The 57,671-nt window shown below is 59.9% G+C and carries 54 protein-coding genes (2 of these 54 cut by a window edge); 36 read left to right on the top strand and 18 right to left on the bottom strand.

Annotated elements, in window-relative coordinates:
- The 3 genes from EI969_RS00920 to EI969_RS00910 form a co-directional block, all read left to right on the top strand.
- Positions 1-392 carry the 3' end of a tetratricopeptide repeat protein gene (locus tag EI969_RS00920; RefSeq protein ID WP_160385538.1) on the top strand. Its footprint begins 664 nt before the window's first position, so only the last 392 of its 1,056 coding nucleotides appear in the window; the start codon falls outside the window, past its left edge; the stop codon is at positions 390-392.
- Between the two features lie 117 nt (positions 393-509).
- Complete coding sequence (locus EI969_RS00915) at positions 510-2,012, top strand: ATPase domain-containing protein (protein ID WP_160385537.1); 1,503 nt, start codon at positions 510-512, stop codon at positions 2,010-2,012.
- Complete coding sequence (locus EI969_RS00910; RefSeq protein WP_160385536.1) at positions 2,009-3,679, top strand: ATP-binding protein; 1,671 nt, start codon at positions 2,009-2,011, stop codon at positions 3,677-3,679. Before EI969_RS00915 ends, EI969_RS00910 begins: the two co-directional genes overlap by 4 nt.
- Before the next feature lie 32 nt (positions 3,680-3,711).
- Here EI969_RS00910 and EI969_RS00905 read toward each other — a convergent pair whose 3' ends face one another.
- The 6 genes from EI969_RS00905 to EI969_RS00880 all read right to left on the bottom strand — a co-directional run bounded on the left by EI969_RS00905 (position 3,712) and on the right by EI969_RS00880 (position 13,243).
- A complete protein-coding gene (locus tag EI969_RS00905; protein ID WP_160385535.1) occupies positions 3,712-6,585 on the bottom strand; it encodes an RHS repeat-associated core domain-containing protein in 2,874 nt (957 codons plus the stop codon).
- A gap of 119 nt (positions 6,586-6,704) precedes the next feature.
- A complete protein-coding gene (locus EI969_RS00900) occupies positions 6,705-7,082 on the bottom strand; it encodes a response regulator (protein ID WP_007970583.1) in 378 nt (125 codons plus the stop codon).
- A gap of 77 nt (positions 7,083-7,159) precedes the next feature.
- Positions 7,160-8,341, bottom strand: coding sequence for a hybrid sensor histidine kinase/response regulator (locus EI969_RS00895; protein ID WP_160385534.1), 1,182 nt, complete (start codon positions 8,339-8,341; stop codon positions 7,160-7,162).
- The gene (locus EI969_RS00890) at positions 8,335-8,928 is read right to left on the bottom strand and encodes a chemotaxis protein CheB (RefSeq protein ID WP_160385533.1); all 594 of its coding nucleotides are present in this window, start codon (positions 8,926-8,928) and stop codon (positions 8,335-8,337) included. Before EI969_RS00890 ends, EI969_RS00895 begins: the two co-directional genes overlap by 7 nt.
- Positions 8,925-9,758, bottom strand: a complete 834-nt coding sequence (locus tag EI969_RS00885) for a protein-glutamate O-methyltransferase CheR (protein WP_160385532.1) — start codon at positions 9,756-9,758, stop codon at positions 8,925-8,927. The genes EI969_RS00890 and EI969_RS00885 overlap by 4 nt, the downstream gene beginning before the upstream one ends.
- Complete coding sequence (locus tag EI969_RS00880) at positions 9,758-13,243, bottom strand: response regulator (protein WP_160385531.1); 3,486 nt, start codon at positions 13,241-13,243, stop codon at positions 9,758-9,760. Before EI969_RS00880 ends, EI969_RS00885 begins: the two co-directional genes overlap by 1 nt.
- Positions 13,244-13,499: 256 nt before the next feature.
- Here EI969_RS00880 and EI969_RS00875 point away from each other — a divergent pair, with 256 nt between their 5' ends.
- The 13 genes from EI969_RS00875 to EI969_RS00815 all read left to right on the top strand — a co-directional run bounded on the left by EI969_RS00875 (position 13,500) and on the right by EI969_RS00815 (position 27,111).
- Positions 13,500-13,862 carry a response regulator gene (locus tag EI969_RS00875; RefSeq protein WP_160385530.1) on the top strand — a complete coding sequence of 121 codons (363 nt, stop codon included), beginning with the start codon at positions 13,500-13,502 and terminating at the stop codon, positions 13,860-13,862.
- 74 nt (positions 13,863-13,936) lie between these two features.
- Positions 13,937-15,235 carry a glycosyltransferase gene (locus tag EI969_RS00870; protein ID WP_160385529.1) on the top strand — a complete coding sequence of 433 codons (1,299 nt, stop codon included), beginning with the start codon at positions 13,937-13,939 and terminating at the stop codon, positions 15,233-15,235.
- A 105-nt stretch (positions 15,236-15,340) separates the two neighbouring features.
- Positions 15,341-16,234 (top strand): phospholipase, encoded by an 894-nt coding sequence (locus tag EI969_RS00865; protein ID WP_160385528.1) that lies wholly within the window; start codon positions 15,341-15,343, stop codon positions 16,232-16,234.
- Between the two features lie 61 nt (positions 16,235-16,295).
- Entirely contained in the window at positions 16,296-17,201 is a 906-nt protein-coding gene (locus EI969_RS00860; protein WP_160385527.1) for an AraC family transcriptional regulator, read from the top strand.
- A 347-nt stretch (positions 17,202-17,548) separates the two neighbouring features.
- On the top strand, positions 17,549-18,859 hold the full coding sequence (locus EI969_RS00855) for a sugar ABC transporter substrate-binding protein (RefSeq protein ID WP_160385526.1): 1,311 nt from the start codon (positions 17,549-17,551) through the stop codon (positions 18,857-18,859).
- A 167-nt stretch (positions 18,860-19,026) separates the two neighbouring features.
- On the top strand, positions 19,027-19,953 hold the full coding sequence (locus EI969_RS00850; RefSeq protein ID WP_160385525.1) for a carbohydrate ABC transporter permease: 927 nt from the start codon (positions 19,027-19,029) through the stop codon (positions 19,951-19,953).
- 8 nt (positions 19,954-19,961) lie between these two features.
- Entirely contained in the window at positions 19,962-20,792 is an 831-nt protein-coding gene (locus EI969_RS00845) for a carbohydrate ABC transporter permease (protein WP_160385524.1), read from the top strand.
- 143 nt (positions 20,793-20,935) lie between these two features.
- Positions 20,936-22,039 (top strand): ABC transporter ATP-binding protein, encoded by a 1,104-nt coding sequence (locus EI969_RS00840; protein ID WP_160385523.1) that lies wholly within the window; start codon positions 20,936-20,938, stop codon positions 22,037-22,039.
- 16 nt (positions 22,040-22,055) lie between these two features.
- Positions 22,056-23,528 carry a mannitol dehydrogenase family protein gene (locus tag EI969_RS00835; RefSeq protein ID WP_160385522.1) on the top strand — a complete coding sequence of 491 codons (1,473 nt, stop codon included), beginning with the start codon at positions 22,056-22,058 and terminating at the stop codon, positions 23,526-23,528.
- Between the two features lie 154 nt (positions 23,529-23,682).
- Positions 23,683-25,188, top strand: a complete 1,506-nt coding sequence (gene xylB / locus EI969_RS00830) for a xylulokinase (protein WP_160385521.1) — start codon at positions 23,683-23,685, stop codon at positions 25,186-25,188.
- Between the two features lie 6 nt (positions 25,189-25,194).
- Positions 25,195-26,139, top strand: a complete 945-nt coding sequence (locus tag EI969_RS00825; RefSeq protein WP_160385520.1) for a carbohydrate kinase — start codon at positions 25,195-25,197, stop codon at positions 26,137-26,139.
- A gap of 218 nt (positions 26,140-26,357) precedes the next feature.
- On the top strand, positions 26,358-26,624 hold the full coding sequence (locus EI969_RS00820; protein WP_160385519.1) for a DUF2790 domain-containing protein: 267 nt from the start codon (positions 26,358-26,360) through the stop codon (positions 26,622-26,624).
- Positions 26,625-26,715: 91 nt separating this feature from the next.
- Positions 26,716-27,111, top strand: a complete 396-nt coding sequence (locus EI969_RS00815; protein ID WP_160385518.1) for a hypothetical protein — start codon at positions 26,716-26,718, stop codon at positions 27,109-27,111.
- Here EI969_RS00815 and EI969_RS00810 read toward each other — a convergent pair.
- Positions 27,108-27,374, bottom strand: coding sequence for a DUF1652 domain-containing protein (locus tag EI969_RS00810; RefSeq protein ID WP_160385517.1), 267 nt, complete (start codon positions 27,372-27,374; stop codon positions 27,108-27,110). The two genes, EI969_RS00815 and EI969_RS00810, sit on opposite strands and share 4 nt — an antisense overlap.
- Before the next feature lie 275 nt (positions 27,375-27,649).
- Between EI969_RS00810 and eco the strand changes: the two genes are divergently transcribed.
- The gene (gene eco / locus EI969_RS00805; protein ID WP_160385516.1) at positions 27,650-28,132 is read left to right on the top strand and encodes a serine protease inhibitor ecotin; all 483 of its coding nucleotides are present in this window, start codon (positions 27,650-27,652) and stop codon (positions 28,130-28,132) included.
- A 28-nt stretch (positions 28,133-28,160) separates the two neighbouring features.
- Here eco and ilvA read toward each other — a convergent pair whose 3' ends face one another.
- Positions 28,161-29,174: a threonine ammonia-lyase, biosynthetic gene (ilvA, locus tag EI969_RS00800; protein ID WP_160385515.1), complete on the bottom strand. Its 1,014-nt coding sequence runs from the start codon at positions 29,172-29,174 to the stop codon at positions 28,161-28,163.
- A gap of 247 nt (positions 29,175-29,421) precedes the next feature.
- On the opposite strand from ilvA, the gene EI969_RS00795 reads away from it, so the two are divergent.
- A complete protein-coding gene (locus EI969_RS00795; RefSeq protein WP_160385514.1) occupies positions 29,422-29,757 on the top strand; it encodes a DUF2834 domain-containing protein in 336 nt (111 codons plus the stop codon).
- Positions 29,758-29,764: 7 nt separating this feature from the next.
- Here EI969_RS00795 and EI969_RS00790 read toward each other — a convergent pair whose 3' ends face one another.
- On the bottom strand, positions 29,765-30,916 hold the full coding sequence (locus tag EI969_RS00790) for a PQQ-dependent sugar dehydrogenase (RefSeq protein ID WP_160385513.1): 1,152 nt from the start codon (positions 30,914-30,916) through the stop codon (positions 29,765-29,767).
- A 76-nt stretch (positions 30,917-30,992) separates the two neighbouring features.
- Positions 30,993-31,340: a hypothetical protein gene (locus tag EI969_RS00785; RefSeq protein WP_160385512.1), complete on the bottom strand. Its 348-nt coding sequence runs from the start codon at positions 31,338-31,340 to the stop codon at positions 30,993-30,995.
- A 193-nt stretch (positions 31,341-31,533) separates the two neighbouring features.
- Here EI969_RS00785 and EI969_RS00780 point away from each other — a divergent pair, with 193 nt between their 5' ends.
- Complete coding sequence (locus EI969_RS00780) at positions 31,534-32,394, top strand: Ku protein (RefSeq protein WP_160385511.1); 861 nt, start codon at positions 31,534-31,536, stop codon at positions 32,392-32,394.
- 91 nt (positions 32,395-32,485) lie between these two features.
- Here the strand turns inward: EI969_RS00780 and lpxO are convergent, their stop codons facing one another.
- Positions 32,486-33,385, bottom strand: a complete 900-nt coding sequence (gene lpxO, locus EI969_RS00775; protein WP_160385510.1) for a lipid A hydroxylase LpxO — start codon at positions 33,383-33,385, stop codon at positions 32,486-32,488.
- Positions 33,386-33,873: 488 nt separating this feature from the next.
- On the opposite strand from lpxO, the gene EI969_RS00770 reads away from it, so the two are divergent.
- Both EI969_RS00770 and EI969_RS00765 read left to right on the top strand, forming a co-directional pair.
- Entirely contained in the window at positions 33,874-35,460 is a 1,587-nt protein-coding gene (locus tag EI969_RS00770; RefSeq protein WP_160385509.1) for an ABC-F family ATPase, read from the top strand.
- Positions 35,461-35,772: 312 nt separating this feature from the next.
- Complete coding sequence (locus EI969_RS00765) at positions 35,773-36,960, top strand: MFS transporter (protein ID WP_160385508.1); 1,188 nt, start codon at positions 35,773-35,775, stop codon at positions 36,958-36,960.
- A gap of 149 nt (positions 36,961-37,109) precedes the next feature.
- Here the strand turns inward: EI969_RS00765 and EI969_RS00760 are convergent, their stop codons facing one another.
- Together EI969_RS00760 and EI969_RS00755 are read right to left on the bottom strand one after the other, a co-directional pair.
- Complete coding sequence (locus tag EI969_RS00760) at positions 37,110-38,147, bottom strand: dienelactone hydrolase (RefSeq protein WP_160385507.1); 1,038 nt, start codon at positions 38,145-38,147, stop codon at positions 37,110-37,112.
- A 168-nt stretch (positions 38,148-38,315) separates the two neighbouring features.
- Complete coding sequence (locus tag EI969_RS00755; protein WP_160385506.1) at positions 38,316-38,927, bottom strand: FMN-dependent NADH-azoreductase; 612 nt, start codon at positions 38,925-38,927, stop codon at positions 38,316-38,318.
- A gap of 131 nt (positions 38,928-39,058) precedes the next feature.
- Here EI969_RS00755 and EI969_RS00750 point away from each other — a divergent pair, with 131 nt between their 5' ends.
- Both EI969_RS00750 and EI969_RS00745 read left to right on the top strand, forming a co-directional pair.
- Complete coding sequence (locus EI969_RS00750) at positions 39,059-39,967, top strand: LysR substrate-binding domain-containing protein (protein WP_160385505.1); 909 nt, start codon at positions 39,059-39,061, stop codon at positions 39,965-39,967.
- Positions 39,964-40,323, top strand: a complete 360-nt coding sequence (locus tag EI969_RS00745; RefSeq protein WP_160385504.1) for an MmcQ/YjbR family DNA-binding protein — start codon at positions 39,964-39,966, stop codon at positions 40,321-40,323. The genes EI969_RS00750 and EI969_RS00745 overlap by 4 nt, the downstream gene beginning before the upstream one ends.
- An 11-nt stretch (positions 40,324-40,334) precedes the next feature.
- Here EI969_RS00745 and EI969_RS00740 read toward each other — a convergent pair whose 3' ends face one another.
- Both EI969_RS00740 and EI969_RS00735 read right to left on the bottom strand, forming a co-directional pair.
- Entirely contained in the window at positions 40,335-40,763 is a 429-nt protein-coding gene (locus EI969_RS00740; RefSeq protein ID WP_160385503.1) for a DUF1294 domain-containing protein, read from the bottom strand.
- On the bottom strand, positions 40,760-41,590 hold the full coding sequence (locus tag EI969_RS00735; RefSeq protein ID WP_160385502.1) for an undecaprenyl-diphosphate phosphatase: 831 nt from the start codon (positions 41,588-41,590) through the stop codon (positions 40,760-40,762). Before EI969_RS00735 ends, EI969_RS00740 begins: the two co-directional genes overlap by 4 nt.
- Before the next feature lie 236 nt (positions 41,591-41,826).
- On the opposite strand from EI969_RS00735, the gene pnuC reads away from it, so the two are divergent.
- The 8 genes from pnuC (at position 41,827) to EI969_RS00695 (ending at position 48,089) form a co-directional block, all read left to right on the top strand.
- Positions 41,827-42,390 carry a nicotinamide riboside transporter PnuC gene (gene pnuC / locus EI969_RS00730; protein ID WP_160385501.1) on the top strand — a complete coding sequence of 188 codons (564 nt, stop codon included), beginning with the start codon at positions 41,827-41,829 and terminating at the stop codon, positions 42,388-42,390.
- Positions 42,387-42,911, top strand: coding sequence for an AAA family ATPase (locus EI969_RS00725; protein ID WP_160385500.1), 525 nt, complete (start codon positions 42,387-42,389; stop codon positions 42,909-42,911). Before pnuC ends, EI969_RS00725 begins: the two co-directional genes overlap by 4 nt.
- 355 nt (positions 42,912-43,266) lie before the next feature.
- On the top strand, positions 43,267-43,704 hold the full coding sequence (locus EI969_RS00720) for a hypothetical protein (protein ID WP_160385499.1): 438 nt from the start codon (positions 43,267-43,269) through the stop codon (positions 43,702-43,704).
- A 1-nt stretch (position 43,705) separates the two neighbouring features.
- Positions 43,706-44,296 carry an adhesin gene (locus EI969_RS00715; protein ID WP_160385498.1) on the top strand — a complete coding sequence of 197 codons (591 nt, stop codon included), beginning with the start codon at positions 43,706-43,708 and terminating at the stop codon, positions 44,294-44,296.
- A gap of 64 nt (positions 44,297-44,360) precedes the next feature.
- Positions 44,361-45,194 carry a heme utilization protein gene (locus EI969_RS00710; protein ID WP_160385497.1) on the top strand — a complete coding sequence of 278 codons (834 nt, stop codon included), beginning with the start codon at positions 44,361-44,363 and terminating at the stop codon, positions 45,192-45,194.
- A gap of 61 nt (positions 45,195-45,255) precedes the next feature.
- Positions 45,256-45,936 carry a C39 family peptidase gene (locus EI969_RS00705; protein WP_160385496.1) on the top strand — a complete coding sequence of 227 codons (681 nt, stop codon included), beginning with the start codon at positions 45,256-45,258 and terminating at the stop codon, positions 45,934-45,936.
- 26 nt (positions 45,937-45,962) lie between these two features.
- Positions 45,963-46,736, top strand: a complete 774-nt coding sequence (locus tag EI969_RS00700; protein WP_160385495.1) for a hypothetical protein — start codon at positions 45,963-45,965, stop codon at positions 46,734-46,736.
- Between the two features lie 45 nt (positions 46,737-46,781).
- Positions 46,782-48,089, top strand: coding sequence for a hypothetical protein (locus EI969_RS00695; protein ID WP_160385494.1), 1,308 nt, complete (start codon positions 46,782-46,784; stop codon positions 48,087-48,089).
- A gap of 269 nt (positions 48,090-48,358) precedes the next feature.
- On the opposite strand, the gene EI969_RS00690 is transcribed toward EI969_RS00695, so the two are convergent.
- The gene (locus tag EI969_RS00690) at positions 48,359-49,684 is read right to left on the bottom strand and encodes a sigma-54 dependent transcriptional regulator (RefSeq protein WP_160385493.1); all 1,326 of its coding nucleotides are present in this window, start codon (positions 49,682-49,684) and stop codon (positions 48,359-48,361) included.
- 342 nt (positions 49,685-50,026) lie between these two features.
- Between EI969_RS00690 and EI969_RS00685 the strand changes: the two genes are divergently transcribed.
- The 3 genes from EI969_RS00685 (at position 50,027) to nhaB (ending at position 53,449) form a co-directional block, all read left to right on the top strand.
- Complete coding sequence (locus tag EI969_RS00685; RefSeq protein WP_007970062.1) at positions 50,027-50,293, top strand: hypothetical protein; 267 nt, start codon at positions 50,027-50,029, stop codon at positions 50,291-50,293.
- A gap of 285 nt (positions 50,294-50,578) precedes the next feature.
- Positions 50,579-51,868 (top strand): hypothetical protein, encoded by a 1,290-nt coding sequence (locus EI969_RS00680; protein WP_160385492.1) that lies wholly within the window; start codon positions 50,579-50,581, stop codon positions 51,866-51,868.
- 78 nt (positions 51,869-51,946) lie between these two features.
- Positions 51,947-53,449, top strand: coding sequence for a sodium/proton antiporter NhaB (gene nhaB / locus EI969_RS00675; protein ID WP_160385491.1), 1,503 nt, complete (start codon positions 51,947-51,949; stop codon positions 53,447-53,449).
- Positions 53,450-53,763: 314 nt separating this feature from the next.
- On the opposite strand, the gene zwf is transcribed toward nhaB, so the two are convergent.
- Both zwf and gnd read right to left on the bottom strand, forming a co-directional pair.
- On the bottom strand, positions 53,764-55,278 hold the full coding sequence (gene zwf / locus EI969_RS00670; RefSeq protein ID WP_160385490.1) for a glucose-6-phosphate dehydrogenase: 1,515 nt from the start codon (positions 55,276-55,278) through the stop codon (positions 53,764-53,766).
- Positions 55,275-56,279 carry a phosphogluconate dehydrogenase (NAD(+)-dependent, decarboxylating) gene (gnd, locus tag EI969_RS00665; RefSeq protein WP_371925820.1) on the bottom strand — a complete coding sequence of 335 codons (1,005 nt, stop codon included), beginning with the start codon at positions 56,277-56,279 and terminating at the stop codon, positions 55,275-55,277. The genes zwf and gnd overlap by 4 nt, the downstream gene beginning before the upstream one ends.
- A gap of 249 nt (positions 56,280-56,528) precedes the next feature.
- Here gnd and EI969_RS00660 point away from each other — a divergent pair, with 249 nt between their 5' ends.
- Both EI969_RS00660 and EI969_RS00655 read left to right on the top strand, forming a co-directional pair.
- Positions 56,529-56,711 (top strand): DUF6026 family protein, encoded by a 183-nt coding sequence (locus EI969_RS00660; RefSeq protein WP_160385488.1) that lies wholly within the window; start codon positions 56,529-56,531, stop codon positions 56,709-56,711.
- 199 nt (positions 56,712-56,910) lie between these two features.
- Positions 56,911-57,671, top strand: the 5' end (the start) of a protein-coding gene (locus EI969_RS00655) for a phosphoethanolamine transferase CptA (RefSeq protein WP_160385487.1). The gene runs 976 nt beyond the window's last position; only the first 761 of its 1,737 coding nucleotides appear in the window; its start codon is at positions 56,911-56,913; the stop codon falls past the right edge of the window.

The following is a 57,671-nucleotide window of genomic DNA, read 5'->3' as shown; positions in this document are numbered from 1 at the left end:
AGGGCCAGAACGACGCGGCCCGTCAGCTGTTGGCCAAACAACTCAAGGCGCAACCCGACTCGGCCTACCTGCAGCATGCCCTTGGGCTCTGGCTGCTGCATCACGATCAAAGCGAATTCGCCCTGCTCGGCTTGTCCAGGGCCGTTGAACTCGAACCGGACCATCGCGACTACCGCTACGACCTGGCGACCACATTGCACGCCGAGCACGAGCTGGAAGCGGCGCAGAAACAGCTGCAGGAAATCGTTCAGCGCCATCCCAACGATCGCAAGGCCCGGGTCATGCTGATCAATTACTGGAAGGAAAGCGGGCAGCTGCAAAACGTGCAGATCCTGTTGGCTCAGCTCGAACAGATGAACCCCGATGATCCGGCGTTGCAACAGGGGCTGTAATCGCCACTGAAATTTCGTTGAACCGTCGTCCCGGCCAGGGGTCAAGAGAACAGGCAGCCCGTTGCGCACTTCGCAACGCTAGCCTCATTGCCCCCTTGGTCATGAGAGGACACTTGCTTGTCTCTATCCAACGAATTGAACAGTGACAAGGCCGCCACCGGTATCGAAGGCCTGGACGATATCCTCGACGGCGGCTTGTCCCGCGGTCATGTTTTTCTGCTTGAAGGCGAACCGGGTACCGGCAAGACCACCGTGGCGCTGCACTTCCTGCTGGCTGGCGCGAAAGCCGGCGAACGCTCGTTGTACATCACCCTGTCGGAAACCGAACGCGAGCTGCGCCAGGGCGCCTTGTCCCATGGCTGGGAGATGGACGACAACGTCCACGTATTCGAGTTGACGCCCCCGGAAACCCTGCTCAATGCCGAACAGCAGCAGACGCTGCTTTATTCCTCCGATCTGGAACTGGGCGAAGCCACTCGCCAGATCTTCGAAGTGGTCGAGGAGTTCAAGCCGACCCGTGTCGTTCTGGACAGCCTTTCCGAAATTCGCCTGCTGGCGCAAAGCTCGCTGCGCTATCGGCGGCAGATTCTGGCCATCAAGCACTATTTCGTGCGTTACAACGCCACGGTGTTGCTGCTCGATGACCTGACCACCGAGTCTTTGGACAAAACCGTGCACAGCGTCGCCCACGGCGTGATTCGCCTGGAAGAGTTGACCCCCAACTACGGTGCCGAGCGACGGCGCATCCGCGTGGTCAAATACCGCGGCCAGAAGTACCGGGGCGGTTTTCATGACTTCACCATCATGGGCGACGGCGTCCATGTATTTCCGCGCCTGGTGGCCGCCGAACATCGCGGTCAATACGTGCGTCAGCAATTGACCAGCGGCATCCGGGAAATGGATGCGCTGCTGGGCGGCGGTATCGAGACCGGTTCCAGCACCTTGATTCTCGGCCCGGCCGGGACCGGCAAATCGCTGATCTCCATGGTGTTCGCCGCCGCCGCCGTGGCCCGGGGTGAAAAAGCCGCGCTGTTCATCTTCGACGAAGAGCTGGGGTTGCTGTTCGAGCGCATGAAGAACATCGGCATCGATCTGCAGGCCCTGCAAGACAGCGGCAACCTGCTGATCGAGCAGGTGGACGCGGCCGAGCTGTCTCCCGGCGAGTTTTCCCACCGGGTGCGGCGCTGCGTCGACGAGGGCAATATCAAGACCGTGGTGATCGACAGCATCAACGGCTATCAGGCAGCGATGCCTGAAGAGAACGCGTTGGTGCTGCACATGCACGAGTTGCTGCTGTACCTCAACCGACAAGGCGCCGCGACCTTCATGACCGTTGCCCAGCATGGCCTGGTCGGCGACATGCAGGCGCCGGTCGACATCACCTACCTCGCCGATACGGTCATCCTGCTGCGTTACTTCGAAGCGCTGGGCAAGGTGCGCCGGGCCATTTCGATCATCAAGAAGCGCACCGGCAGCCATGAGTCGACCATCCGTGAATACCGCATCAGCGCCCAGGGCATGACCATCGGTGAACCGCTGGAAGCCTTCCAGGGCGTGTTGCGGGGCGTGCCCAACTATCTGGGAGCCAGCAAACCGTTGCTGGCGGACGATGTCCGGTGACGGCGCTGCAAGCGACAACCGAACGCACGCTCATCCTTGCGCCGCGAGGGCGTGACAGCCAGATTGCCTTGATGATGCTCAACGAAGCCGGGTTTCACGGGGCGATCTGCCGTGACTTGCCCGGACTGTGCGCCGAGGTCGAACGCGGCGCCGGCCTGCTGCTGATCTCCAGCGAAGCGTTGCTGGGCAGTGATCTCGAACCGCTGATCCGGCTGCTCGAACAACAGCCCGCGTGGTCGGACCTGCCGATCGTGCTGTTGACACACCATGGCGGCCCGCAACAGAATCCCGTATCACGCGTCGGCTCGCAATTGGGTAACGTCACCTTCCTTGAACGCCCCTTTCACCCGATCACCTTGATCAGTCTGGTCACCACCGCCCTGCGCGGACGGCGACGACAGTACGAGGCCAGGGATCGGCTGATCGATCTGAGCCAGAGCGAACTGCGCCTGCAGAACACCCTCGAGACCCTTGAACAGCAGGTGGAAGAGCGCACCGCGCAACTGCGCCACAACGAAGAAGCGTTGCGCCAGTCGCAGAAGATGGAAGCGGTCGGCCAACTTACCGGCGGCATCGCGCACGATTTCAACAACATGCTGACCGGCATCATCGGCAGCCTTGAGTTGTTGCGTCGACGCCTGGCCCGAGGGCGTACCGAAGACCTCGACAGCCTGATCGACCTGGGGGTGACTTCGGCCAACCGCGCGGCGAGCCTGACTCATCGCCTGCTGGCGTTTTCCCGCCGCCAGTCGCTGGACTCCAGACCCGTGGAGATGAACAGCCTGGTGGTTTCCATGGGTGAACTGCTGCAACGCAGCATCAACGAAAGCATTCGCCTGGACATGCAACTCGATGATCGGTTGTGGGTGGCTGAAGCCGACCCCAATCAACTGGAAAGCGCCCTGCTCAACCTGGTGATCAATGCCCGGGATGCGATGCCCGATGGCGGTAACCTGGTGGTCATGACCTCCAACCAGCACCTTGACGAGGATTTCGCCCAAGCCCAGAGCAATCTCGATTCGGGTGATTACGTCGTGCTCAGCGTGACCGACACCGGCTGCGGCATGCCGCAAAACATCGTCAACCGCGCCTTCGACCCCTTTTTCACCACCAAGCCCATCGGCCAGGGCACGGGCCTGGGGCTATCGATGATCTACGGGTTCAGCAAACAGTCCGGCGGTCACGTATCCATCCAGAGCGAAGTGGGCAAAGGCACCACAGTCAATGTGTTTCTACCGCGCTTTGGCGGTGACCTGCCACAGCACCCACCCAGAGACGTCGAACATTCACCCATCGCCATTCATGGCGAAACGGTCTTGATCGTCGAGGACGATCCAGCGGTGCGGGTCCTGGTCAGCACAGTGCTGAGCGATCTGGGCTATGCCTTCGTCGAGGCGTGTGATGGTGACAGCGCAGTGCCGATACTCGCTTCGGCCCAGCGCATCGACCTGCTGATCAGCGATGTCGGCCTGCCCGGCATGAATGGCCGGCAACTGGCGGAAATCGGCCGGCAATTGCGGCCTGATCTCCGGGTCTTGTTCATTACCGGCTACGCCGAGCACGCCGCCGTGCGCGGCGGCTTCCTCGATCCGGGCATGCAGATGATCACCAAGCCGTTCACCTTCGATCTGTTGACGGCGAAGGTGCGGGAGATGATCCACACCTGAATGCGAGTGATGGACTCGGCAAGTTCCTGCCGTTATACCTGCATCGTCGTACTGCGTACTTTTTTATGGGGCGTGATCAGCGGTCCGTCACCCTGCTCGTTGTTCAGGTATTTTCCGATCGCTCCGACCTCATTGGCGGGCTTCAACTGTCTGAGCCCGGCCCGCCAAGCCGACTCTGAGGTCTGCGCCCCTAAAACAGCGGTCAGCCCGTTGTCGATTTCGGTATTACCCAGTTTGTAAACCGACTGCACCGCCGTTTCGTGAATCAGCGATGTTCCGGCATCGATCAAATCCCCGCCTGTTGGCAATGTCATCAATTGGTGATGCCTGCTTTCCTTGAATCGAGTGTCCACGCCTCCAACGAAACGAATCGAGTCGCCCACGGCCATTTTCAACACGGCACCGGCGACGGTATTCAGTATTGGATGAACACTCTCGGATGCGCTTGCGGACCACATCCCCTTGGCCATATTGCCGCTCAAATTGGCAATTGTATTAACCGCCAGCGCACCTCGCGTCCTGATATCAGGAACGATGGCAGGCCCCAAACGGGAAACGACTCCGTCAACCGCCTTCGAACCCATTGATTTAACCACGCCTTCAACGATGCCGATTGGGTCGGGCGTTGTTAAAGCAGCGGTGAAACCCACACCAAAGCTGACAATTCCCACACCCGCCACGGTCAGGTTTTTGCGCAAACCGCTGTCACCTTCGCGATCCAGGACATGGGCCATGGCCGAGCCACCGATATACCCCGCCGCCACACCTGACATGATTGCAACGGGATAACGTGCCAATTGCCCCAGCGATCCGCTCAAGGCCTTTTTTACCAGTTGCTTTGCGCCATATCCCGCAGCCGCCTTGACGGTCCCCCGGCCAATTGCAGCGAGGGTCGCCGTAGCGCGCTTTACAGTGCCAATCCGGGTTTTGGCCAATCCGAGCCAGTCGACATGCCCGATCGGATTGCCCCCCACCATCCGATACAGGTTCAACCCATCTATCGCCCCTGCCGGATCGGCGCTCAGCCAACGCTGTCGCCACGGCATGTAATACCGCAAACCGTAGTAATACAGTCCCGTCGCGTCCCGTTCCTGCCCTGAATAACGAATCGTCTTGTAGCTCGCCTCAACCTTGTCCCGACCCGCCCACCAGGCAGTGCCGCCATAGGCGTAGAAGTTTTCCTGGCTGATGATGTTGGCGTGTTCATCCAGTTCCAGCGTGCTGGATCCCAGATGGTCGGCAAGACAGTAACGCAATTGGGTTTTGGCAATTACCTTCGGCTGCCCTGCTTGCCAGTGCAGTACTCGTACGGTGAATCCGCCAATCAGGACATTGATGACATGCAGGATTTCATTCGGCCCCGTGCGAACCTCGACGCCCGGCAAATAGCGGGTTTCATGGGTGCGGCTCAATGTGCCGGTATAAGCCGTACGGATCTTGCGTACGCGTTGATCATCGCCGTCATAAATATAGATCTCCGTGTCGGAGGGTTCGTCCTCGCGCACCACCTGATCGACCCGACGCAGGCGGTTGTGTGTATCCCAGTGCAGTGTCTGTCCCCGTTGCAGCACGTTGAGATTGCCGCATGCATCATAGGCAGCATCAATTTCACTGTCCCCTGGCGACTCAATGCCATCGCCCCAGGGCAGGCTTCGGTTGCTCAAGGTTGCAACGCCTGTTCGCTCGGTTCGACTTGCGCTGTCAGCGTGGTGATGGAGGATCTCCAGGTTGCCGCCGGCGTCGTAGTCGAACGTCTGGATGTAGTTCTCCAGCTGACCGGGGTCCGGTGGCGAAACGAATGCAGGTAAATGGGGGCCGCCCGAGGCGTTGCTGCGTTGTCGACCGCTGGCTTTGACAAGTTGGCCGAGGCTGTCGTACTCCCAGGTGCTGATCGCGGCAACGCTTTGATTGCGCGAGTAGCGGGTCGACTGGGTGGCGTCAGTGATACGAATCGGGTTACCGACCGGATCATAGGCATACGTCAGATGCTGCAACGGCGGCTGGTTGGCCCGTTGCGCTTGCATCGTGATCAGGCGCCCATCCTCGGGATCGAAAACGCTACGAGTGACTACGCCATTGCCGGCTGTTTGCTGCTCTGTTTGCCCAAAGGCGTTGTAGCGAATATCACTTGCAAGGGTGATTTCGTCATGGGCACCGAACAGCCTGATGCGTGTCTCCAACAACTCTCCGGCGAGGCTCTGACGCTGGTTCTGCTCATTGCCCAATGCGTCGACAAGACGTACCGACTCGCCGACACTGTTAAAACCAATTTGTGTGAGTGCCACTTGAGGTTCGAGCAATTTATCGCGCTCGCTCTCGCTCACTGGCCAGTCAGGCAATTGAAGCTGCGCCAGAAAGCGACGAGTCTGCTGCAAACATGCACCGAGCACACTGTATTCGCTGAAGTGTTGAGTACCCGCAGCGTCATCGTGGCGGATCAACTGACCGCAGCGGTTGTGCCTGGCGGACGCTTGCGAATCGTCGCCATAGGCAAAACAAGCCGTGCGCTGCTCTTCACCTGTCGCCGATTCAAAAGCGGCCTCTGGGCGCAATGAGCCATCGTAGGTCATACGCAGGTGATTGAGTTTCTGGTCCCAATCTTCCAGCCTTTGCCGGGCAGTCCCATGAAGACTGACTCGCCATCCGGCGTCCAGATTCACCGAGAGCAAAGGCTGCCCGGTGAGCGTGGTGAGTGTGGCTTGATTGGCGGGAGTGGACTTGTCAGCTTCAAATCGGACAAAAAGCCGCGGATCGCGGCTGTAGCTGACTCGATTTGCAGTGTTGTAGATATGTTGGGTAATGCGCGACTCGGGGGCTTGCTGGGCCGAGCGTCGATGGTAGGCAATGTCGCGTACCACGGCCCCATGCGGGTCTATCACTGAAAGTGTCGGTGTGTGTCTGTGCACGGCCCCGCGCTCCGGATTGACATGCAGGCATCAGCCCCATGACCTCCAAAACGTTTATCTGCCGATCCACCACCACCGTCAACTGTCAGAAATTACAGGTACGTGCGCGACCAACACGCTTACGAAAGCATGTCCTGCATCAGTTCCTGCAACTTGTCCAGATCGAACGGCTTGTCCAGGATCGGCGCCTTGCGCGTGATCGGGCTGTCGGTCTCGCGGATTTCCTGGGCGTAGCCGCTGATGAAAATCACCTTGAGCTCCGGTCGCAGCTTCACGGCGGGTTCGGCGATCTGCACGCCGGAGATTCCGCCGGGCAGGCGGAAGTCGGTGATCATCATGTCCAGGTGCGGTTTGCTGGCCAGGATTTCGAAAGCCTGTTCGCCGTTTTCAGCCTGCAATACGCGGTAACCCTCGCCCGACAGGTAAGCGGACAGCACCATCAGAATCGAGGGATCGTCCTCGACAACGAGTACTACATCTTGTGCATCTTCGCTCATGGGAAGCCTTTGTTCGGTCAATTGCTGCTGATACGACCGTGGGGTCGGTCAGAGGTTGCGTTTATCTGGCTGTTTTCCTACTGCGGCAGACAAACGCGAAACAAGGCGCCTTCGCCAATCCTGCTCTGGACCGTAATAGTACCGCCATGGGCGGCCACAATCTGTTCTGAAATGAACAATCCCAGGCCCAGCCCGGCGACGGCATGCCTGGCCGAGACGCGTTCGAACTGCTGAAATATGCGCTTCTGGTTTTCTTCGCCGATGCCGATCCCCTGGTCCTGTACGTCCACCAGCGCCTGGCCCCCTTCACTGTATACCTTCACCGAGATCGGGCTCTTGGCCCCGTAGCGCAAGGCGTTGGTCAGCAGGTTGGAAATCACCTGTTCAATACGAAATTCATCCCAGTTTCCGATCACCGGCTGCTCGGCATCCAGCGTGACAGAAGTCTCGGCAGCCTCGATCTGCGAGGAAAAGTTGTGCAACAGGTCGCGAACCAGCGTCGAAAGATCAAAACGTGACGGGCGGATCGACAACTTGCCGGTGCGAATGCGCGAAACATCGAGCATGTCTTCGATCAGGCGAATGAGGCTTTTGATCTGCCGTTCGTCACGGTCGACCATGGCGTGCATCTTGTCCAGGGTGAAGGCGGCGGCGTTGTCCCGGGCCAGGTGCATCTTGCGCAGCTGGGTTTCGAGGATCAGGCCGTTGAGCGGCGTGCGCACTTCGTGGGCGACGATGGACATGAAGTCATCGCGCATGCGCACCGCCTGCTCCAGTTCCAGCTGGGTATTCTGCAGTTGCTTGAGCAGGGTCTCCTGTTCGCGGCGACTTTGCTCGAGAGCCACAACCTGCTCCTTCATCGCCTTGCTCTGGCGATACAGGTCGACGAACACATTGACCTTGCTCTTGACCGCGTGCATGTCCAGCGGTTTGTGCAGGAAGTCCACGGCGCCGCTTTCATAGCCCTTGAACGCGTAGTTCATCTCACGCCCGGCGGCGCTGACGAACACGATCGGGATGTTGCGGGTTTTTTCCGTGCCACGCATCAACTCCGCCAGCTCGAAGCCGTTCATGCCGGGCATCTGCACATCGAGGATGGCCATGGCGAACTCGTGTTGCAACAGCAGTGACAGGGCTTCGTCGGCGGACAGAGCCTTGTACACAACCCGGTCTTCACGCTTGATCAGCGCTTCGAGCGCCAGCAGATTCTCCGGCAGATCGTCAACGATCAGCAGTTTGGCCTGGATATTACTTAGCATGCGATTCGTTCCAGCTCGACAAGCAGACGGCCGATGCCGTTTACAGGAAGTATGTGGTCCGGCTGATGCAAATCAAGCGCAGCCTGGGGCATGGTGGCGACCTGAGCCTCTTGCGGGTCCTGCACGATGGTGATGCCGCCGTGTTTTTTGACCTGGGCCAGCCCGCGCGCGCCATCGCGGTTGGCGCCGGTGAGCAATACCGCAGCGAGCCCGGCGCCGTAGACATCGGCGGCGGATTCGAACAGGTAATCGATGGCGGGTCGCGAATGATGCACTCGAGGCTCCAGGCTCAGGGAAAAGCTGCGGTCCTGCTCCACCGACAGGTGATAACCGGGCGCGGCGAAATACAGCGTGCCGGCCTCGACCGGGGTCTTGTCGCACGCCTCGAGCACCGGCAGGGCAACCCGCCGGGAAAATACATCCGCCAGCTGGCTGCGGCGCTCGTCCGGCATGTGCAGCACGACGATGATCGGCAGTGCGAAGCCCTCGCGTAGCGGCCCGAGGAGGTTCAACAGCGCCTCGACGCCACCGGCGGAGGCACCGATCACGATTGCTTCAATAGCTGGCAGCTTCGTTGCACTGTTCATGTTTTTCGATAAATCCGTTCTTGTTTGACCAGCGGCTCGAACTGATCGCCAAAGGCCGAGAAATCCGGGGTTTCCTTGCTGCCCAACACCAGGAAACCGCGATGGCAGAGGGACTCGTGAAACAGTCCGAACGCCCGATCCTGAAGTTTTTTATTGAAGTAAATCAGTACGTTACGACATGAAATTAATTGAGTTTCCGAGAACACACTGTCCGTCGCCAGGCTGTGATCGGCGAAGGTCACGTTCTCGCGCAGTGTCTTGTCGAAAATCGCGAAACCATAGGCTGCCGTATAGTAGTCGGCGAACGAACACTGGCCACCGGCCTGCTGGTAATTAGCAGTGTAGGCGCGGACGTTCTCCATCGAGAAAATCCCTTGCTTGGCTTTTTCCAGGGAGCGCGGATTGATATCGGTGGCATAGATGATCGTGCGGTCGAGCAGGCCCTCTTCACGCAGCAGAATGGCCATCGAATACACCTCTTCACCGGTGCTGCATCCGGCGATCCAGATCTTGATCGAGGGGTAGGTTCGCAGCAGCGGCACCACTTCCTTGCGGATCGCGAGGAAGTGCGAGGGATCGCGAAACATCTCGCTGACCGGAATGGTCAGCAATTGCAGCAATTGCATGAACGCGGCCGGATCGTGCAGGACCTTTTCCTGCAAGGCCGAGATGGTGCTGCACTCGAATTGACTCAACGCATGGTTGACCCGGCGCTTGATCGACGCGCCGGAGTAGTCGCGAAAATCGTAGCTGTATTTGAGGTAGATCGCCTCGATCAACAACCGCAGTTCGATTTCGCTGTTTCGCTCCACTGAAAAATTGCGCTCCACTAGATTCGTTCCATCTTCGGCAGCCACACGCGAATCAGCGAAAACAGGCGATCGAGGTCGATGGGCTTGGCCAGGTAATCGTTGGCGCCGGCTTGCAGGCAGCGCTCCTGATCATCCTTCATGGCCTTGGCGGTCACCGCGATGATCGGCAATTTGCGCCAGCGCGGGTCCTTGCGGATTTCCACGGTGGCTTCAAAGCCGTCCATCTCCGGCATCATCACGTCCATCAACACCAGATCGATGTCCTCCACTTCATTCAATCGTTCAATCGCTTCTCGGCCATTGCGACCAATGACCACGACTGCGCCCTTTTGCTCCAGCGCGCTGGTGAGGGCGAAGATGTTGCGCACATCGTCGTCCACCAGCAGCACCTTGCGGCCTTCGAAGACTCGGTCGCGGCTGCGGGCAACCTTGAGCATCCTCTGCCGGTCATGGGACAACCGTGATTCGACTTTGTGCAGAAAAAGTGTCACCTCGTCCAGCAAGCGCTCCGGCGAGCGTGCGCCCTTGATGATGATCGAGCGCGAGTACTTGCGCAGTTCGGCCTCTTCATCCCGGGTCAGGTTGCGGCCGGTATAGACGATGACGGGCGGGAAGGAGCAGATGTCTTCGGTGGACATGCGCTTGAGCAAGTCGTTGCCGAGCATGTCGGGCAGCTTGAGGTCGATGATCATGCAATCGAAGACGGACGTGCGCAGCAGGTCCAGTGCTTCCTGGGCCAGGCCAACGGCAGTGATCTCTATGTCATCGTCGCCGATCAGGCGGGCAATGCTGTCGCGCTGCAAATCGTCGTCCTCGACCAGCAGCACGCGCTTGACCTTCTGGGTCAACTTGGCCTCGAGGCGTGCGAACACGTCCTTGAGCTCTTCGCGGGTGGTGGGTTTGACCGCATAGCCAATGGCGCCCATGTGCATCGCCGCTTCGACCCGGTCTTCGACCGAAATCACATGCACCGGGATGTGCCGGGTTTCGGCGTGTTCCTTCAAGCGTTGCAGCACGGTCAGGCCGGAATGATCCGGCAGGCGCATGTCCAGCAGGATCGCATCGGGGATGAACGCCTTGGCCAGGTCGTAGCCTTCGTCGGCGCCATGGGCCACCAGGCACTGATAACCCAGTTCATGCGCAAGATCGTAGAGGATGTGCGCAAAGTTCGCCTCATCCTCCACCACCAGAATGCAGCGGCCGGTGAACGGCCCCTTGTTTCGATCATCGGCGAAACGCGCAATCTCGACTGCCGCCAACAGCGGCGACAATGTGCTCGGCGATTCGCTTGGCGCCACCGGATCGATGCGCATCGGTTCGACAGGCTCTTCGCCAGGTTCCACATAGTGCTGTGGCAAGACCAGGGTAAACACGCTGCCCTGCCCCGGTTTGCTGGTCACATTGATGGAGCCGCCGAGCAAGGCTGCCAGATCACGGGAGATCGACAAGCCCAGCCCCGTGCCGCCATAACGGCGGTTGGTGGTGCCATCGGCCTGACGGAACGCTTCAAAAATGCTTTCGTGCTGATCCACGGCAATGCCGATCCCGGAATCACCGACGCTGAACGCGATGCCGTTGTTCGGCGCCTTGGCGACAGACAGGCTGACACTGCCGCTTTCAGTGAATTTGACGGCGTTGGACAACAGGTTCTTGAGCACCTGCTCCAGGCGCTGGCGGTCGGTGAACAGCATCTGCGGCGCGCCGTCCTGCACCTCGAACCGGAAATCCAGTTGCTTGTCCGTGGCCAGGGGCTGGAACATCCCGCGCAGCGCCTCCACCAGACGCGTCACGCTGGTGTTCTCCGGGCGGATCTCCAGCTTGCCGGCCTCGACCTTGGAAATGTCCAGAATGTCATTGATCAGGTTGAGCAAGTCATTGCCGGCGCTATAGATCGATTCGGCGAACTTGACCTGCTCGGCACTGAGGTTTTCCTCCGGGTTTTCCGCCAGCAGCTTGGCCAGGATCAACGAGCTGTTGAGCGGCGTACGCAGTTCGTGGGACATGTTGGCAAGGAACTCGGACTTGTACTTGCTCGAGCGCTGCAATTCTTCCGCGCGTTCTTCGAGCTGGACCTGCGCCTGGTTGAGTTCGGTATTCTTCAGGTCCATGGCGTCGCGTTGCTCGGCCAGGGCTTCGGCCTGCTCGGCGAGTTGTTCGTTGGTCTGTTCCAGTTCCACCTGCTGGGTTTCCAGGTGCGCCTGGGACTCCTTGAGCACCCGCGACTGTTCTTCGAGCTCTTCGTTGGCGGTTTTCAGTTCTTCCTGCTGAACCTGCAACTCTTCATTGAGTTGCTGGGTTTCGGCCAATACATCCTGCAAACGCTGGCGATAGCGTGCGGCTTCGATCGAGGTACCGATGTTGCCGGCAATCAACTCGAGCAATTCAATGTCACGGTCGCTCAACGGGCGCAGAAAGCCCAGTTCGATCACGCCATTGACCCGCTCGTCGTCACTGGTCGGCACCACCAGCACACTGCGCGGCAAACCGTCACCGAGGCCGGAGCTGACCTTGAAATAATCCTGCGGAACCTCGTCCAGGCGAATCAGCCGTGCCTGCTGTGCCACTTGGCCGACAATGCCTTCGTCGCTGTAGATCTGCTGCTCGAGCGCTTCCTGCTCGCGGGAAAATCCGTAGCTGGCGATGCGTTTGAGGCCACCATGGTCATCGCGAACATAAATAGCCGCCACGGCCGTGCCGAGGTACTGCGCGCAGAACTGCAGAATGTTGCGCCCCAGCAGGTTCAGGCTCAACTGCCCCAGCACCTGTTCCGCGAGCTCGGTCTGACCGTTGCGCAGCCAGGCCTGTTGTTCCAGGCGGTGGGCGCTGGCTTGTTGGGCCGCGAGATTGACGCTGTAGTTTTGCGAAAGATTGAGCAAATCGCGGCGCCCGACATACGCCAGCAAGCCGCTGACGCCGGCGATGAGCAACAGATAGAGGCTGATGCTCAGGACCGTGGTACGTCGCACCTCATCATTGCGCGATGCGCGCAACTGCTGCTCGGTGTCGATCACCGCCTCGAACTGCTTGCGGATTTCATCGGTCAGGCGCTTGCCGCGCCCGGCCTTGACCGCGGAGCGATAATCACCGCTGCTGCGCTGCAAATCGATCATCGTCTGCGCATAGGCGGTCCACTCCAGTTGCAACGCCTGCAACCGCAGCAAGCGGTCGGTCTGTACCGGATTATCGGCGGTCAGCTCGAGCAAGGTGGTGAGGGCCACGGCAATTCGTGGCTTGGCGGTTTCGTAGGGGTCGAGGAAATGTTCGTCGCCACTGAGCAGGAAACCGCGCATCCCGGTTTCCAGGTCCACGGTCAGCTTGACCGCTTCATTGGCGTTATTGATCACCCGGTCGGTGTGTTCCACCCACTGGATCGTCGACAGCAGATAGGTGATCAGGGAAATGAAGAACACCGCACTGATAAGCCCCAGACCCAATGGCAGGCTGATGTTGCGGCTCAGGAGTTTACGAAATCGTTGCTCATCAACCGAGGACGCGGAGGTCATGGGGCAGGCCTTGTCGAACTGTCAGGATGAAGGGAGTTTGCCCCAAAACTGGCACATTGATCCATTTTTCTGACATGTTTTCACGCAAGGTCCTACATTCCTCTGCGCCGTGCAAAGCGTCAGGTTATTCTTGCCGTTCTGCGCCACATTGTTTTTTGCCGCGCTTTGGGAACTTGTCGGGATCCGCCACTTACTGATGCAAGAGGCCGGCGATTTCCAGCGACCGGCCATGCCAAACTTTTTCAGGAATTCCACTATGTCATCCGCCAACGCCTCCACCATCCTCGTCGTCGAAGACGATGCCATCGTGCGCATGCTGATCGTCGATGTGCTGGAGGAGCTGGAGTTCAAGGTACTGGAAGCCGATGGCAGCGAGCAGGCGCTGGAGATCCTCAAGGACGCGAACCAACACATCGACCTGATGATGACCGATGTCGGCCTGCCGGTCATGGACGGCCGCGAACTGGCCAATGAAGCCCGTGTTTTGCGTCCAGACCTTCCGATCCTGTTCGCCAGTGGTTATGCCGAAAATATCGAAGTGCCTGAAGGCATGCACATGATCGGCAAACCGTTCTCCATTGATCAGTTGCGCGACAAGGTCAAAGACATTCTCAAGTGACCCCGGGCTGCGCTGTGGTTTAATGCGCGCCTTTTTCGTCCCTGCCCTGTCTTCGCTTCAAGGAAATCCCGTACATGATCGAGCCCCGCGCAACCAAAGTCCTGGTCATTGGTTACGTCTGGCCCGAGCCCCGCTCTTCCGCGGCCAGCGGGCATGTCATGCAGATTCTCGAGGTTTTCCTCGAACAAGGCTGGGACGTCACCTTCAGCAGCCCGGCAGGCTTCGGCGAGCAGCGCGCAGACCTGACGGCATTGGGCATTCGCGAAGTTCCCATCGAGCTGAACAACAGCAGTTTCGACGCATTCATCAGCGAACTGGCGCCGGACATCGTGCTGTTCGATCAATTCATGATGGAAGAGCAGTTCGGCTGGCGCGTCGAGAAGCACTGTCCCGATGCCTTGCGCGTGCTGGAAAGTTGCGACCTGCAAAGCCTCCGGCATGGCCGGCATCAGCGGCTCAAGGAGCGCTTGAAGGCCAGCGCTGACAACAATGACTTCAGCGACCTGTTCGCTCCCGCGTCGCGTGACGAATTCCAACACATGGCCGAAACCGATCTGGCGAAGCGCGAAATCGCTTCGTTTTATCGTTGTGATTTGACGCTGATGGTTTCCGAAGTGGAAATCGAATTGCTGGTCGAGCAGTTCAGGATCCCGCGCAACTTGCTGCACTGGTGCCCATTGATGGTCGAACTTCCGGCCACTGCGCCAACAGAGTACGAAGACCGGGCACACTTTCTTCATATCGGCAACTTTCGCCACGCGCCCAACTGGGATGCGGTGCTCTGGTTGAAAACCGCTATCTGGCCGCTGATTCGCGAGCAATTGCCCAGTGCTCAATTGCATATCTATGGTGCCTATACACCTCCCAAGGCAACCGCCCTGCATAACCCCGCACAAGGTTTTCATGTGATGAACTGGGCCGAGGACGCCCTGCAGGTCATGTCGTCGACGCGGGTCTGCATGGCGCCCCTGCGTTTTGGCGCGGGGATCAAAGGCAAGATCGTCGATGCGATGCTTTGTGGCACACCGAATGTGACCACACCCGTCGGTGCGGAGGCGATGCATGGCGAAGAGGCGTGGCCCGGTGCGGTGACCCGTTCGGCACAGGAGTTCGCCGATCATGCCGTGCGACTCCACAACGACAAGTCGCACTGGCTGCTCGCCCAGGCGCATGGGCAGGCCCTGCTTGCCAGCCGATACCGCAAATCCGTTCATGGCCCGGTCTTGATCCAGCGGCTGGTCGAGTGCCAACGGGATCTGGCCCACATAAGGCGAGACAACTTCACCGGCAGCATGCTGCGTCATCATCAGCACAAGAGCACTCAGTACATGGCGCAATGGATCGAGGCGAAGAACCGCCTGGATCAGGCGTAACCCGCCCTCTTTGTGCAATACATAGTTACCGCCTTTGCCGCGCCCGACCGGTTAACCTGAGTGCCTCTCACCCCACGGACGGGGTGACTCGCACAAGGAATGGTCATGACTGGCAATACGCGTGGTTTGCTCGACAAGCAAACCTGGATGAGCACCACCCTCGACATCAATAACCTGAAACTCACCGATATTGTCTGGCCTGGCGTGCATAACGCCGGCATGGACAAGAAGTCGCGCAACGATGATGGCGTGATCGGCAATTGGACCGTCTGTCAGAACGACACCTTCGCGTGGCAACTGGCCAATGGCGCCCGCGCCTTTGATATCCGCCTGGGCTACAAGGCCGACTCGGCCGGATCCGGGTTCTACTTTCACCACAACGGTTTTCGCTCGCAGCGCGTCCTGGACGATCTGGTCGATGCGTTGCTGCTGTTCCTGGATCGAAACCCGGACGAATTCATCGTGCTGGACTTCCATCAACTGGGCGATGGCACCAAACCTTTCGATCATGGAAGGCTCAATGACTGGCTTGTTCGGCAACTGGGGCAGCGGGCCGTCCTGCCTGGGGACGGTTTCAGAACGGTCGGAGAACTGAAAAGTGCGAGCCGGCACCGCCGCGTGATCATCGCGGCACCTGCCCTGTCGGACCTGGATGGCCAGTACTTCTGGCCGCGCATCCCGCACAAGTGGCTTGATGACACGTTTTCCGCCCCCGCCGAGTTGCAACGCTACATCGCGCAAACCCTGGAAGCGGTGCCCTATGAGACATCATTCCTCTGGTCACTGTCCGCGACCACCTACTCGTTGCTCGGCGGACCCGCGAACATCAAACGGCAGATCAACGACTGGTTCAACACCACGGCAGGTTGGGTCACGCGCTGCTGCATCATTAACACCGATTTTTTCGATGAGTCGGAAATCGTCCGATATTGCTGGAGCGCCACCAGCATGAAAGCGGTGTACGGCCCAGCCTTGCACGATCAGGTACACCGCCGGTAGTAGCGTTATCCCGCCGGCAGGAGGCATTATCCGGGCGGGATAACAACACAAGCGCCCTGACATGACCCGCACCGCCAGAGTTACCGATCCTTCCTATGAGTTGATGGACGACCACAACGGCTTGTCCATCATCTATCGCCAGCATGGTTTTCCCTGCCCGCTGGTGCGCTGGCATTTCCACAAGGAATACGAACTGCACCTGATCGTCGCCAGTTCCGGCAAGGTGTTCATCGGCGATTACATCGGCAACTTCTACCCGCAAACCCTGTTCCTGACCGGCCCCAACCTGCCCCACAACTGGATCAGCCAGGTAGCCGAGGACGAAGTGGTGCCCAAGCGCGACATGCTGGTCAACTTCACCGACGAGTTGTTCGACAGCGGCTATCAGGTGTTCGCCGAACTCAAGAGCCTGGCGCCGTTGCTGGAGCGCGCGCAGTACGGCATCGAGTTCCGCTGCAAGCACACCATCGCCCAGGCCATGCAATTGATGCAGCGCATTGCCGATACCGCTGGCATCACCCGGCTCGGGCACTTTTTCATTTTGCTTGAATTGCTCGCGGCCACCGATGACTACCAATTGCTCTCTGGCGCGACGACCCCCCAATTGGCCGACGAGAACAACATCGATCGCACCAACCGCGCGGTGGATTACATCTTCGCCCATTACGCCCGGGAGTTGCCGCTCGAAGAGGTCGCCGAACACCTGGGCATGAAGCCCACCTACTTCAGCCGCGTATTCAAGCAGGCCACCGGGCGCAACTTCATCGAATTCGTCAATCGACTGCGCATCAGCAAGTCTTGCGAGTTGCTGGCCGACGGCGACAAGCCGGTCACTGACGTGTGCTTCGAGTCGGGCTTCAACAATATTTCCAATTTCAACCGGCGCTTCCAGCAGCTCAAGGGCATGACGCCTTCGCATTACCGGCGCCTGGTGGTGCAGCGTCTGACCGAGCAAAACCTGGGTTGAAGACACACCTCAAATCTCTGTGGGAGCGGGCTTGCCCGCGATAGCGGACTCCCATCCAACATTGTGGGTGACTGATACACCGCCATCGCGGGCAAGCCCGCTCCCACAGGTACAGCGATAACCCCTGAAACCTGTACGTATTCAATACCACCTTCTCGCTGAAAAGCCCTTCCTTGCGTCAACCCCCCAAAAGTTCAGTGCAAAAAAGTATCGAAACAAGTGCGATGGATGATTTGTCTCGCCCTCGATTGAAGGATGTAATCAGCGCACATTCTTCCCGCCCCAGGAAGACACAAAAACAATAACTGTCCTTCTGTAACCCACCGGGTGCAGAAAAGGAGTGCACGATGCAACCTTCGGTAAAAGCCCTGCTTGCCCTCACCTGCATGACCCTCAGCAGCGTCAGCCTTGGCGCCCAGACCCTGACCATCGCCACCGTCAACAACAGCGACATGATCCGCATGCAAAAGCTCTCGAAAACCTTCGAGGCCGAGCATCCGGACATCAAGCTAAATTGGGTGGTGCTTGAAGAAAACGTCCTGCGCCAGCGCCTGACCACCGACATCGCCACCCAGGGCGGGCAGTTCGATGTACTGACCATCGGCATGTACGAAGCCGCACTCTGGGGCGCCAAGGGCTGGCTGGAGCCGATGAAGGATCTGCCGGCCAGCTATGCCCTCGACGACGTGTTCCCGTCGGTGCGTGAGGGCCTGTCGGTGAAGGGTTCGTTGTATGCCCTGCCGTTCTACGCCGAAAGCTCGATCACCTATTACCGCACCGACCTGTTCAAGGACGCCGGCCTGACCATGCCCGAGCGCCCGACCTGGACGCAGATCAGCGAATTCGCCGGCAAACTCACCAACAAGGACAAGGAGCAGTACGGCATCTGCCTGCGCGGCAAGGCCGGCTGGGGCGAGAACATGGCGCTGGTCACTACCGTCGCCAACGCTTTTGGCGCGCGCTGGTTCGATGAAAAGTGGCAGCCGGAATTCAACGGTCCCGAGTGGAAAAATGCGCTGGATTTCTACGTCGACACCATGAAGAAATCCGGCCCGCCGGGGGCGTCGAGCAACGGTTTCAACGAAAACCTGGCGCTGTTCAACAGCGGCAAATGCGCGATCTGGGTCGATGCCAGCGTCGCCGGTTCGTTCGTTACCGACAAGACCCAGAGCAAGGTTGCCGATCACGTCGGTTTCACCTATGCGCCGCATCAGGTCACCGACAAGGGCTCGGCCTGGCTGTACTCCTGGGCGCTGGCCATTCCGACCAGCTCCAAGGCCAAGGACGCGGCGAAAACCTTCAGTGCCTGGGCCACCTCCAAGGAATACGGGGCACTGGTCGCAGAAAAGGACGGCATCGCCAACGTGCCGCCGGGCACCCGTGCCTCGACCTACAGCGAGGCGTACCTGAGCGCGGCGCCGTTCGCCAAAGTGACACTGGAATCGCTCAAGGCCGCGGACCCGAGCCAGCCAGGAGCGAGGCCGGTGCCGTACATCGGTATTCAACTGGTGACCATTCCCGAGTTCCAGGGCATTGGCACCCAGGTCGGCAAAGCGTTTTCCGCGGCGCTGATCGGCCAGACCACCGTCGACCAGGCGTTGGCGGCGGCCCAGCAAACCACTGAACGCGAAATGAAGCGCGCGGGTTATCCCAAGTAACCCAGACCCCTGTAGGAGCCGGCTTGCCGGCGATGAGGCAGTCACATTCAACATGGATGTTGGCTGCTCAATCGCCATCGCGGGCAAGCCCGCTCCCACAGGGACCGCGTCGATACCGGGATTGATTTCTGTCCTGAACATGTATCTGTACCCATCGGTTTAACGCCATGAATACCTCAATTGCCAAAGCTCACGTGGAAACCCCTCAACCCCAGCGCAAAAGCCGCGTGGCCAACCCCGGCTGGTTCCTGGTCAGCCCTTCGGTAGCGCTGCTGCTGTTGTGGATGATCGTGCCGCTGGGCATGACCCTCTACTTCTCGATGATCCGCTACAACCTGCTCAATCCGGGTGAAAACGAATTTGTCGGGCTGGAGAACTTCACCTACTTCCTGACGGACTCCGGCTTCCTGCCCGGCGCCACCAACACCCTGTTGCTGGTGGGCAGCGTGCTGCTGATCAGTGTGGTGTTCGGCGTGCTGATCAGTGCCTTGCTGGAGGCCAGTGAGTTTCTCGGTCGGGGACTCGTGCGGGTCATGCTGATCTCGCCGTTTTTCATCATGCCCACCGTCGGCGCGTTGATCTGGAAAAACCTGATTTTCCACCCGGTGTCGGGGATTCTCGCCTACGTCTGGAAGTTGTTCGGCGCGCAACCGGTGGACTGGCTGGCGCACTACCCGCTGCTGTCGATCATCATCATTGTCTCGTGGCAATGGCTGCCCTTCGCGATCCTGATCCTGATGACCGCCATGCAGTCCCTCGACCAGGAACAGAAAGAAGCCGCGCGCCTGGATGGTGCCGGGCCCGTGGCGATTTTCTGGCACCTGACCCTGCCACACCTGGCGCGGCCGATTGCGGTGGTGGTGATGATCGAAACGATCTTCCTGCTCTCGGTGTTCGCCGAAATCTTCACCACCACCAACGGCGGCCCCGGCTACGCCTCGACCAACCTCGCCTACCTGATCTACAACCAGGCGCTGGTGCAGTTCGACGTCGGCATGGCCTCGGCGGGCGGCTTGATCGCCGTGGTCATCGCCAACATCGCGGCGATCATTCTGGTGCGAATGATCGGCAAAAACCTGACCGACAAAGCCTGAGGCCTGCCATGACTCTTCAACAATCCCGTCGTTTGCAAAGCCTGCTGCTCGGCACGCTGGCCTGGGCCATCGCGATCGTGATTTTCTTCCCGATCCTGTGGATGCTGCTGACCAGCTTCAAGACCGAAATCGATGCCTTCGCCACGCCGCCACAGTTCATCTTCATGCCGACGCTGGAAAACTACCTGCACATCAACGAACGCAGCGATTACTTCAGTTTCGCCTGGAACTCGGTGGTGATTTCCTTCAGCGCCACGGCCCTGTGCCTGCTGATCGCGATACCGGCGGCCTACTCCATGGCGTTCTACGAAACCCAGCGCACCAAAGGCACGCTGCTGTGGATGCTCTCGACCAAGATGCTGCCGCCGGTGGGTGTGCTGATGCCGGTCTACCTGCTGGCCAAGAGCTTCGGCCTGCTCGACACGCGGATTGCGCTGATCGTGATCTACACGCTGATCAACCTGCCGATCGTGGTCTGGATGATTTACACCTACTTCAAGGACATCCCCAGGGACATCCTCGAAGCCGCGCGCCTGGACGGCGCCACACTGACGCAGGAAATGCTGCGGGTGTTGCTGCCGATCGCCAAGGGTGGCCTGGCGTCCACGGTGCTGTTGTCGCTGATCCTGTGCTGGAACGAGGCGTTCTGGTCGCTGAACCTGACCTCGTCGAAAGCCGCCCCGCTGACCGCGTTGATCGCTTCGTACTCAAGCCCCGAAGGGCTGTTCTGGGCCAAGTTGTCGGCGGTCTCGACCCTGGCCTGCGCGCCGATCCTGATCTTTGGCTGGATCAGCCAGAAACAGCTGGTGCGCGGCCTGTCGTTCGGCGCCGTGAAATGAAAATACGAGCTCCCCTGTAGGAGCTGGCTTGCCAGCGATGACGGCCCTGAGAGCAATACAACATTTGATGGCCTCATCGCCAGCAAGCCGGCTCCTACAGAAAGACGGGTTCAACCTGAAAAATTAAGCGGAGGCCCACCACCATGGCCAACCTGAAAATCAAGAATCTGCAAAAAGGCTTCGAAGGTTTTTCCATCATCAAGGGCATCGACCTTGAAGTGAACGACAAGGAGTTCGTGGTCTTCGTCGGCCCGTCGGGCTGCGGCAAATCCACGCTGCTGCGGCTGATCGCCGGGCTGGAAGAGGTCAGCGGCGGCACCATCGAGCTCGATGGCCGCGACATCACCGAAGTGAGCCCGGCCAAGCGCGACCTGGCGATGGTGTTCCAGACCTACGCCCTGTACCCGCACATGAGCGTGCGCAAGAACATGTCGTTTGCCCTCGACCTTTCGGGCGTGGCAAAAGCCGAGGTTGAGAAAAAAGTCAGTGAAGCCGCGCGTATCCTCGAACTGGGGCCGATGCTGGAACGCAAGCCCAAGCAACTCTCCGGCGGCCAGCGCCAGCGCGTGGCGATTGGTCGGGCCATCGTGCGCAACCCGAAGATCTTCCTGTTCGACGAACCGCTGTCCAACCTCGATGCCGCCCTGCGGGTGCAGATGCGCCTGGAACTGTTGCGTCTGCACAAAGACCTGCAGGCGACCATGATCTACGTGACCCACGACCAGGTCGAAGCCATGACCATGGCCGACAAAGTGGTGGTGCTCAACGGCGGCAGGATCGAGCAAGTCGGCTCGCCGCTGGATCTCTATCACCAGCCGGCCAACCTGTTCGTCGCCGGTTTCCTCGGCACACCGAAAATGGGCCTGCTCAAGGGCAAGGTCAGCCGTGTAGACGGCCAGGGCTGTGAAGTGCAGCTGGATGCCGGCACCCGCATCACCCTGCCGCTGAGCGGTGCCAGCCTGAACGTCGGCGGCGCGGTGACACTGGGCATCCGCCCGGAACACCTGGAGCTGGCCAAACCCGGCGACTGCACCTTGCAGGTCACCGCCGATGTCAGCGAACGCCTGGGCAGCGATACCTTTTGCCACGTTCGGACGACCTCCGGTGAAGCACTGACCCTGCGCGTGCGCGGCGATCTGGCCAGCCGCTACGGCGAAACCCTGAGCCTGCACCTGGACGCGCAACACTGCCATTTGTTCGATGCCGACGGCGTGGCGCTGAGCCGCCCGCTGCGCGTTGCTGCCTGATTTGCGAGAGCCTGCGATGAAACTCAACCAGCACAACCTCAACCGCCTCGCCCCTGAAGTGGTCCTGCCCGCCTATGCGCTGGGCGATACCCGCCAGGGCATCGCGCACATCGGCGTCGGCGGCTTCCATCGCGCCCACCAGGCGTTTTACACCGATGCGCTGATGAACACCGGAGAAGGCCTGGACTGGGCCATCTGTGGCGTCGGCCTGCGCGCCGAGGACCGTCGTGCCCGAGACGATCTCAAGGATCAGGACTACCTGTTCACGTTGTTCGAACTCGGCGACAGCGACGACACCGAAGTACGAGTGATCGGCGCCGTGCGCGACATGCTGCTGGCAGAAGACGGCGCCCAGGCGTTGATCGACAAACTGGCCAGCCCCGAGATCCGCATCGTCTCACTGACCATCACCGAAGGCGGTTACTGCATCGACGACAGCAGCGGTGAATTCATGGCGCACCTGCCGCCGATCCAGCATGACCTGGCGAACCCGGACGACCCGAAAACAGTGTTCGGTTTCCTCTGTGCCGCGCTGGCCAAACGTCGCGCCGCCGGCACAGCGGCCTTCACGCTGATGTCCTGCGATAACCTGCCGCACAATGGCGCCGTCACCCGCAAGGCCCTGCTGGCCTTCGCCGCCTTGCACGACAGCGGACTGCGCGACTGGATCGCCGCCAACGTCAGTTTTCCCAACGCCATGGTCGACCGCATCACGCCAATGACCAGCACCCGGCATCGCCTGCAACTGGCGGACAAGCATGGTGTGGACGATGCCTGGCCGGTGGTCTGCGAGCCCTTCGTGCAATGGGTGCTGGAGGACAAATTCGTCGACGGGCGCCCGGCCTGGGAAAAGGTCGGCGTGCAGTTCACCGACGACGTCACGCCCTATGAAGAAATGAAGATCAAGCTGCTCAACGGCAGCCATCTGGCGCTGACTTACCTGGGATTCCTCAAGGGTTACCGGTTCGTCCACGAAACCATGAACGACCCGCTGTTCGTGCGCTACATGCGCGCCTACATGGACCTGGACGTGACCCCGCAACTGTCTGCGGTGCCGGGCATTGACCTGACCGAGTACAAGAACACCCTGGTGGCGCGTTTTTCCAACCAGGCGATTGCCGACCAATTGGAGCGGGTGTGTTCGGACGGTTCGTCGAAGTTTCCGAAATTCACCGTGCCGACCATCAACCGCTTGATCGCCGATGGCCGCGAGACCAGGCGCGCGGCGTTGGTGGTGGCGGCGTGGGCCTTGTACCTGAAGGGCGTGGATGAAAATGGCGACACGTACAGCATCCCCGATCCGCGCGCCGCGTTCTGCCAGGCGCTGGTGGCCGATGATGCGCTGATCACCCGGCGCTTGCTGGCGGTCGAGGAGATTTTTGGTACGGCGATACCCCGCTCGGCGGCGTTTGTCGCGGCGTTCGAGTGGTGCTGCAACAGTTTGCGTGAGGTGGGGGTGTCGCGGACTATGGAGCGGGTGTTGACCTGAGTCCTGGAGTGATACTGCAGCCGCCATCGCGGGCAAGCCCGCTCCCACAGGGGTTTTGTGTCCGCTGAAGACTCCTGTGGGAGCAGGCTTGCCCGCGATGGCGGCCTGACAGACACCAGGGATACTCAATCCAGACGTGTATCAAGGATCCTGCATGACAACCCGACAACTCTTCCTCGGCATCGACTGCGGCACCCAGGGCACCAAAGCCATCATCCTCGATGCGGCCAGCGGTGAAGTGCTCGGCCAGGGTGCGGCCACCCATACCCTGATCAGCGGCGCCCATGGCCGCCGCGAGCAGGACACCGCCCAGTGGCTCGAAGCCTTCGCCAGCGCCACTCGTCGTACGTTGCTCTCGGCCGGGGTCGATGGCCAGTCGATACTCGGCATTGGCGTCTCCGGCCAGCAGCATGGCCTGGTGCTGCTTGACGATCAGGGCAAGGTGCTACGCCCGGCCAAGCTCTGGTGCGACACCGAATCCACCGCGGAAAATGACCGCCTGCTGGCCCACCTGGGCGGCGAAAAGGCTTCGCTGGAGCGCCTCGGCGTGGTCATCGCGCCGGGCTACACCTTGTCCAAGCTGTTGTGGACCAAAGAACAGCATCCCGAAGTGTTCTCGCGGATCGCCCACATTTTGCTGCCCCACGACTATCTCAACCACTGGCTCACCGGGCGCAGTTGCAGCGAATACGGCGATGCCTCGGGCACCGGCTATTTCAATGTGCGTACGCGCCAGTGGGATGTGCAACTGTTGCGCGACATCGACCCGAGCGGGCGCCTGCAAGCCGCGCTACCGGAGCTGATCGAGGCTCACCAGGCAGTCGGCACGATTCTGCCGGGCATTGCCGCACAACTGGGCATCAACCCACGGGCACGGGTGTCCAGTGGCGGCGGCGACAACATGATGGGGGCCATCGGCACCGGCAACATCCAGCCCGGAGCCATCACCATGAGCCTCGGTTCGTCAGGCACGGTGTACGCCTATGCCGACCGGCCGAACGTCGCCGCAGATGCCGCCGTTGCCACGTTCTGCTCTTCCACCGGCGGCTGGCTGCCGTTGATCTGCACCATGAACCTGACCAATGCCACCGGACTGGTTCGCGACCTGCTGGACCTCGACATCGAACAGTTCAACACGCTCGTGGCCAACGCGCCGATCGGCGCTGAAGGTGTGTGCATGCTGCCCTTCTTCAACGGCGAGCGGGTGCCCGCCCTGCCCCATGCCAGCGGCAGTCTGTCGGGCCTGACCATGACCAACCTGACCCGGGCCAACCTGTGCCGCGCAGTGGTGGAAGGTACGACGTTCGGTTTGCGTTACGGACTGGACCTGCTACGCCACAATGGCTTACAAAGCCGCAGCATTTGCCTGATCGGCGGCGGTTCGAAAAGCGCGGTGTGGCGACAGATCGTCGCCGACACCATGAATACTCCGGTGATCTGCACCGAACAAGCCGAGGCCGCGGCCCTGGGTGCGGCGATTCAGGCGGCCTGGTGCGTATCCTCGGCAAACGGACACGCAGACAGTCTGGCGACTTTGTGCGAGCGCTGCGTGAAACTCGACCCGGCCAGCGAAACCCTGCCGGACGCCGACAATGTACAAGCCTGTCAGCAGGCGTATGAACGCTATCAACAGCATCTCGCAAGCCTATTTGAAGAGTGAACGACTATGTACCTGGTGTGTGGCGAAGCGCTGTTCGATTTTTTCAGTGAAAACGACGCCGGTGGCCTGGCGTCCAAAGTGAATTTCAAAGCCGTCGCCGGTGGCTCGCCGTTCAACGTGGCGGTGGGCTTGCGCCGGTTGGGCGTGGACGCGGCGCTGTTGGCCGGATTGTCCACCGACTATCTCGGACGGCGCCTGTTGCAGGTGCTGCAGGATGAAGGCGTGCGCGAGGACTTCCTGCTCGAATTCGCCGCGCCGACCACCCTGGCGATGGTCGCGGTCGGGGCCAATGGCTCGCCGCAGTACAGCTTCCGTGGCGAAGGCTGCGCGGACCGGCAATTGCAACCGCAACACCTGCCGACACTCGGCCCCGAGGTGCGCGGCCTGCATGTCGGCTCGTTTTCCCTGGTGGTGCAGCCGATCGCCGACACGCTATTGGCATTGGTGCGCCGGGAAAGCGGCAAGCGCCTGATCAGCCTCGATCCGAACGTGCGCCTGAACCCGCAGCCGGACATTGACCTGTGGCGTGAACGGATCGCGACGCTGTCAAAGCTGGCCGACCTGATCAAGGTCAGCGACGAGGACCTGCATCTGTTGTACCCGGGGCAGGATCCGGCGCAGGTGATCGAAGGCTGGTTACAGCATCGCTGTCAGCTGGTGTTCCTGACGCGCGGCGGCGAAGGCGCGAGCGTATTCAGCCGGGCTCACGGCTCGTGGTCGACGCCAGCCTGTGCGGTAACCATCGTCGACACCGTAGGCGCTGGCGATACCTTTCAGGCAGCGTTGATTGCCTGGCTGACCGAGCAGCAGCTGGATTCGGTGGAAGGTGTGAAGCAACTGGGTCGCGAACAGATCGACCGCATGCTCAAGTTCGCGGTGCAGGCGGCGGCGTTGACGTGCGGCAAGACCGGCCCGGATTTGCCTTATCGGCGGCAGTTGGCGTTGCACTGACTGCTCGCGATGACTTTCCATCAGGCGCCCGATGGTCTTAACTGATACCCGTGACCGCGCATTCGCGACAGACGGCGCTCAGCCGGGTTAACCCTCGCTTAACCGTGCGGTCCAACACTTCACTGGACCGCACGCCCTCAGACTGTTCTGACGCCCAGTGCGGCAGGTTCGACAAGCCACACATCGAACTGACTATCCGTCCGCACCGGAGATCGCTGATGAACACTCGTACCCTGCTGGTTACCGCCGCCCTCGCCTGCACCGCATTTGCCGGCCTGGCTCAGGCCAATGACACCACCACCTCCCAGGCCGTGCCTTATCACTACGGAATGCCGTTGCATGTCAGCAAAGTGATTTCACTGACCGAGCCCGACACTCTGGAGTGCAAAGTGGTCAAGGCCGACATGAAGTACATCGACGACACGGGAAAACCCGCAGAAATCACCTACCGTAAACTTTCCGACGCCTGCGAGAACCAGGGCTGAGCGAAACGTCTGATTTGCTTGCTGGCGGTATGCCTTTGAGGGTTACGGCGCTATGCTCTGGCGCCTCCCTCACTGCCCGCAAGGATTCGCCATGCAGTTGCCGTTTCGCACGCTGTCGACATTTACCGCCGCTTTATGTCTTTTGCTGAGTCTGGTCTGGGGCCTTGCACCCCAGTGGTTACTGACACTCTGGGATATGGAGTTCTCATTCGCGGCGGGATTGATCGCACGACGCACCGCTGTGCTGTTTGCAGCGTTGAGCGTGATATTTTTTCTGGTTCGCCATGAACCGCCATCAGCTACCCGAAATGCATTGAGCCATGGCTTCGTGGTCGGCTGCTGGGGGCTGGCGGCGCTGGGTTTCGGCGAATGGCTCAATGGCCATGCCGGGCCGGGCATTTTGCTGGCTGTCGGGGTTGAACTGGCGCTGGGCCTGGCGTTTTTCCAGGCCCGGCGCGTGTCTGTCGAGCAAAAAGCCGCTGGCTAGAGCGCCTTGCCCAGCATCGAGTGCGGTTCGACCTCTACGTGTTGCTGCCTGGAACGCAGTTGGGCAATCAACTCGTTTATTTCCCGACAACCATTGAGCCCGGAGGCATCGATGCCGGTCACCAACAGATCGAGGTGATCGGTCTGCCCGTCGGCATAGACCTTGACGGTCATCGACAGATCCGGCGACAGCGTGCACTGGCAGCGTTTGGGGAGAAAACTGCTTTCGATGATGTTGCGAATTTCCAGGGCAGAAAGAAACATGGCGACCCTCTCCTTTGTGAGACTGCCAATGATGGGCAATGCTCGCTCATGTGAAATCGCGGCGAGCTTCAAGGACAGCTACAGCATAAAACATGCCCTGGATTTCGCTGTGCAGCTCATCGGTAAATCAAGGGTTTAGGTAAATCATCTGTAAACCCTGTGTTGCAGTTTGCAATAAACGTCCCGCGTGATCCTGCAATTTGCACGCTCGGCGGTTTGCATTCATTGCACACGACGGTGAAAATGCCGCCCTTCACTTCAAGCAAGGAGGCAACATGAACTCATTGACCATCAAGTCCAGCGCAACGCTGCTCGCACTGGGGCTGGCTGGCGTGGCCCACGCCGCCAAACTCGAAGACACCGCTCCCTATCCGAAAGCCGAAAGCGGGTTTACCCGCCAGGTGATTCACCTCGCGCCACAGGCCCGGGAAGACGACTTCCAGGTCGAGATCCTGGCCGGCAAAACGATGACCGCAGACTGTAATCGCCCCCGTCTGGGCGGCATTCTCGAGGAGAAGAACCTCGAGGGTTGGGGCTACCCCTTCTATCGCCTGGAAAAAGTCATCGGCCCGATGAGCACGCTGATGGCTTGCCCGCCCGGCACAAGCAAACAGGATTTTGTCCCGGTGGTCGGTGACGGTTTCCTGCTGCGTTACAACAGCAAGCTGCCGCTCGTGCTGTACGTGCCCAAGGACATCGAAGTGCGCTACCGCATCTGGTCGGCGTCGAACAAGGTCGAGAAAGCCGTTCAGGAATAACCCGGCATCCCTCGCCACGGGACAAGCGTCAAGCCGGGGCGCCACTCAACGCGGCGCGCTCGGCCACATGCCCCAGGCTGTCGAAATTGATATTGGCTCCCGAATCGATGGCGATCAGGGTCTGACCACGAGCCCCGCTGCGAGCCACATGCTTCTTGATGCCGGCCACCGCCAGCGCGCCGGAAGGTTCGGTGATCGAGCGGGTATCGTCGTAGATGTTCTTGATCGCGGCGCAAAGCTCATCGTTGCTGACCGTCAGCACCTCATCGACGCAAAACCGGCAAACCTCGAAGCCATAAGCGCCGATCTGCGCCACCGCCACGCCGTCGGCGAAGGTGCCAACGCTGGGCAGTACCACCCGTTCGCTGGCTTGCATCGCCGCTTGCAGACACGCGGAATGTTCCGACTCGACACCAATGATGCGCACCTGCGGTTGCAAGTATTTGACGTAGGCGGCGATACCCGCGATCAGCCCCCCGCCTCCCACCGGCACGAAGATCGCGTCCAGCGGACCTTGGTGCTGGCGCAGGATTTCCATGGCTACCGTGCCTTGGCCCGCGATCACCTCCGGATCGTCGAAGGGCGAAACAAAGGTGCGACCGGTCTCCCGGGCCAGGTCCAGTGCATAGGCCAGTGCAAACGGAAAGCTCTCGCCGTACAGCACCGCATCGGCACCGCGACTGCGCACCCCGACGACCTTCAATTGCGGTGTCGTGCACGGCATCACGATGGTGGCATCGATCCCCAACTCCCGCGCCGCCAGGGCCACGCCCTGGGCATGATTACCGGCAGAGGCCGTTACCACGCCGCGAGCCTTTTGCGCGTCGCTCAGTTGCACCAGCTTGTTGTAGGCGCCGCGGATCTTGAAGGAGAAGGTCGGCTGCAAGTCTTCGCGCTTGAGCAGGACCTGATTGCCCAAGGCTTCAGACAGGGCCGGCGCCGCTTGCAACGGCGTGCGCACCGCCAGTTCGTACACCGGCGCGGCAAGGATCTCTTTTACGTAGCGTCCCAGCAGGGCTTGCTGATCGGTGGTAAAGCTCATGGTCGTCTCCTGACATTGATCGAAGCCCGGGAGACAGAAAATGAAAACCCGCCTCTAGGGCGGGTTGGGTGCTGCAGTCGTGAGCTAGCCCGCCAAATGAGGAATGGCGGTAATAATGCTTGGCTGGCAACGCGATACAGTGAAAGTCATGGCTCGAACTTAGCCGGACGCTGATGGCAAGTCAATGGCAAATTTGTGGTCGTCACTATAGGCTGCCGGTTCCAGTCATTGCCCAAGGAAGGAACACATGAAGGCCATCGCCCTGCCCCTTATCGCCCTGATCGCGTTTGCCGGATACACCGTTTCGGTAATGCTCCAGGCCGAACAATCACTGATCGATTTCGGCATCAGCCTGATGTCACGACCCGATACTGCACAGGTTGTGATTGATCTTTACCTGCTGGCGACGCTGGCGGGCATCTGGATGTACCGCGATGCCAGAAAGCGTGGGCAATCGGCGCTTTCGGTGGTGCCCTATCTCCTGATTACCGCTGTGTTTGTGTCGATGGGGCCATTGATGTATCTGGTGGTACGCGGGATTCAGGATCGCAAGAGATTCGCTGGCGCCACTCGGCAGAACTGACCCGGGCCTATTTCAACCCGACCCTGTACAACCCGCCGTTCTCCTCATCGGTCAACACATACAGATAACCATCGGGCCCTTGGCGCACATCGCGAATGCGCTTTTTAAAATCGCCGAGCAAGCGCTCTTCGTGCACCACCTTGTCGCCATCGAACTCCAGGCGGATCAGTTCCTCGCTGACCAACGCGCCGATGAACACATTGCGCTGCCAGGCCTTGAATCGATCGGCATCGTAGAACGCCATGCCACTCAGGCCCGGGGACTTTTCCCAGACATGGTTCGGGGCAACGGTACCTTCGGCGGTATCTCCCCGGGCTTCGGGAATCGGTTGACCGGAGTAGTTGATGCCATGGGTCGCCAGCGGCCAGCCGTAGTTCTTGCCGCGTTCGATGATGTTGATTTCATCGCCGCCCAGGGGGCCGTGTTCGTTTTCCCACAGCGTGCCGTTCCACGGGTTGAGCGCCGCGCCTTGCGGATTACGCTGCCCGTAGGACCAGATTTCCGGGCGCACGTTGGCCTGGCCGACAAAGGGATTGTCCTTGGGCACCGTGCCGTCCGGGTAGATCCGCACCACTTTGCCTTGCAGCTTGTCGAGGTCCTGGGCGGTCGGGCGGTCATTGTTTTCGCCCAGGGTCACGAACAGATAGCCGTCGCGATCGAACACCAGGCGCGAGCCGAAATGGTTGCCGACCGAGAGTTTCGGTTCCTGGCGCAGGATCACCCGGAAATCCTTGAGCGCCGTCATGTCGTCGGAGAGCCGGCCGCGGCCCACCGCCGTGCCCGCCTTGTTATCCTCGCCGCCACCTTCGGCATAGGACAGATAGACCATACGGTCCTGCTTGAAATCCGGCGACAACGCGACGTCCAGCAAACCACCCTGCCCCTTGGCCCAGACCGCGGGCACGCCATTGAGCGGTGCCGACAACTTGCCGTCGGCGCTGACCAGCCGCAGGTTGCCGGGCCGTTCGGTCACCAGCATGTTTTTACCGTCCGGCAGGAACGCCAGTGCCCAGGGATGCTCCAGCCCGGTCACGACCGGGGTCACCTCAAGGGTGCCCTCTTCGCTTTTCATCGTCTGGGTGGACGCGGCAAGCGCAGGAACAGTGGCGCTGATCAATGCGCCGGCACAGAGGGTTGCCAATAAGTGTTTGCGCAACATGCAGGATTCCTTTTCTGATGATCTGAAGTTTGGTGGGGGTCGGTAAAAAATAGCGGGCAGACGTCATGCCTGCCACTCAACGGTTGCTGCTACCGGTGTCCCGAGGGGCAGGATTGGGTATGAATTTCGGTGGACTGGCGGGCGCGGTGCGCTCGGGATAACGATTGCCGATACCGCCATTGTCCAGCGTCGGCGGGCGCGGAACCGGGACAGTGTTAGGCCCGCGAATGGCCGGGGCACTGGGTCGAGTGCCTTGCATGCTGTTGGGGTTGGCCCGGTTGATCGGGCTGCTGTAGGGATTGTTGTTGGTGCGGCCCGGCAGGTTCTGGGCCAATTGCCACGACGCGGGTGTATCGGCCTGGACCCATGGCCCGAGTACCGCACTCATGAGCAGCGCGATGGCGCCAAACACGTATCGGTTCATGGCAATGCCTCTGTGCGTGACGTGGATAAGGACTTCGATACCACGCTACGCCCGGGGTTCGGATTTGTTAACAAAAACCTCCCCGGCAAGATGTAACACCACGTTGATCCGGCCACGGGAACGACCGCGCAAACCACTGAAACTTTTGCTCGAGGCCGCAGGTCACCTGAACATCACTCGCGAGTAGACGACCATGGCACGGGCAATCTGGAAAGGCGCAATCAGCTTCGGACTGGTGCACATCCCTGTGGCGCTGGTCTCGGCAACGTCATCCCAGGGCGTCGATTTCGACTGGCTCGACAGCCGCAGCATGGACCCGGTGGGCTACAAGCGAGTCAACAAGGTCACGGGCAAGGAAGTCACCAAGGAGCACATCGTCAAGGGCGTGCAATACGAAAAGGGACGGTACGTGGTGCTCAGCGAAGAGGAGATCCGCTCCGCTCATCCGCTCTCGACCCAGACCATCGACATCTTTTCCTTTGTCGACGGCGAGCAGATTCCCTTGCAGAACATCGACACGCCTTACTACCTGGCACCCGACAAGCGCGGCGGCAAAGTCTATGCACTGTTGCGCGAAACCCTGAGCAAAACCGGCAAGGTCGCCCTGGCCCATGTGGTCCTGCATACCCGACAGCACCTGGCTGCGCTGATGCCACTGGAGTCGGCCCTGGTCCTGGTGATGCTGCGCTGGCCGGCGGAGGTGCGAAGTCTCGATGAACTGGCGCTGGGCAGCGAAGTGACCAAGCCGGAACTCGCCAAGGGCGAACTGGACATGGCCAAGCGGCTGGTGGAAGACATGACGGCCGAGTGGACGCCTGAGGACTATCGGGACGGTTTCGAAGACAAGATCATGGCCCTGGTGGACAAAAAGGCCCATGAAGGCAAGATCGAAGATGTCGAGACTGCCAGCGGCGAAGAAGAGCGCAAAACGGCGGATGTCATTGACTTGACCGAGTTGCTCAAGCGCAGCCTGGGTAGCAAGGGGGCCGGCAAGGCAGCGGCGAAGCCGAAGGCGAGCAGCAAACCGGCGGCGAGGAGGAAAGCCAGCAAGTGATTCGCTGGATGTTCCGGCCTCATCGCGGGCAAGCCACGCTCCCACAAGGATGCGGTGTTGCAGGGATGGGACCTGCCACCAGGCACGCTTCTCAGATCAGAACGAACACCGCCAGCAACCCGGCAAAGATCGACCACTTCTGGAGGTAGTAAAGCTTGCGGTTGCGCTTCTTGAGTTGCTTGGCGCGCAGGCGAACCTTGTAGACCTTGCCGAACAGTCGGTTGATGCCACCGACCTTGTCGCCGGCCTCGTTCGGCGCACCCGCCGCCGACATGACATTGCGACTGAACCAGCGATTGAATGCCGCAGCCCAGCGATATTTCATCGGCCGCTCGACGTCGCAGAACAGGATGATGCGGTTCTGCTGCGTGGTGTTTTGCGCGTAATGAATGTAGGTCTCGTCGAACATCACCGCTTCACCATCGCGCCAATGGTAGTTCTGGCCATCGACATTGATGTAGCAACCCTCGGCGTTGGGGGTCTCCAGGCCCAAGTGATAGCGGTACGAGCCGGCATACGGGTCGCGGTGGCGCACCAGTTTCGAGCCCGGTGGCAACTCGGCGAACATTGCCGCCTTGATCGAACCGATGCTCTGCACCAGCTCCGTGGTGCGCGGACAAAGCTTCATGGCCGACGGGTGGCTGTCGCCGTACCACTTCAGATAGAAGCGCTTCCAGCCGGTCTTGAAAAACGAGTTGAAACCGACGTCATCGTATTGGTTCGAACGCTTGATCTCGCCGGCATGCAGCAAGTTCTGCCCTTCGGCACGAATCTCTTCCCAGTGCGCCTGCAGCGGACTCAGGTCGGGGAAGTCGGCCGGGTCGAGATAGGGTTTGTTGGGGATTTTCGAAAACAGATAAAGAAAGCAGTTGATCGGCGCCAGAAACGTCGAATGATCGCTCAACTGGCGGCCCAGCTTGTGGCGCACCTGGCCCCGCAGATGGACATATGCGATAGAGACAACATAGATAACGGCAATGATCAGTTTCACGGAAATCGTCACACGTCAGAAGGAATCAAACTGCGCCCTTTACCGGCATGCCGGTCCCCGAGGCTTTTGCAGCGACTGAATACGAAACTACAGCCTTGTGTGCCATCGAGTCACGCCGATGATCGGCATTGAGCCGATGGATGGCAATTTAGCCACAGTTTGTAACCAATAGTTAACTCGCATCTGTGAAAATGTGTCTACAAAATCCGCCGAAACGTTGCCGGGGCCTCAACGCCCTATCGTTTAAAGAGCCAGACCAGTACAATCGCCGCCAAACTTTACGCGCCCCCAGGTTGAGAGCGGGAAACCTCCCCTTTCAGCGCACGTTGACTCGGGTCGGGCGCGCCACATGCTGCTGTCCACTTAATGCCAGATGGATCTTCCACTGCCGCTCGGGATGAATGTTCCGGGGTCCGGACGGTGGGAACGGGTACTGAACCGGTACTGCCGCAACCCTAGCTACTCTGAATGCTTCGCAGGAAAAACCTTTGATTTCTACAGCTAACATCACGATGCAGTTCGGCGCCAAGCCGCTCTTCGAAAACGTTTCGGTCAAGTTCAACGGTGGCAACCGTTACGGTCTGATCGGCGCCAACGGTTGCGGCAAGTCGACCTTCATGAAGATTCTCGGCAATGACCTCGAGCCGTCCGGCGGTCAGGTCATGCTGGAGCCGAACGTGCGCCTGGGTAAATTGCGCCAGGACCAGTTCGCCTACGAAGAATTCACCGTGATCGACACTGTGATCATGGGTCACGAAGAGCTGTGGAAGGTCAAGGCCGAGCGCGATCGCATCTATTCGCTGCCGGAAATGAGCGAAGACGACGGCATGGCCGTGGCCGAGCTGGAAACCGAATTCGCCGAAATGGACGGCTACACCGCCGAATCCCGCGCCGGTGAATTGCTGCTGGGCCTGGGCATTCCCCTGGAACAGCATTTCGGTCCGATGTCCGAAGTGGCTCCGGGCTGGAAACTGCGGGTGTTGCTGGCTCAGGCGCTGTTCTCCGATCCGGAAGTGCTGTTGCTCGACGAACCGACCAACCACCTGGACATCAACACCATCCGCTGGCTGGAAACGATCCTCAAGGCGCGTAACAGCACCATGATCATCATTTCCCACGACCGTCACTTCCTCAACAGCGTCTGCACTCACATGGCCGACCTGGACTACGGCGAGCTGCGCCTGTTCCCGGGCAACTACGACGAGTACATGACCGCGGCGACCCAGTCCCGTGAGCAATTGCTGTCGGACAACGCCAAGAAGAAAGCGCAGATCTCGGAACTGCAAACGTTCGTCAGCCGCTTCTCGGCCAACGCCTCGAAAGCCAAGCAGGCCACTTCCCGTGCCAAGCAGATCGACAAGATCCAGCTGGCCGAAGTCAAGCCATCGAGCCGCGTGAGCCCGTTCATCCGCTTCGAACAGACCAAGAAACTGCACCGCCAGGCCGTGACCATCGAGCAGATGTCCAAGGGCTTCGACGGCAAGACCCTGTTCAAGAACTTCAGCTTCACCGTCGAAGCCGGCGAGCGCGTGGCGATCATCGGCCCGAACGGTATCGGCAAGACCACCCTGCTGCGCACCTTGATGGGTGAGCTGACCCCGGACGCCGGTTCCGTGAAGTGGACCGAAAGCGCGGAGCTGGGCTACTACGCCCAGGACCACGCCCATGACTTCGAAGACGACGTCAGCCTGTTCGACTGGATGGGCCAGTGGACTCAGGGCGAGCAGATCATTCGCGGCACTTTGGGTCGCATGCTGTTCTCCAACGACGAGATCCTCAAGTCGGTCAAGGTCATCTCCGGTGGAGAGCAAGGCCGCATGCTGTTCGGCAAGCTGATCCTGCAAAAGCCGAACGTGCTGGTGATGGACGAACCGACCAACCACCTGGACATGGAATCCATCGAAGCGCTGAACCTGGCGCTGGAAAACTACCCGGGCACGCTGATCTTCGTCAGCCACGACCGTGAGTTCGTATCGTCCCTGGCGACCCGCATCATCGAGTTGAGCCCGAACGGCGTGACCGACTTCAGCGGCACCTATGATGACTACCTGCGTAGCCAGGGTGTGGTGTTCTAAGGGCAGCTACAAGCCTTTAGCTGTAAGCTTCAAGTGAAAAGCCCTGTCCTGGTGACGGGGCTTTTTGCGTTCCGGGCCAAGGTTTTTTGTTGGTACATGAATCTTCGCGAGCAGGCTCTTTCCCACATTTGGAATGCATTCCCCCTGTAGGAGCTGGCTTGCCAGCGAAGGCGATCATGCAGGCAACATTTGTGGAGCGGGCTTGCTCGCGAAGAGGCCTCATTGACTGCAAAAATTAGTTAGCCTGCTTCCTTTTATCCCAACGCCGCGCCATGATGCAATTCTCCCACCGCCGCCCGCGAACGAGCCCTCATGCCTGCGCCGCAACAGCCACCGCAAAGCTCCATGGCGATCACCCTGCAGATCGTCTCCATCGTTTTCTATACCTTTATTGCCTTCCTCTGCATCGGTTTGCCGATTGCGGTGTTGCCGGGTTATGTCCACGAACAACTCGGTTTCAGCGCCATCGTGGCCGGGTTGACCATCGGCTCGCAATACCTCGCCACCCTGCTCAGCCGGCCCATGGCCGGGCGGATGTCCGATAGCGTCGGCACCAAACGCGCGATCGTCTATGGCTTGTCGGGGATTGTGCTCAGTGGCGTGCTGACCTGGCTGTCGACCCTGCTACAAGGCATTCCCCTGCTCAGCCTGCTGATTTTGATCGCCGGGCGCCTGTTGCTGGGGATCGCCCAAGGGTTGATCGGCGTCGGCACCATCAGTTGGTGCATGGGCCAGGTGGGCGCCGAGCACACCGCGCGGTCGATTTCCTGGAACGGCATCGCCTCCTATGGTGCGATTGCCATCGGTGCGCCGCTGGGCGTGGTGATGGTGCAACAGTACGGTTTCACCAGCCTGGGCATCGCCCTCTCGCTGCTGGCCCTGGCCGCGTTGTTGCTGATTCGCAACAAGCCCTCGGTACCGGTGGTGCGTGGTGAGCGCCTGCCATTTTGGGCGGTGTTCGGGCGCATTGCGCCGTTTGGCGCGAGCCTGAGCCTGGCGTCCATTGGCTACGGCACCCTGACGACCTTTATCACCCTGTATTACGTCAATCGCGGCTGGACTGGCGCGGCCTACTGCCTGACCGTGTTTGGCGTGTGTTTCATACTGTCGCGGCTACTGTTCATTTCCGCCATCAACCGATTCGGCGGGTTCACGTCAGCCATTGCGTGCATGTGTATCGAGACGGTTGGCCTGGTGCTGCTGTGGCTGGCACCGTCGACCGGGTATGCGCTCATTGGCGCCGGTCTGACCGGGTTCGGTCTGTCCCTGGTGTATCCGGCGTTGGGGGTCGAAGCTATCAAACAGGTGCCCAATTCAAGCCGGGGCGCGGGGCTGAGTGCTTATGCGGTGTTTTTCGACCTGGCGCTGGCAATCGCCGGCCCGTTGATGGGCGCAGTGGCGTTGAACCTGGGTTACGGGTGGATTTTCTTCTGTGCGGCGTTGTTGTCGGTGACAGGCCTTGGTCTGACGTTGCTGCTCAAGCGTCGTTCGATAACGTAAGCCTTGGTGCTGACCCTGTGGGAGCGAGCTTGCTCCGGGCGGCGTTCCGACGATGGCGGAGTATCTGTTGACATCGATGTTGGATGTGATGGCCCCATCGTCGGAACGCCGCCCGGAGCAAGCTCGCTCCCACAAGGGGGATGTGCAGACTACTGATCAGCCGTCTGCATCCCGGCCCGGGTCGGTCTGCCCAGAGTACGCGAGAAGAAGCTTCCGGCTTCAGAAATCAGGCTGCGGTGGATGTCTTCGCGATCGACGCCATCGGCATCCGTGCACAGCGCAGGCATGATTGCGATCTGCTCATCGTTGCACGGTGCCATGAACACGAAGTGCCCTGCCCCCGCCAGTAGCTTGAAGTCCGGTGCGATCGGCAGTTTGCGCGCCAGTGCCGCGGCGTTCTTGTCGACCGCCACCAGTTTGTCGCCGTCGCCGCTGTAAAGCAGCACCGGCACATGCACGTCGGCCAGGGTGTGGCGGCCGAATTTCAGGCTCAACGGCGCCATCAGCATCAGCGCGTGCACGCGCGGATCGGCCACCGGTTGCAAATCGTCGCGGTCGACAATCAATTCACCCTGGGTGTTGCAGGCATCGTGGTCGTCCGGGCGCTCCTGGCAGTAACGGCGCAGGCGATCCAGGTCCGGGGTCGCGCCGGACAGAATCAATGCGGTTTCGCCTCCGGCCGAATAGCCGATGACCCCCACCTGATTGGCATTGACGAACGGCGACAGCATACGGTCGCCCAAGGTGGCGGTAATGGCTTCGGAAATCTGGATCGGCCGACCATACAGGTTACTCAAAGTACCGAGGCGGCTGTGGTCCCTGGAGTTGTCACCGGGGTGGATCACCGCCACCACGACGAAGCCTTTGCGTGCCAGTGAGGTCGCGAGGTCGTGCAAGGCCAGCGGGGTGCCGGTGTTGCCGTGGGACAACATCAGCATCGGAAACCGGCCGATGGCGACTTTGGTGTCCTCCCCGGCTTCGACCGTGTAACCCTCGAGTTTGCTGGTGTGCTCCCAGTCACTGGAAGGATAGAAGGCGATGGCGCGCATCGGCTGCAGGTCCAGCGGGTCGAGAAAGGTCATCTCATGGAAGCCGACGCTCCAGTGCGGATGCGGTGCAGGCGCGGCGTGCACTGTATTCAGGCTACCGAGCAGGCAAATCAGCAAAGTTGCACAAAGACGCATCATGGATGCCCCCACCTTGTTACCGGACTTGAGACGTGAACCCTTGACTGCATAAGCCGGGCCACAATCTGAAACGACCAGAAACAAAAAACTCCGTAGCTGGTACTTGCGTAACCAGAATACAGAGTTTTTTGGGGTTTACCTGAACAGTTGCTTACTTTTACGCAAGCCTTACGCGGCGGCGAACAGTTGCTCGCTGATTTGCGCGTGGGCAGCGCTCATGGCTTTGTTGCGCACGTCGTCACCGTAAGCCAGGCCTTCGGCGCGGACGATTTCGATGTCGGTGATGCCGATGAAACCGAACAGCACCTTCAAGTACTCTTCGTGGGCAACACCGGTGGCCTGACCGGCGTGCATGCCGCCGGAAGTGGAGACGATCACCACTTTCTTGCCACCGCACAGGCCTTCAGGGCCGGCTTCGGTGTAGCGGAAGGTCTGGCCGGCAACGGCGATGCGGTCGATCCACGCTTTCAACTGAGTCGGGATGGTGAAGTTGTACATCGGCGCGGCAATCACTACGGCATCGGCGGCAAGGAATTCGGCCAGGGTCGAGGCGCTCAATTGGGCTTCGTGCTGTTGTGCGGCGTTGCGCAGTTCAGCGGTGGTGCCGGCGGCGACCAGGGTGGTGGAAGAGAAGTGGCTGATGGCGTCGGCGGCCAGATCACGGTAGGTCACCACGGCGGTTGGCTCGGCAGCTTGCCAGGCCTTGACGACTTCGCCGCTCAACTGACGGGAAGCCGAGTTGTCACCAAGAATGCTCGAATCGATATGCAGCAGTTTCATGTGGGATCTCCAAGTAAGGATCGCCCACAAGGGCGATCTGATGGGACTAATCCTACAGACGAAACCAATAGCTGATTAGACGGCAACAATGCGATAGTTCGTCTCACAGATAGAACAATCAGGTTCACATCATGCAAGACCTCAACGACCTGTACTACTTCGCCAAAGTCGTGGAAGCCGGCGGCTTCGCGGCGGCCGGACGATTGCTCGGCATCCCCAAGTCCCGACTGTCACGGCGTATCGCCGAACTGGAAGAACGCCTTGGCGCGCGTTTGCTGCAACGCACCACCCGCCAGCTGAAACTGACCGCCGTGGGGGAACGCTACCTCAGGCACTGCCAGGCGATGCTGCTGGAAGCGGAAATGGCCGACGAGGCCGTGGCCAGCATGTCCAGTGAGCCTCGCGGGCGTTTGCGGGTATCCTGCCCCGTCGGGTTGGCCCATGAAATATTACCGGGGGTGATCAGCGACTTTCTCGAACGGTTTCCCCAAGTCCAGTTGGAGGTCATGCTGCTCAACCGCCGGGTCGACCTGGTGAACGAAGGCATCGACGTTGCCCTGCGTGTGCGGGAACTGGGCGACGAAGACCCGCTGCTGGTCACCCGCCGCCTGCGTCAGGCGCAGATGCTGATGGTCGCCAGTCCCGGTTTCCTTGTGGGTCGTCAGATCAACCACCCGGAAGACTTGAAAAGCCTGCCGGTTCTCGGCGCACTGGAACCCGACCGCATGGTGCACATCCGCATGCTGGATCAACAGGGCAAAAGCTGTGAACTCGCGCTTGAAGCCCGGCTGGGCATCGATGATTTTATCGTGCGCAAGGCCAGCACCCTCTCCGGCCTGGGCTTTACGATGCTGCCCATGATGTATTGCGAACAGGAACTGGAAAACGGCTCTCTGGTGCAACTGCTTCCCGAGTGGTCGTTGCCCGGTGGCTGGTTGCAAGCGGTCTATCCTCATCGACGCGGGGTGATGCCGGCGGTACGCGCCTGGATTGACCATCTGGTCGAATCCTTCAATGCCTGTGGGGAACGACTGCTATGAAAGCTGGACGGATGAGCGAAGAGGACGTCGCGACATTTTGCCTTACCCTGCCCGGCGCGCGGGAAGACTATAAATGGGGAGGCGTGCGGGTGTTTTCGATCGCCGGGAACAAGATGTTCGCCTTGCAGGGCCTGCGGGGTGATTCCCTGGCCTTCAAGGTCGACAAGGATCTGTTTCTCGGTCATTGCGACCGCCCGGGGATTCACCCGGCGCCGTATCTGGCCCGCGCCCAGTGGATCATCATGCAAACGCCCTACCCGCTAGGCACCGAAGAACTGCAGGGATTGCTGCAGCGCTCCCACCAATTGGTGGTGAGCAGGCTGCCCAAGCGTACTCAAGTCGGGCTGTTGCTTTAGCGCTTTGTCGATCAGATCAAGGCCAGCAGGTTTGCGCCGAGGAACAGGTGATCGATCCAGAACACCTGGTGCAGCAGCACGATGATCCAGAACACCAACTGGAACGAGACTTTACGGGTCTTGTGTCGAAACGCTTGCTGGGCCAGCAACGCACCTGGCCAGCCGCCGGCGAGCTCCAGCGCATGCAGGACGTTCTCCGGTGTGCGCCATTGCTCGGCGCGCGCCTTGCGCTTGTCGTTCCAGTACAGGAAAAACGTGACGACGCTGACGATGCCATAGGCCGCCAGGGGAATCAGCGAATCCCCGTGCAGCCATGACGCCACCGAACCCGACAGCGGCAATGCGCACAGGAGTGCAAACACCAGCCACTTCAGCCGCGGATAACGGACCTGTCCCCCGGACTGGCGTCCGGGGTTGTTGCGCGGGCGCGAGTCACTCACGGCTTGGCCGCGCTCCAGTCAACCCAGCCGAACTGCCAGGTCGCCAGGATGATCAGGCCGAACACGATGCGGTACCAGGCAAACGCCGCATAGCTGTGGTTGGCGATGAACTTGAGCAGCCCGCGGACCGCGATCATGGCAAAAATGAACGCCGTGACGAAGCCGACCGCAAACACCGGGAAATCCGCCGGGACAAACAATTCACGGTATTTGTAACCCGAGTACACCGCGGCGCCGACCATCGTTGGCATCGCGAGGAAGAACGAAAACTCGGTTGCGGTCTTGCGCGACAGGCCGAACAGCAACCCGCCGATGATCGTCGAGCCCGAACGCGAAGTGCCCGGAATCATCGCCAGGCATTGGGCGAAGCCGACTTTCAGGGCGTCTTTCCAGGTGATGTCGTCCACGGTTTCGGCGTGCACTTCGTGCTGACGGCGCTCGGCCCACAACATGATGATCCCGCCCACGACCAGTGCCGTTGCCACGGTGATCGGATTGAACAGGTAATGGTGGATCAGGTCGGCGAAGATCACCCCCAATACCACGGCCGGCAGGAACGCGATCAACAGGTTCGCGGTAAACCGGCGCGCACTCGGCTGGGTCGGCAGGCCGACCACCACGTCAAAGATCTTGCGTCGAAATTCCCATACCACCGCCAGGATGGCACCCAGTTGAATAATGATGTTGAACGCCATCGCCCGCTCGCCCCCGAAGCCGAGCAAGTCGGCCACGATGATCTGGTGGCCCGTACTGGAAATGGGCAGGAACTCGGTCAGTCCTTCTACAACCCCAAGAATCAATGCCTGAAAGGCGGTCCAAAGATCCATCAATCCCCCAAAAGGCTATGCACACCGGCATGCCCCGTCAGTATTTTTTCAAATGCTTAAAGTGCGATCAGCGTAGCTGAGTTCCCGCGCATCGAGGCTTATCACAGAAGTGTAAAAATCCTGTGTAAAAACAACCCTGATCCGGGTTTACCCGTGCGGGGCCGAAATCCTATCAGACAAGTCCGATCGGCGGTTACAATCCGCCCTCTTCTTCATTTTTTCCCCAAGGAAACTTCATGTCCGGGCTTGAACTGTTTGCCGCCGCCCTCGGTGTCATTGCCGTCTGGTTGACGGTCAAACAGAATCCCTGGTGCTGGCCCATCGGCCTGGTCATGGTGCTGCTCTACAGCTGGATCTTTTTTGAGGTGAAACTGTATTCGGACATGCTGCTGCAAGTCGTCTATGCCGGCTTGCAGCTGTACGGCTGGTGGCAATGGACTCGGGTTGGCGAAACGACCCATGGCCGCGAAGTCAGTCGGCTCGACGCTCCAAGGGTGGCGCTGAGCCTGGCCATCGGCGCGGTCGGCAGTCTGTTGCTGGGAGCGGCCATGGCCCACTGGACCGACGCAGCGCAACCCTGGCTCGATGCGGCGCTGACCGGGTTCAGCCTGGTGGCGCAGGTCTGGATGGCGCAAAAACGTGTGCAGTGCTGGCCGTTGTGGATCGCCCTGGATGTGATTTTCGTCGGTTTGTTCGTCTATAAAGGCCTGTACCTGACCGCCACCCTGTACGGCTTGTTCGCCGTCATTGCCGTGTTCGGCTGGCGCGAATGGCGTGCCGACCCGGCCTTGCGCGCATGAAAGTCCTGGTCCTCACAGGCCCCGAATCCAGCGGTAAAAGCTGGTTGGCGGGCGAGTTGCAACAGCGCTTCGGCGGGATGCTGGTGGAAGAGTACGTGCGCCGGTTCATCGAAGAGAATCCGCGGGACACCACGCTGGCCGACATTACGCCCATCGCCCGCGGTCAATTGGCATGGGAAGACCAGGCGCGGGCACAACAACCACCGTTGCTCATTCTCGACACGCACCTGCTGAGCAATATCCTCTGGAGCCAGACCCTGTTTGGCGATTGTCCCGACTGGATTGAACAGGCGCTGCTGGCCCGGCATTACGACCTGCACCTGCTGCTGTCGCCGGAACAGGTCGAATGGACGGACGATGGTCAGCGTTGCCAGCCCCGATTGAGTGAGCGCCAGGCATTTTTCGAGCAGACCCTCGCCTGGCTTGAAGGCCACGCACAACCGGTCCAGGTGCTGCGTGGAGATTGGGCGCAACGCCGAATCCAGGCACTGAACGCCGTGACCCGTTTGCTTGAAACCTGACCGGCACCTGGGGCAATTTCCCCACCACCCCCCCTGTTTTTGGGGGAAAGTGTCCGATCCTGAAACACCCTACCTGTCTCAAACTACCCATTTCAACGCCCCACATCATTTTGTCACCCGACTTGTAAAGGCACTGATACAACAACACTAGAACCTTTGTTCTAGAGGGGTGCGTCGGCATTTCCGGGGTGTTTGCGCCGGGTTCCGTCTCACCGTTGCAACACCCTCGACAAAGGGTTGCCGGAAAAAATCTGCAAGCCATTGAATCAACTCGATATTCAAATACCGGCACAACTTTCGCTCTATTCCTTGCACAGCTGACCAGGGACGGCCGTCAAATGAAGGAATAACTGTCGTGGGGATACTCAACAAAAAGGGCTTGACGTGCCTCCTGCTGATCGCGAGCGCAGGTGGCACGATACTCAGTTTCAACGCTCAAGCCGAAGGCAACGGTGTCATCGTGCTTGATCGTTCTGTTCACCCGACTCCCATCGGTCGCAGCGGCGGCAGGGATCCGAACCCGGCCACCATCAATGCCAACCCTTCTGCCCGCGTCACCGGCGAACTCAGCGACGCCGATATCGCCGGGGTTACCACCGGAACGACCCCTCATGGCAGCTTCGGGCAAACCCCGGGCGGCATGCAAGGCATGAATGTCATCACCAACCCCAACGGTTTGCCTGGCATGTCCGGCGGCCACGGAGGTGGCAGCGGCGGCGCCATTTCCGGAACCATCAATCGTGCCATGAGCACCGGCCTCGGCTCACTGGGCAGAATGGCGGGAGGTCAATGAGATGGATCGTTCCGTTTCTTTACCTGCCCTGTTACTTGCCCTGCTCGGCTGCACCAGCGTAATGGCCGATTCGGGCGTCAGTTCGGTGAACAATGCCACCCTCCAGGATTCCGGGACTCAATACCGAGGCAACCTCAGCGTCAACCAGGCGGCGGGTGATCAACAGCAGCAGGCCAACGTCCGCGCGATCGCCATCAGTACCGAAGCCGGTGCGACCACCAGCGTCCAGCAGAAAATCACCACGCCCGCCAATCCGTCAATGGATGCGACCGCCAGTATCGGTGGCACCTCCTTCAGTAATGGCAGCGGCGTACTGGGCGTCAACCAGAGTGCCGGGGCGAACAACCAGATGGCCAACGCAATGCGCATCAGCATCGGCGCTGCACCGCAGGCCGTTGACGACAGCGCCCTTTCTCAACAGAACGTGGCGTCGTTACCGAACTCGGGAGCAACTGGCACCCCAAACGGCAGTCGCCAGGTCGTGACAAGCGACCAGGCCTTCACCGGCAGCCGGGGAGTGATCCAGGTGAACCAGAGTGCCGGGGTGGGGAACCGAATGGCTAACACCCTGAGCATCCGGGTCGCTGAGTGACCCCGATACAGTGCAAATGGGGAAGTACCAGCACTTGATCAACTAATGAGCACGGAGAAACACCATGAACCCGACAACTGCTCTCAAACCACTCGCTTTCGCCCTGGCAGCAGTGATGGCACTCGCAGCCCAGGCTGATCCCGTGCAGGGCAATGGACAGGGCAGCAACCAACAGCCTGGTGGCCCGTCGCTGGATCAGATTCTGCAGATTACCGGAGGCGCCGGGGCCGCCGTACTGGATTCGCAGGAAAGCAGTGACAGCGCGACTGTGAACCGGGGCACCCAAAACGACGCTAAAATCGACAGTTCCCTGAACAACGCCAACGGCAACATGGGCGCCAACGTTGCAGCCGGTAACGGCAACCAACAGGACAACGCCGCCGCCCTCGCCACGGCCGACGAAGCCTTCATCTTCGGCTCCGCAGTCACCGTCTCCAGCGCGACTCAGAAAAGCACAGGCAACACCGCCAGGAACCGTTCCAGCACCAACAACACAACGCTCAATAACGCTGGCAACAGCGGTTCCGGCAACATCGGCATCAACGTGACCACCGGCGACTTCAACCAACAGAAAAACAACCTGGCGATTGCCGTTTCGGGCGGCCGTGTGGCCATAGCGGCGGCGGCGGCCAGCCAAAGCACGTCCGGGCTGAAGGTCAGCAACAACGGCAACGCCAGGACTGATTTCGTACCCGTGGGTGTACTCGGTCTGGCTGGCATAACCACTCAACAAGTGACGACGCCGGAAGGCTGGAGACCCCCTGTAACCAACAATGCTTCGATGACGGGCTCGATGAACAACTTCTCCGGCAACGGCGGTGCCAACATATCGTCCGGCGTCGGCAACCAGCAGAGCAACTCGCTGTCCATCGCCGCGGGCTGCAAATCATGCCCATAATCGAGATCGCCATGGAAGCTCCGGCGACGGTGCTTCTCTTCGGTCTCAAGGCATATCGTCCATGTGCAAGACGGCCCTTTTCGCCCTGCTGTGCCTGGCTGGCCTGACCCAGGCTGCACAGATGCCGGTTGCCGCCCTGCCGGGTGGCGTGCTGGTGTACAAGCACGTACAGAGTTTGCGTGAGCGCAAGTTCAGCGACATCGTCGAACAGAAAACCGATTTCAGCTGCGGCGCCGCCGCCCTCGCGACGATACTGCGCCAGGCCTATTGGCTCGACGTCGATGAGGAGCACGTCATCAAAGGCATGCTGGTGTACGCCGACCAGGAGCTGGTTCGTACCCAGGGTTTTTCCATGCTGGACATGAAGCGCTACATAGAAGGCATCGGCATGCGCGCCCGGGGCTACAGGATCCCGCCTGAAAAACTCGAAGCCGTGACGATTCCGGTGGTGGTATTGATGGAAATTCGCGGTTACAAGCACTTCGTGGTGTTGCAGAGATCGGACAGGAACTGGGTCTATATCGGCGACCCGGTACTCGGTCACAAACGCTACACCCATGATGACTTCGTCAAAGGATGGAATGGCATTATCTTCGCTATCATCGGTCCGGGTTACGACAAAACCAATGCGTTGCGCAGTCCACCGCAACCGCTGACAGCCAAGAACAAGCTGGATAACTTCAACCCGGTCAAGGATGCCGAATTGATGGATTTTGGTTTCATACAGAGCGATTTCTTTTAATCGCCAACAAGATGACAGGGGGCAGGATGCTCCGGGAGCAGCAAATGAAAACCTCGTATTGGGTGGTCGCTACCTGTCTGGCAGCGACCACTTCAGGTTTTGCTGATGAGTTCAGACCCATCGAAATCAAGGACCAGGAACTGGCCGAATTGCGTGGCCGGTATGTGATGCCGGGGCGGATCATCAGCTTCGGCGTTGTCATGAGCAGTACCTGGCGCAACGCCAGTGGTGATCTGATCGGGGCCTCCACCTCGATGCGACTTCAAGCTGCAACGGTCAAGCCCGAGTTTTATGTTTCAACCATCAAGCATTCCGGTAAGGGCAGTTCGCCCAACTCGGGTACAGGTTCGGGCACCGGTAATGTAACGGGTGGCGCCGGACTGAGCACCTCTCAAGGCATCACCCAGGTCACGCGGGCCGCTGGCGATGACAACAGCTCAAACAACAAGGTCACCATCAACGTCAAAGAGGCCAGCACGGCCACTGCGCCAGTGCGGAGCCGGGGTGAGGCGCTGGCAGCCGGTCAAACCATCACTGGCAGCAATGCTGCAGGCAGTGTCGCTGTGTCCGAGACCGGCGGCGGTGTTCAAGTGGCCATTACCGCCAGCAACAACCAGGGCTCAAGCCTGCAGCAAGTCGCCCAGGGCGGGTTACTGCAAAACACCCGGTTGCTGGGCAACAGCAATGTGGTCAACAACGTGACGCGACTCAACGTCGTGCTCGACAACAAAAGCCCGAGTGCTGGTGCATTGGGCTACAACCTGAACCAACTCGCTGCATTACGGACCTTGGGGTATTGAGCTACGCTGAGACACGAGCATTGGGCACAAATGGGCGGCTTTTTCATGTACCGATTGGTTTCACTGCGTGCAGTCATATGCTTGTGCTCTCTACTCCCGATGGCGATGGTGCAGGCAGCAACTGACCCGGAAATGGAGGCTCTCAAACAAGAACTTCTGGAATTGAAGCAGCGCTACGAAGTCCAGCAAAAAGCCCTGGCGGTTCTGGAACAACGGGTCCGCCAGGTTGAAAACCAGCCCTCTTCGCCCCCTCCCAAACGCCTGGTCAAGTCGCCAGCGGACCTGAAGGGCAACCAGGCAGTCGCCACCGGCACCGGTGCCGCGGCGGCTTCAGGGGGGGCCGCCGGGGGCGGCGGCAGCTCTTATGGTCAATCGCTGGTCGATGACTCACAACCGGCACAAAGCGTTTCAAACCTGTATGACGAGGCCAGCGGGTTCTTCGGCGGCGGCAAGTTCAGCGTCGAAACCGGGATAACCTATTCCCGATACGATACCCGCCAACTGGTCCTCAACGGCTTTCTCGCCCTGGACTCGATCTTTTTGGGCGCCATCAACCTGGACCGGATCAAGGCCGACACCTGGACGCTGGACCTCACCGGCCGCTACAACTTCAACAATCGCTGGCAGTTCGACCTGAACGTGCCGGTGGTCTACCGCCAGTCCACGTACCAGTCCGGTGGCGGCAATAACGGCTCCTCCAACGTCACGACCGAAGACACCATCAAGGAAGACCCGGCGATTGGTGACGCCAATTTCGGGATCGCCTACAAATTTCTCGACGAATCGGCCAACACGCCCGATGCCGTGCTGACCTTGCGCGTCAAGGCACCGACCGGCAAAGACCCGTTCGGCATCAAGCTGGTTCGTGTGGACACCAACTCCAACCTGGCCGTGCCTGAGTCCTTGCCGACCGGTAACGGCGTCTGGTCGATTACGCCGGGGATCTCTCTGGTCAAGACGTTCGATCCGGCAGTGCTGTTCGGCAGCCTGTCCTACACGCACAACCTGGAAGAGTCTTTCGACGACATCAGCTCCAACCCGGCGATCAAGACGCCAGGCAAGGTACGCATCGGCGACAGCTTCCAGATCGGTGCCGGCATTGCGTTTGCCCTGAACGAAAAGATGAGCATGTCGTTTTCGGTCTCAGACCTGGTGCAACGCAAAAGCCAGCTCAAGGAAGATGGCGGGGATTGGCAATCGGTGGTGTCCAGCGATGCCAACGCCGGTTACTTCAACATCGGCATGACCATTGCGGCCACCAACAACCTGACCATCGTCCCCAACCTGTCCATCGGCTTGACGGACGACGCCCCGGACTTCCAGTTCAGTTTGAAATTCCCTTACTACTTCTGACCCAAGGCAAAAAACCGCGGCAATTTGCATTGCCGCGGTTTTTTGGGGCTTTCACGGGTTTGGAGGCCCCTCATTATCGACTCGGACGCGACCTCTTGTAGGAGCCGGCTTGCTGGCGATGGTCGTTAACGCTAACGCGTATGGACTGGATAAACGCGGCGCAGTTGAGTCCTATCGCCAGCAAGCCGGCTCCTACAGTCCATCGTCGGCAAGCCGGCTCCTGCGGTTTCCCGGGAATGTGTGAGGAACCTTTTTTTTGCAGTTGGGGTTCAACGAATCTGGTGCTTGTGCAACAACCGGTAGAAGGTCGGACGCGACACCCCCAACACCTTGGCGGCGACACTCAGATTATCGCTGTGGCGGTTCAATACATCGCACAACGCCTGGCGCTCGGCCCGGGTCTTGTATTCTTCGAGGGTGCCCATCGGCGCGGCGATCGTGTGCTGACTGATCAGCCCCAGGTCGCGCGCCTCGATCTGCCGGCCCTCGGCCAACACCAGGCCGCGACGAACACGATTGGCCAGTTCACGCACATTGCCTGGCCAGTCGTGCTTGCCCATGGCAATCAAGGCGTCTTCGCTGAAACTGCGTGGGCGGCGCCCGGTTTCACGGCTATAGAAATGGGAGAAATGGTTGGCCAGCATCGACAAGTCGCCATGGCGCTCGCGCAGCGGAACGGTCACCACCTGCAGGACGTTGAGGCGGTAGTACAAGTCTTCGCGAAAGCGTTTCTTCTCGATGGCGGCTTCAAGGTCGACATTCGTCGCCGCCAGAACCCGCACATCCACCGCGATCGGCTGGCTGCCACCGATGCGCTCGATGTGTTTTTCCTGAAGGAAGCGCAGCAGATTGGCCTGCAACTCCAGTGGCAGGTCACCGATCTCGTCAAGAAACAGCGTGCCGCCGTTGGCGGCTTCTATCCGTCCGATCTTGCGCTGGTGCGCACCGGTAAATGCACCTTTCTCATGGCCGAACAGCTCGGACTGGATCAAATGTTCGGGAATCGCACCACAGTTGATCGCAATGAAGGGTTTGCTGTGTCGCTGGGACTGGCGATGCAGGGTTCGTGCGACCAATTCCTTGCCGGTGCCGCTTTCACCGCGAATCAGCACCGCAGATTCGGTCGGTGCCAGTTTGCTCAACAGTTTTCGCAGTTCACGCACAGGTTTGCTATCGCCCAGCAGTTCGTGCTCGGGCTGATCAACATGGACCGTACCCTGCCCACGTAACCGCGCCATGCCGAATGCCCGGCCCAGCGTTACCTGAACCCGGGCCACATCGAATGGCAGGGTATGGAAGTCAAAAAACCATTCACAGACAAAGTCACCGACATTTTGCAGTCGCAGCATTTCCTGATTGAGTACGGCAATCCACTCGGTGCCACTGCGGCTGATCAATTCCTTGACGGCGTCCGGATGCTCAAGGTGAAACGGCTGCAGGCGTAACAAGCCGACGTCACAGGTTCGGTCAGCGGCGTGCTCCAGCGTGCAGCTGTCAACGTCCCAACCGATAGAGCGCAATCCAGGGAGCAGACGATAGCAATCGTCGCAGGGGTCCACCACTAATAGACGTCGTGAAGCAGGTGCATCGCTCATGACTGTTCCTTGGCGCCAAAATAAAGAAAATTTATTAAAAACAGTCATTTGGCGGACCTGACTGTAACGTTAGCAAGAACTTGACGGATCCTTGTACCGTTTGACTATAGGGTTGTCATACATCCAGTTATAAGAAGTGCATTTGATAGTCACCTAACGACTCTTTCCTTTCATTCAGCTTTCAATGCCGGGCTCATTTGCGGGCATATGAAATAAAGTCGAAATTTCTTTTGATTGTGTGTGACCCAACCCCGGGTTGCGGGCATCAGTACAAGTAACCAGCCGAACGGTAAGCCCAACCGACGGCACATCACTTGACTGGGCATACAGAGAGAAGACCCTATGAACGCCCCGCTGCGTATCAACGAAGCACTTCTGATTGCCGACCGCGCATTTAAACCATTCAAATGCGTGGCCTGGGCTCCACAAGACGGTAATGGCGAGCTGAGCCTGACCGTTATCGACCGCACCAGCACCAGCATTGGCCGCAAGCAGATCCCGAGTAGCGCTTATTCCGATCCTGCGCAACTTGAACTGCTGCTGGAACAGGCCCGCGCCGAACTGAGCGAGGAAGGTTACACATTGCAGTCATGGTCGATGCCGCATTAATAGTCTTGCGGATTACCCCGGGGTAATCCGCGCCCTCCCCCTGTATTTAGTTGGGCTGATCGTTCTCGCCCCTCTACACTAATTGCCCCGTTAGTTTGAACTTTTGTGCAGTGGATTCTTTGCAGGCTTGCCATTGGTTCGAAAAGACACTGTTGTGGCACACAGCGACTCTCCGTCCGTTAGTTCTTACAGTTGTGCATCTCCCCATTCAGGGATTGAATATCCTCCTTATAAAGTCGCCACCCAAACTTCTGGATCAGGACGACTCGCAAGGAGATGCGGTTCATGTCAATCCAGTCCGCCATTGCCTGCTCCACCGTCCACGACACTGCCGGCACTCTCGATACGACGTTTGCCGCCCACGGCAAAACCCAGGTGTATTTCGCCGACAGCCTTTCCAGCATGGCCAATGACATCGCCATCGATGCCCAGGGTCGTTTGCTGGTGGCGGCAAAGGTCGGTATGGCCGACGGCAGCCGCTTTGGCCTGGCCCGATTGTTGGAAGACGGGTCGGCAGACCTCGCGTTCGGCCGGCAAGGCAGCGTCATCGGGCAATTCGAACCGGGATTCGAGGCCATGGGTGCCAAGGTCCTGGTCATGCCCGACGGCAATATCCTGTTGGCCGGCCTGCATTATGAAAACGCCAACCGCACACTCCCGGCCTTGGCATTGTTCGATCAGGAGGGTCGCCTGGTTCAAGGCTTTGGCGACAATGGCCGGCGTGTCGTGCGCTTGCCGGGCGGTCTGTCCCTTGGCGTGCGCGATGTCTGGCTGCCCCCCGGAGTGCCGGGCGCGGAAGCCTGCGATGTGGACGTACAGCCAGACGGCCGGATCCTTGTTCTGGCCAACCATCACTTCGAACTGGCCGATCACGTGGGCCTGTTGATACGGCTGGATGTCGAAGGCTCGCTGGACTGCTCGTTCAATGGCCGCGGCTTTGTGGTGGTCCGGCACCTGCTGATGAATACCTGGCTCAGCAGCCTCACGGTACAAAGTGACGGCCGGGTTCTGGTAGCAGGGTCGATCAACTTTCCTGAAGAAGGCTTGCTGGCGCGTTACCACGCCGACGGCCGCCTCGACGACAGTTTTGCCGTGGATGGATTCCTGACGTTCAAGGCGCAGGGCCATGGCGCCCGGGTCAGTCAGGTGGTCCAGCAAAACAACGGCGACGTCTTGTGTTTTGGCAGCAGTCGCGAGCCGATGCAGTGCCTGACATTCAAAATGCACAGCAACGGGCGCCCCGACAATCATTGCAACGGCGGACATCCGCAACGGCTGGAGATCGGTCACAACGGATGCCAGTGGACCGCCGTGCAGCTGCAGCCCGACGGCAGTGTGCTCACGGTGGGTGCAACCATCGGCGGCGTGGAAGCAGACTTCCTTCTCGGTCGCTACCTGCCCGACGGCCATCCCGATTGCCACTTTGGCCCAGGCTGCGGTTATACGCGTACCCGCCTCGGCCCCAGCCTGGATACTGCCACCTGTGTCGCCGCGCAGGCCGATGGAAATATCGTCGTGGGCGGCTATTCACTCCACGGAAACTACAAGGCGGTCATCGCTCGCTATCAGGGCTGAACACCTGCATTTTTCTTGCGCTTGATCTTCTCGCGCGCTTGCGGCAACTTGCGCGCTTCTCAAGACAAGGAGCAGCCGATGTCCGGTTCAATGGCCCAGGCGTTCGCGCACAACTTTCTCGGGCACTCGCCCCGTTGGTACAAGGCCTGCATCGTCGGCTTTCTGATTCTCAATGCCCTGGTCCTGTGGACTGTCGGCCCGGTGGCCGCTGGCTGGTTGCTGGTGCTGGAGTTCATCTTCACCCTGGCCATGGCACTCAAGTGTTATCCGCTGATGCCCGGTGGACTGCTGTTGATTGAAGCCCTGCTGTTGAAGATGACCACGCCCCAAGCGCTGTATGACGAGTTGCTGCACAACTTCCCGGTAATCCTGCTGTTGATGTTCATGGTCGCCGGCATCTACTTCATGAAGGACTTGTTGCTCTACCTGTTCTCGCGCCTGCTGCTGGGGGTTCGCTCCAAGGCCTCGCTGTCCCTGATGTTCTGCTTTTTGTCGGCGTTTCTGTCGGCATTCCTTGATGCCCTGACCGTGACCGCCGTGATCATCAGTGCCGGCGTAGGCTTTTATTCGGTGTATCACCGGGTCGCCTCGGGCAACGATCCACGCCAGGACAGCGAATATAGCGACGATAATCATCTGCCGACCCTGCATCAGGGCGATCTCGAACAGTTCCGCGCCTTTCTGCGCAGCCTGCTGATGCACGGTGCCGTGGGTACCGCGCTGGGCGGTGTCTGTACGCTGGTCGGTGAACCGCAGAACCTGCTGATCGGCCATGAAATGGGGTGGCACTTCGCCGAGTTCTTCACCCAGGTTGCGCCGGTATCCCTGCCGGTACTGGTGGCAGGCTTGGTCACGTGCGTCCTTCTGGAAAAGCTGCGCTGGTTCGGATACGGCACGCTGCTGCCGGATAACGTCCGTGCGGTACTGGCCAACTACGCCGCCGAGGACGATGCCGAACGCACCACGCGCCAGCGGGCCGCACTCCTGGTGCAAGGCGCTGCCGCATTGATTCTGATTGCCGGCCTGGCGTTTCACATCGCCGAAGTGGGCTTGATCGGCTTGATGGTGATCGTGTTGATCACGGCGTTTACCGGGATTACCGACGAACATCGCCTGGGTACTGCATTCAAGGACGCCATGCCGTTTACCGCCTTGCTGGTGGTGTTCTTTGCCGTGGTCGCGGTGATTCACGACCAGCAACTGTTTTCCCCGCTGATCCACTGGGTACTGACGCTGCCGGCGGATCAACAACCAGGCATGCTGTTCATTGCCAACGGCCTTTTGTCCGCCATCAGCGACAACGTATTCGTGGCAACCATTTACATCACCGAAGTGAAGCGCGCATTCATGGCCGGTGAGATGACCCGCGAACATTTCGAGACGCTGGCCATTGCGATCAACACCGGTACCAACCTGCCAAGCGTGGCGACACCCAACGGCCAGGCGGCGTTTCTGTTCCTGCTGACCTCGGCGATCGCACCGCTGGTGCGCCTGTCTTACGGGCGGATGGTGTGGATGGCGTTACCGTACACCGTGGTGATGGGTTTGCTGGGTTGGTATGCGGTGAGCTACTGGCTCTGACAGCGCCGAGCCCTTTGTGGCGAGGTTCCTACAGGTGAAGGTCACGCGGTGTTTTTGTAGGAGCTGGCTTGCCAGCGATGGTCGTTAACGATAACGCGTGTAACCAGGATAAACGCGGCGCACTTGAGTCCATCGCCAGCAAGCCGGCTCCTACAGGTGAAGGTCACGCGGTCCCATGTAGGAGCGAGCCTGCTCGCGATGGACGTTAACGATAACGCGTGTAACCTGGATAAACGCGGCGCACTTGAATCCATCGCCGGCAAGCCCTCTCGCCACAAAGGCTCGCTCCCACAAGGGTAAGGGGGAGGACTCCCTCATCCAAGGCGGTGCCAGACGCGACCGTCACGGGTGAGCAACTCTTCGCCGGCCTTGGGGCCGTTTTCTCCGGCGGCATAGCTCTGCACGCTGGAATCCTGGTGCCAGGCATCGAGAAACGGCTGCACGGCGCGCCAGCCGTTTTCGATGTTGTCGGCGCGCTGGAACAAGGTCTGGTCGCCAGTCAGGCAATCGTAGATCAGCGTTTCGTAGCCGGTGGACGGCTGCATCTCGAAGAAGTCCTTGTAGGCAAACCCCAGCTCGATGTTGTCCATTTTCAGGGCCTGACCGGGGCGCTTGGCCAACAAGTCGAACCACATGCCTTCGTTCGGCTGGATCTGAATGCGCAGATAGGTCGGCTGCAACTCATCGACCTCGGTATCGCGGAACTGCGCATAGGGTGCCGGTTTGAAACAGATGACGATCTCGGTGTCACGCACGCTCATGCGCTTGCCGGTGCGCAGGTAGAACGGCACCCCGACCCAACGCCAGTTGTCGATCATGACCTTGAGGGCCACATAGGTTTCGGTATTGCTGTCGGGCGCGACCTTGTCTTCCTGGCGATAGCCAGGCAGTGACTTGCCGTCGATCTCGCCCGCGGCGTATTGGCCGCGCACCGAATTGGCGCGGGCCTCCTCGACCGTCCAGGGCCTGATCGCGCCGACGACCTTGGCTTTCTCGCCGCGCACCGCGTCGGCGCCAAACGCCGCCGGTGGCTCCATCGCCACCATCGCCAGCAACTGGAACAGGTGATTGGGCACCATGTCCCGCAGCGCGCCGGTGTGCTCATAAAAACTGCCACGGGTTTCCACGCCGACGGTTTCGGCGGCGGTGATCTGCACGTGGTCGATGTAGTGATTGTTCCAGAACGCTTCGAACAGGCTGTTGGAAAAACGGCTGACCAGAATGTTCTGTACCGTTTCCTTGCCCAGGTAATGGTCGATCCGGTAGATCTGCTTTTCCGTCATGACCTTGAGCAGGCAGGCGTTCAAGGCTTCGGCCGTTTGCAGGTCGGAGCCGAAGGGCTTTTCGATCACCACCCTTCTGAACGCCTCTGGGGTTTCCTCCAGCAAGCCGGCGGCACCGAGTCGGCGCGCCACTTCACTGAAGAAACGCGGCGCGGTGGCCAGGTAGAACACCGCATTGCCGGTTCCGCTGTCGGCGATTTTCGCCGCCAGCGCTTGATAGGTGCTGTCGTCCAGGAAATCGCCCTGGACATAGCTGATGCCTTTGGCAAGTCTGGACCAGACCGCTGGATCAAGGGTGTGGTCACCCTTGCCAGCCATCTCGCCGCGAATGAAGTCTTCGAGCTTTTGCGCAAAACCTTCATCGCTGATGGCGTTGTGGTCAACGCCGATGATCCGCAGTCCATCCCCGAGCAGGCCGTTGCGCTTGAGGTTATACAGCGCTGGCACCAACAGACGCTTGACCAGGTCGCCATGGGCGCCAAACAGAAACAGCGTCGTCGCGGGTGCGGGCTCGGCCTTGGATTTCCTGCGGATCGCGTGGGTCATTTTTTCGAGGTCTCCACATGGCCGCCGAAGCCGAAGCGCTGGGCCGAGAGCACCTTGTCGCCAAAGGTGCCCTGCCCGCGCGAACGGTAGCGCGAGAACAGCGAGTTCGACAGCACCGGCACCGGCACCGCTTGCTCCATGGCGGCTTCGATGGTCCATTGACCTTCACCGCTGTCGGCCACGGACCCGGAGAAACCGTCGAGTTTCGGATCGCTGGCCAGGGCGTCGGCCGTCAGGTCGAGCAACCACGAGGACACCACGCTGCCACGGCGCCAGACTTCGGCGATGTCGGCGACGTTCAGGTCGAAACGCTGGTCTTGCGGCAGGTTCTCGCTGTTTTTGGTCTTCAGAATGTCGAAGCCTTCTGCGAACGCCTGCATCATTCCGTATTCGATGCCGTTGTGGATCATCTTGACGAAATGCCCGGCGCCCGCAGGGCCTGCGTGAATGTAACCACGCTCGGCACGGTCGTCGTCGGACTTGCGGTCCTTGGTGCGCGGGATGTCACCCATGCCCGGAGCCAGGGTGGCGAACAGCGGGTCGAGACGCTTAACCGTCGCAGCATCGCCGCCGATCATCATGCAGTAACCACGCTCCAGGCCCCAGACACCGCCGGACGTACCGACGTCGATGTAATGCAGGCCTTTTTCCGACAGGGTCTTGGCCCGGCGGATATCGTCCTTATAAAAGGTATTGCCGCCGTCGATGATGGTGTCGCCGGCTTCGAGCAAGGTGCCGAGGGTGTCGATGGTCTCTTCGGTCGGCGCGCCGGCCGGCAGCATGACCCAGATCGCACGCGGCTTGGCCAGGCCGGCGACCAGGGCCGGCAGATCGGCGACGCCGGTGGAACCCTCTGCGGCCAGGGCTTCGACAAAGGCGGTATTGCGGTCATAAACAACGGTGGTGTGCCCGTTGAGCATCAGGCGCCGTGCAATATTGCCGCCCATGCGGCCCAGTCCAATAATCCCGAGTTGCATGTGCTGATGCTCCCTACTACAAATAAAATGTGTGTCAAAGGTTATAGCCCAACGCGACTCATGAGGTTAGTCCAGAGCGTTGGCGTGAAGTTTCCGGGCATTGTGCCCGATCCTGATGGATAACGTCGCGAATCAAGCCGGAGACACAACGACAATGAAAAATAAAAAAGTTCCCTTTGGGGGCAAAAGAAATCAAAATTGGCGCCGATAGTAGATCAGCCGTTGATTTCGAGGCGGATCTACAGTTGAGACACGCCATTTGCGAGGTGAGCAATGGGCACAGTACACACCGCACTGCCAGCACAAACCCTTTACGTCACTATCCGTCGCGATGAATTGCGTCAGTTGAAGGACGAACGCGATCAATTGAAACAGGAGCTGGCGCAGTTGCGACTGCTGCTGCAAACGGGTCAGACGCAGCCCCTGGCTGTGACGCAACGCGCCCCACACGCCTGATTCCCTCGCTTCAAGCGGGAGCAGCCTGCACTGCTTCCGCACCGGCTTGCGCCCTGCCATCTCTGGCAACTCACGAAATTTTCACATTTGTTTCACGATAATTAGCCGTTTATGGTCGCTTAATTGCGCGCGACCCTCGTTCGTCGTCCGCGATATTCAAGTCCCGGCGGTGGTAGTGAATTCTCGGCTGGAGCGCTGAATGTCTTTGTTCAAACGCAGCAAAACGACTGCGGCAGGTTTTGACTGGGCCGGATTCATCTGGCTGTTCGTATTCTTCTGGTACTTTTCCGGCATTACCCAACTGCTGATCCAGCTGACTGGCACCTCCGGCTTCACCGGTTTCCGCCAGGCCTTTGTCATGAGCGCGATCTGGCTCGCGCCGATGTTGCTGTTCCCCCGGCAAACCCGCGTCATGGCTGCCGTCATCGGCGTTGTGCTGTGGGCGTGCTCCATGGCGAGCCTGGGCTACTTCTTCATTTATCAGCAGGAGTTTTCCCAGAGCGTCATCTTCATCATGTTCGAGTCGAACGTGTCTGAAGCCGGCGAGTACATGACCCAGTACTTTGCCTGGTGGATGGTTCCGGCATTCCTGGCCCACACTGCGTTTGCCTGGTTCCTGTGGACGCGCCTGCGCCCGGTGTACCTGCCCCGTGGCAAGGCCATCGCGGCGGCCGTGGCCATCGTGGTGGCGGTGGTCGGTTATCCGCTGATCAAGCAGACCTCGCGCACCGGCAGTTTCGCTGAAGGCTTCGACAAGTTCGAAACCCGCATCGAGCCGGCAGTGCCATGGCAGATGGCCGTGGCCTATCACCGTTACCTGGAAACCCTGGCAGGCATGCAGGACATGCTCGACAGCGCCAGCAAGATTCCACCCCTGCACAACCTCAAGGACGCCATGGCCAACCAGCCTGCGACCCTGGTGCTGGTGATCGGTGAGTCCACCAACCGTCAGCGCATGAG

Source organism: Pseudomonas sp. PB101, assembly GCF_009764265.1.
Taxonomy (GTDB): Bacteria; Pseudomonadota; Gammaproteobacteria; order Pseudomonadales; family Pseudomonadaceae; genus Aquipseudomonas.
This window is presented reverse-complemented; position numbering and strand designations above follow the sequence as displayed.

Bases quoted from the DNA above. Each gene is read 5' to 3' on its own strand.
- EI969_RS00790 (WP_160385513.1), bottom strand. From the start codon at position 30,916: ATGTTGCGCAAACACTTATTGGCAACCCTCTGTGCCGGCGCATTGATC.
- EI969_RS00765 (WP_160385508.1), top strand. From the start codon at position 35,773: ATGCCTGCGCCGCAACAGCCACCGCAAAGCTCCATGGCGATCACCCTG.
- EI969_RS00780 (WP_160385511.1), top strand. From the start codon at position 31,534: ATGGCACGGGCAATCTGGAAAGGCGCAATCAGCTTCGGACTGGTGCAC.
- EI969_RS00745 (WP_160385504.1), top strand. From the start codon at position 39,964: ATGAAAGCTGGACGGATGAGCGAAGAGGACGTCGCGACATTTTGCCTT.
- xylB (WP_160385521.1), top strand. From the start codon at position 23,683: ATGACAACCCGACAACTCTTCCTCGGCATCGACTGCGGCACCCAGGGC.
- EI969_RS00710 (WP_160385497.1), top strand. From the start codon at position 44,361: ATGAACCCGACAACTGCTCTCAAACCACTCGCTTTCGCCCTGGCAGCA.
- EI969_RS00795 (WP_160385514.1), top strand. From the start codon at position 29,422: ATGAAGGCCATCGCCCTGCCCCTTATCGCCCTGATCGCGTTTGCCGGA.
- EI969_RS00690 (WP_160385493.1), bottom strand. From the start codon at position 49,684: ATGAGCGATGCACCTGCTTCACGACGTCTATTAGTGGTGGACCCCTGC.
- EI969_RS00820 (WP_160385519.1), top strand. From the start codon at position 26,358: ATGAACACTCGTACCCTGCTGGTTACCGCCGCCCTCGCCTGCACCGCA.
- EI969_RS00850 (WP_160385525.1), top strand. From the start codon at position 19,027: ATGAATACCTCAATTGCCAAAGCTCACGTGGAAACCCCTCAACCCCAG.
- EI969_RS00735 (WP_160385502.1), bottom strand. From the start codon at position 41,590: ATGGATCTTTGGACCGCCTTTCAGGCATTGATTCTTGGGGTTGTAGAA.
- EI969_RS00895 (WP_160385534.1), bottom strand. From the start codon at position 8,341: ATGCTAAGTAATATCCAGGCCAAACTGCTGATCGTTGACGATCTGCCG.
- EI969_RS00880 (WP_160385531.1), bottom strand. From the start codon at position 13,243: ATGACCTCCGCGTCCTCGGTTGATGAGCAACGATTTCGTAAACTCCTG.
- EI969_RS00870 (WP_160385529.1), top strand. From the start codon at position 13,937: ATGATCGAGCCCCGCGCAACCAAAGTCCTGGTCATTGGTTACGTCTGG.
- EI969_RS00860 (WP_160385527.1), top strand. From the start codon at position 16,296: ATGACCCGCACCGCCAGAGTTACCGATCCTTCCTATGAGTTGATGGAC.
- EI969_RS00750 (WP_160385505.1), top strand. From the start codon at position 39,059: ATGCAAGACCTCAACGACCTGTACTACTTCGCCAAAGTCGTGGAAGCC.
- EI969_RS00705 (WP_160385496.1), top strand. From the start codon at position 45,256: ATGTGCAAGACGGCCCTTTTCGCCCTGCTGTGCCTGGCTGGCCTGACC.
- EI969_RS00845 (WP_160385524.1), top strand. From the start codon at position 19,962: ATGACTCTTCAACAATCCCGTCGTTTGCAAAGCCTGCTGCTCGGCACG.
- EI969_RS00890 (WP_160385533.1), bottom strand. From the start codon at position 8,928: ATGAACAGTGCAACGAAGCTGCCAGCTATTGAAGCAATCGTGATCGGT.
- EI969_RS00875 (WP_160385530.1), top strand. From the start codon at position 13,500: ATGTCATCCGCCAACGCCTCCACCATCCTCGTCGTCGAAGACGATGCC.
- pnuC (WP_160385501.1), top strand. From the start codon at position 41,827: ATGTCCGGGCTTGAACTGTTTGCCGCCGCCCTCGGTGTCATTGCCGTC.
- EI969_RS00760 (WP_160385507.1), bottom strand. From the start codon at position 38,147: ATGATGCGTCTTTGTGCAACTTTGCTGATTTGCCTGCTCGGTAGCCTG.
- EI969_RS00825 (WP_160385520.1), top strand. From the start codon at position 25,195: ATGTACCTGGTGTGTGGCGAAGCGCTGTTCGATTTTTTCAGTGAAAAC.
- eco (WP_160385516.1), top strand. From the start codon at position 27,650: ATGAACTCATTGACCATCAAGTCCAGCGCAACGCTGCTCGCACTGGGG.
- EI969_RS00685 (WP_007970062.1), top strand. From the start codon at position 50,027: ATGAACGCCCCGCTGCGTATCAACGAAGCACTTCTGATTGCCGACCGC.
- EI969_RS00835 (WP_160385522.1), top strand. From the start codon at position 22,056: ATGAAACTCAACCAGCACAACCTCAACCGCCTCGCCCCTGAAGTGGTC.
- EI969_RS00680 (WP_160385492.1), top strand. From the start codon at position 50,579: ATGTCAATCCAGTCCGCCATTGCCTGCTCCACCGTCCACGACACTGCC.
- EI969_RS00855 (WP_160385526.1), top strand. From the start codon at position 17,549: ATGCAACCTTCGGTAAAAGCCCTGCTTGCCCTCACCTGCATGACCCTC.
- EI969_RS00695 (WP_160385494.1), top strand. From the start codon at position 46,782: ATGTACCGATTGGTTTCACTGCGTGCAGTCATATGCTTGTGCTCTCTA.
- EI969_RS00715 (WP_160385498.1), top strand. From the start codon at position 43,706: ATGGATCGTTCCGTTTCTTTACCTGCCCTGTTACTTGCCCTGCTCGGC.
- EI969_RS00900 (WP_007970583.1), bottom strand. From the start codon at position 7,082: ATGAGCGAAGATGCACAAGATGTAGTACTCGTTGTCGAGGACGATCCC.
- EI969_RS00725 (WP_160385500.1), top strand. From the start codon at position 42,387: ATGAAAGTCCTGGTCCTCACAGGCCCCGAATCCAGCGGTAAAAGCTGG.
- zwf (WP_160385490.1), bottom strand. From the start codon at position 55,278: ATGACCCACGCGATCCGCAGGAAATCCAAGGCCGAGCCCGCACCCGCG.
- EI969_RS00755 (WP_160385506.1), bottom strand. From the start codon at position 38,927: ATGAAACTGCTGCATATCGATTCGAGCATTCTTGGTGACAACTCGGCT.
- EI969_RS00810 (WP_160385517.1), bottom strand. From the start codon at position 27,374: ATGTTTCTTTCTGCCCTGGAAATTCGCAACATCATCGAAAGCAGTTTT.
- EI969_RS00815 (WP_160385518.1), top strand. From the start codon at position 26,716: ATGCAGTTGCCGTTTCGCACGCTGTCGACATTTACCGCCGCTTTATGT.
- EI969_RS00700 (WP_160385495.1), top strand. From the start codon at position 45,963: ATGCTCCGGGAGCAGCAAATGAAAACCTCGTATTGGGTGGTCGCTACC.
- EI969_RS00840 (WP_160385523.1), top strand. From the start codon at position 20,936: ATGGCCAACCTGAAAATCAAGAATCTGCAAAAAGGCTTCGAAGGTTTT.
- ilvA (WP_160385515.1), bottom strand. From the start codon at position 29,174: ATGAGCTTTACCACCGATCAGCAAGCCCTGCTGGGACGCTACGTAAAA.
- EI969_RS00785 (WP_160385512.1), bottom strand. From the start codon at position 31,340: ATGAACCGATACGTGTTTGGCGCCATCGCGCTGCTCATGAGTGCGGTA.
- nhaB (WP_160385491.1), top strand. From the start codon at position 51,947: ATGTCCGGTTCAATGGCCCAGGCGTTCGCGCACAACTTTCTCGGGCAC.
- EI969_RS00660 (WP_160385488.1), top strand. From the start codon at position 56,529: ATGGGCACAGTACACACCGCACTGCCAGCACAAACCCTTTACGTCACT.
- EI969_RS00865 (WP_160385528.1), top strand. From the start codon at position 15,341: ATGACTGGCAATACGCGTGGTTTGCTCGACAAGCAAACCTGGATGAGC.